Origin of the sequence: Thiohalorhabdus sp., assembly GCF_036628635.1 — a bacterium.
Classification (GTDB): Bacteria; Pseudomonadota; Gammaproteobacteria; order Thiohalorhabdales; family Thiohalorhabdaceae; genus Thiohalorhabdus.
Genome location: NZ_JAZKRM010000021.1, coordinates 1 through 45,491, shown reverse-complemented (window position 1 = coordinate 45,491; position 45,491 = coordinate 1). Strand labels below are relative to the sequence as shown.

At 67.5% G+C, this 45,491-nt stretch carries 48 protein-coding genes; 12 read left to right on the top strand and 36 right to left on the bottom strand.

Translation table 11 applies throughout. From position 1 onward, the window contains the following. Window positions 1–44 precede the first annotated feature (44 nt). On the top strand, window positions 45–452 hold the full coding sequence (locus V5A19_RS08665; RefSeq protein ID WP_332319261.1) for an ExbD/TolR family protein: 408 nt from the start codon (window positions 45–47) through the stop codon (window positions 450–452). Between the two features lie 306 nt (window positions 453–758). On the opposite strand, the gene V5A19_RS08660 is transcribed toward V5A19_RS08665, so the two are convergent. Further along, entirely contained in the window at window positions 759–1,268 is a 510-nt protein-coding gene (locus tag V5A19_RS08660; RefSeq protein WP_332319262.1) for a hypothetical protein, read from the bottom strand. Continuing rightward, window positions 1,265–1,564: a nucleotidyltransferase domain-containing protein gene (locus V5A19_RS08655; protein WP_332319263.1), complete on the bottom strand. Its 300-nt coding sequence runs from the start codon at window positions 1,562–1,564 to the stop codon at window positions 1,265–1,267. Before V5A19_RS08655 ends, V5A19_RS08660 begins: the two co-directional genes overlap by 4 nt. Before the next feature lie 475 nt (window positions 1,565–2,039). On the opposite strand from V5A19_RS08655, the gene V5A19_RS08650 reads away from it, so the two are divergent. From V5A19_RS08650 to V5A19_RS08640, 3 genes are read left to right on the top strand one after another with little or no spacing between them, the layout of a single operon-like run. Beyond that, window positions 2,040–2,603 (top strand): Uma2 family endonuclease, encoded by a 564-nt coding sequence (locus V5A19_RS08650; RefSeq protein ID WP_332319264.1) that lies wholly within the window; start codon window positions 2,040–2,042, stop codon window positions 2,601–2,603. A gap of 9 nt (window positions 2,604–2,612) precedes the next feature. Beyond that, window positions 2,613–2,813: a hypothetical protein gene (locus V5A19_RS08645; protein WP_332319265.1), complete on the top strand. Its 201-nt coding sequence runs from the start codon at window positions 2,613–2,615 to the stop codon at window positions 2,811–2,813. After that, entirely contained in the window at window positions 2,810–3,703 is an 894-nt protein-coding gene (locus V5A19_RS08640) for an ERCC4 domain-containing protein (RefSeq protein ID WP_332327761.1), read from the top strand. Before V5A19_RS08645 ends, V5A19_RS08640 begins: the two co-directional genes overlap by 4 nt. A 184-nt stretch (window positions 3,704–3,887) precedes the next feature. On the opposite strand, the gene V5A19_RS08635 is transcribed toward V5A19_RS08640, so the two are convergent. Together V5A19_RS08635 and V5A19_RS08630 are read right to left on the bottom strand one after the other, a co-directional pair. Next, entirely contained in the window at window positions 3,888–4,274 is a 387-nt protein-coding gene (locus V5A19_RS08635; RefSeq protein WP_332319267.1) for a type II toxin-antitoxin system VapC family toxin, read from the bottom strand. Continuing rightward, entirely contained in the window at window positions 4,258–4,515 is a 258-nt protein-coding gene (locus V5A19_RS08630; protein ID WP_332319268.1) for a type II toxin-antitoxin system Phd/YefM family antitoxin, read from the bottom strand. Before V5A19_RS08630 ends, V5A19_RS08635 begins: the two co-directional genes overlap by 17 nt. A 149-nt stretch (window positions 4,516–4,664) precedes the next feature. On the opposite strand from V5A19_RS08630, the gene V5A19_RS08625 reads away from it, so the two are divergent. Further along, the gene (locus V5A19_RS08625) at window positions 4,665–7,151 is read left to right on the top strand and encodes a molybdopterin cofactor-binding domain-containing protein (RefSeq protein ID WP_332319269.1); all 2,487 of its coding nucleotides are present in this window, start codon (window positions 4,665–4,667) and stop codon (window positions 7,149–7,151) included. Between the two features lie 26 nt (window positions 7,152–7,177). Here V5A19_RS08625 and V5A19_RS08620 read toward each other — a convergent pair whose 3' ends face one another. The 4 genes from V5A19_RS08620 to V5A19_RS08605 form a co-directional block, all read right to left on the bottom strand. Then, window positions 7,178–8,254 (bottom strand): ABC transporter ATP-binding protein, encoded by a 1,077-nt coding sequence (locus tag V5A19_RS08620; protein WP_332319270.1) that lies wholly within the window; start codon window positions 8,252–8,254, stop codon window positions 7,178–7,180. A gap of 173 nt (window positions 8,255–8,427) precedes the next feature. Further along, the gene (locus V5A19_RS08615; protein WP_332327760.1) at window positions 8,428–9,930 is read right to left on the bottom strand and encodes an ABC transporter permease; all 1,503 of its coding nucleotides are present in this window, start codon (window positions 9,928–9,930) and stop codon (window positions 8,428–8,430) included. Next, window positions 9,927–10,970, bottom strand: coding sequence for an extracellular solute-binding protein (locus V5A19_RS08610; protein ID WP_332327759.1), 1,044 nt, complete (start codon window positions 10,968–10,970; stop codon window positions 9,927–9,929). The genes V5A19_RS08615 and V5A19_RS08610 overlap by 4 nt, the downstream gene beginning before the upstream one ends. A 1-nt stretch (window position 10,971) precedes the next feature. Then, window positions 10,972–11,772: a hypothetical protein gene (locus V5A19_RS08605; protein WP_332319273.1), complete on the bottom strand. Its 801-nt coding sequence runs from the start codon at window positions 11,770–11,772 to the stop codon at window positions 10,972–10,974. A gap of 163 nt (window positions 11,773–11,935) precedes the next feature. Between V5A19_RS08605 and V5A19_RS08600 the strand changes: the two genes are divergently transcribed. Genes V5A19_RS08600 through V5A19_RS08585 form a run of 4 tightly spaced genes read left to right on the top strand, consistent with a single transcriptional unit; the run spans window position 11,936 to window position 13,583 of the window. Further along, the gene (locus tag V5A19_RS08600; RefSeq protein WP_332319274.1) at window positions 11,936–12,313 is read left to right on the top strand and encodes a YbaN family protein; all 378 of its coding nucleotides are present in this window, start codon (window positions 11,936–11,938) and stop codon (window positions 12,311–12,313) included. A 24-nt stretch (window positions 12,314–12,337) separates the two neighbouring features. Then, window positions 12,338–12,526 carry a hypothetical protein gene (locus tag V5A19_RS08595; protein WP_332319275.1) on the top strand — a complete coding sequence of 63 codons (189 nt, stop codon included), beginning with the start codon at window positions 12,338–12,340 and terminating at the stop codon, window positions 12,524–12,526. A 14-nt stretch (window positions 12,527–12,540) separates the two neighbouring features. Continuing rightward, window positions 12,541–12,972 carry a copper chaperone PCu(A)C gene (locus V5A19_RS08590; protein ID WP_332319276.1) on the top strand — a complete coding sequence of 144 codons (432 nt, stop codon included), beginning with the start codon at window positions 12,541–12,543 and terminating at the stop codon, window positions 12,970–12,972. After that, window positions 12,969–13,583 (top strand): SCO family protein, encoded by a 615-nt coding sequence (locus V5A19_RS08585; RefSeq protein WP_332319277.1) that lies wholly within the window; start codon window positions 12,969–12,971, stop codon window positions 13,581–13,583. Before V5A19_RS08590 ends, V5A19_RS08585 begins: the two co-directional genes overlap by 4 nt. Window positions 13,584–13,666: 83 nt before the next feature. On the opposite strand, the gene V5A19_RS08580 is transcribed toward V5A19_RS08585, so the two are convergent. Then, window positions 13,667–14,461 (bottom strand): M23 family metallopeptidase, encoded by a 795-nt coding sequence (locus V5A19_RS08580; RefSeq protein WP_332327758.1) that lies wholly within the window; start codon window positions 14,459–14,461, stop codon window positions 13,667–13,669. Between the two features lie 187 nt (window positions 14,462–14,648). Between V5A19_RS08580 and V5A19_RS08575 the strand changes: the two genes are divergently transcribed. Further along, the gene (locus V5A19_RS08575; RefSeq protein ID WP_332319279.1) at window positions 14,649–15,701 is read left to right on the top strand and encodes a diguanylate cyclase domain-containing protein; all 1,053 of its coding nucleotides are present in this window, start codon (window positions 14,649–14,651) and stop codon (window positions 15,699–15,701) included. Between the two features lie 8 nt (window positions 15,702–15,709). On the opposite strand, the gene V5A19_RS08570 is transcribed toward V5A19_RS08575, so the two are convergent. The 11 genes from V5A19_RS08570 to thrS all read right to left on the bottom strand — a co-directional run bounded on the left by V5A19_RS08570 (window position 15,710) and on the right by thrS (window position 25,558). Further along, window positions 15,710–16,288: a YqaA family protein gene (locus V5A19_RS08570; RefSeq protein ID WP_332319280.1), complete on the bottom strand. Its 579-nt coding sequence runs from the start codon at window positions 16,286–16,288 to the stop codon at window positions 15,710–15,712. A 55-nt stretch (window positions 16,289–16,343) separates the two neighbouring features. After that, complete coding sequence (locus V5A19_RS08565) at window positions 16,344–17,012, bottom strand: protein-L-isoaspartate(D-aspartate) O-methyltransferase (RefSeq protein ID WP_332319281.1); 669 nt, start codon at window positions 17,010–17,012, stop codon at window positions 16,344–16,346. Next, a complete protein-coding gene (gene surE / locus V5A19_RS08560) occupies window positions 16,979–17,746 on the bottom strand; it encodes a 5'/3'-nucleotidase SurE (RefSeq protein WP_443081447.1) in 768 nt (255 codons plus the stop codon). Before surE ends, V5A19_RS08565 begins: the two co-directional genes overlap by 34 nt. 69 nt (window positions 17,747–17,815) lie before the next feature. Then, window positions 17,816–18,166: a MerR family transcriptional regulator gene (locus V5A19_RS08555; protein ID WP_332319283.1), complete on the bottom strand. Its 351-nt coding sequence runs from the start codon at window positions 18,164–18,166 to the stop codon at window positions 17,816–17,818. 57 nt (window positions 18,167–18,223) lie between these two features. Beyond that, complete coding sequence (locus tag V5A19_RS08550) at window positions 18,224–18,511, bottom strand: integration host factor subunit alpha (RefSeq protein ID WP_332319284.1); 288 nt, start codon at window positions 18,509–18,511, stop codon at window positions 18,224–18,226. A gap of 106 nt (window positions 18,512–18,617) precedes the next feature. Beyond that, entirely contained in the window at window positions 18,618–21,014 is a 2,397-nt protein-coding gene (gene pheT, locus V5A19_RS08545) for a phenylalanine--tRNA ligase subunit beta (RefSeq protein ID WP_332327757.1), read from the bottom strand. Between the two features lie 193 nt (window positions 21,015–21,207). Then, a complete protein-coding gene (pheS, locus tag V5A19_RS08540) occupies window positions 21,208–22,239 on the bottom strand; it encodes a phenylalanine--tRNA ligase subunit alpha (protein WP_332319941.1) in 1,032 nt (343 codons plus the stop codon). Between the two features lie 125 nt (window positions 22,240–22,364). Continuing rightward, window positions 22,365–22,724: a 50S ribosomal protein L20 gene (gene rplT / locus V5A19_RS08535; RefSeq protein WP_332319942.1), complete on the bottom strand. Its 360-nt coding sequence runs from the start codon at window positions 22,722–22,724 to the stop codon at window positions 22,365–22,367. Between the two features lie 125 nt (window positions 22,725–22,849). Further along, window positions 22,850–23,047, bottom strand: coding sequence for a 50S ribosomal protein L35 (rpmI, locus tag V5A19_RS08530; RefSeq protein WP_332319943.1), 198 nt, complete (start codon window positions 23,045–23,047; stop codon window positions 22,850–22,852). A 55-nt stretch (window positions 23,048–23,102) separates the two neighbouring features. After that, window positions 23,103–23,624, bottom strand: a complete 522-nt coding sequence (infC, locus tag V5A19_RS08525; protein WP_443081477.1) for a translation initiation factor IF-3 — start codon at window positions 23,622–23,624, stop codon at window positions 23,103–23,105. A gap of 2 nt (window positions 23,625–23,626) precedes the next feature. Further along, window positions 23,627–25,558, bottom strand: coding sequence for a threonine--tRNA ligase (thrS, locus tag V5A19_RS08520; protein ID WP_332327756.1), 1,932 nt, complete (start codon window positions 25,556–25,558; stop codon window positions 23,627–23,629). A gap of 395 nt (window positions 25,559–25,953) precedes the next feature. Between thrS and V5A19_RS08515 the strand changes: the two genes are divergently transcribed. Together V5A19_RS08515 and V5A19_RS08510 are read left to right on the top strand one after the other, a co-directional pair. Continuing rightward, window positions 25,954–27,027, top strand: a complete 1,074-nt coding sequence (locus V5A19_RS08515) for a hypothetical protein (RefSeq protein WP_332319224.1) — start codon at window positions 25,954–25,956, stop codon at window positions 27,025–27,027. Continuing rightward, window positions 27,024–28,370, top strand: a complete 1,347-nt coding sequence (locus tag V5A19_RS08510) for an MATE family efflux transporter (protein ID WP_332319225.1) — start codon at window positions 27,024–27,026, stop codon at window positions 28,368–28,370. The genes V5A19_RS08515 and V5A19_RS08510 overlap by 4 nt, the downstream gene beginning before the upstream one ends. 100 nt (window positions 28,371–28,470) lie before the next feature. Here V5A19_RS08510 and nuoN read toward each other — a convergent pair whose 3' ends face one another. From nuoN to tpiA, 16 genes are all read right to left on the bottom strand, one after another. Then, entirely contained in the window at window positions 28,471–29,919 is a 1,449-nt protein-coding gene (gene nuoN / locus V5A19_RS08505) for an NADH-quinone oxidoreductase subunit NuoN (RefSeq protein ID WP_332319226.1), read from the bottom strand. Window positions 29,920–29,931: 12 nt separating this feature from the next. Beyond that, window positions 29,932–31,410, bottom strand: coding sequence for an NADH-quinone oxidoreductase subunit M (locus V5A19_RS08500; RefSeq protein WP_332319227.1), 1,479 nt, complete (start codon window positions 31,408–31,410; stop codon window positions 29,932–29,934). Window positions 31,411–31,703: 293 nt separating this feature from the next. Beyond that, complete coding sequence (gene nuoL / locus V5A19_RS08495) at window positions 31,704–33,626, bottom strand: NADH-quinone oxidoreductase subunit L (RefSeq protein WP_332319228.1); 1,923 nt, start codon at window positions 33,624–33,626, stop codon at window positions 31,704–31,706. 122 nt (window positions 33,627–33,748) lie between these two features. Further along, a complete protein-coding gene (gene nuoK / locus V5A19_RS08490) occupies window positions 33,749–34,054 on the bottom strand; it encodes an NADH-quinone oxidoreductase subunit NuoK (protein ID WP_332319229.1) in 306 nt (101 codons plus the stop codon). Window positions 34,055–34,059: 5 nt separating this feature from the next. Then, window positions 34,060–34,701, bottom strand: coding sequence for an NADH-quinone oxidoreductase subunit J (locus V5A19_RS08485; protein WP_332319230.1), 642 nt, complete (start codon window positions 34,699–34,701; stop codon window positions 34,060–34,062). Between the two features lie 119 nt (window positions 34,702–34,820). Then, window positions 34,821–35,306 (bottom strand): NADH-quinone oxidoreductase subunit NuoI, encoded by a 486-nt coding sequence (gene nuoI / locus V5A19_RS08480; RefSeq protein ID WP_332319231.1) that lies wholly within the window; start codon window positions 35,304–35,306, stop codon window positions 34,821–34,823. A 272-nt stretch (window positions 35,307–35,578) separates the two neighbouring features. Beyond that, window positions 35,579–36,634 carry an NADH-quinone oxidoreductase subunit NuoH gene (gene nuoH / locus V5A19_RS08475; protein ID WP_332319232.1) on the bottom strand — a complete coding sequence of 352 codons (1,056 nt, stop codon included), beginning with the start codon at window positions 36,632–36,634 and terminating at the stop codon, window positions 35,579–35,581. A gap of 3 nt (window positions 36,635–36,637) precedes the next feature. Beyond that, window positions 36,638–39,049, bottom strand: coding sequence for an NADH-quinone oxidoreductase subunit NuoG (gene nuoG / locus V5A19_RS08470; protein WP_332319233.1), 2,412 nt, complete (start codon window positions 39,047–39,049; stop codon window positions 36,638–36,640). A gap of 90 nt (window positions 39,050–39,139) precedes the next feature. Continuing rightward, a complete protein-coding gene (gene nuoF, locus V5A19_RS08465; protein ID WP_332319234.1) occupies window positions 39,140–40,462 on the bottom strand; it encodes an NADH-quinone oxidoreductase subunit NuoF in 1,323 nt (440 codons plus the stop codon). A gap of 99 nt (window positions 40,463–40,561) precedes the next feature. After that, complete coding sequence (gene nuoE, locus V5A19_RS08460; RefSeq protein ID WP_332319235.1) at window positions 40,562–41,065, bottom strand: NADH-quinone oxidoreductase subunit NuoE; 504 nt, start codon at window positions 41,063–41,065, stop codon at window positions 40,562–40,564. A gap of 4 nt (window positions 41,066–41,069) precedes the next feature. Continuing rightward, on the bottom strand, window positions 41,070–42,323 hold the full coding sequence (locus V5A19_RS08455) for an NADH-quinone oxidoreductase subunit D (RefSeq protein ID WP_332319236.1): 1,254 nt from the start codon (window positions 42,321–42,323) through the stop codon (window positions 41,070–41,072). Next, window positions 42,316–42,909, bottom strand: coding sequence for an NADH-quinone oxidoreductase subunit C (locus tag V5A19_RS08450; RefSeq protein WP_332319237.1), 594 nt, complete (start codon window positions 42,907–42,909; stop codon window positions 42,316–42,318). The genes V5A19_RS08455 and V5A19_RS08450 overlap by 8 nt, the downstream gene beginning before the upstream one ends. 12 nt (window positions 42,910–42,921) lie before the next feature. Further along, window positions 42,922–43,398 carry a NuoB/complex I 20 kDa subunit family protein gene (locus tag V5A19_RS08445; protein ID WP_443081446.1) on the bottom strand — a complete coding sequence of 159 codons (477 nt, stop codon included), beginning with the start codon at window positions 43,396–43,398 and terminating at the stop codon, window positions 42,922–42,924. Further along, window positions 43,389–43,745, bottom strand: coding sequence for an NADH-quinone oxidoreductase subunit A (locus V5A19_RS08440; RefSeq protein WP_332319238.1), 357 nt, complete (start codon window positions 43,743–43,745; stop codon window positions 43,389–43,391). The genes V5A19_RS08445 and V5A19_RS08440 overlap by 10 nt, the downstream gene beginning before the upstream one ends. Before the next feature lie 331 nt (window positions 43,746–44,076). Then, a complete protein-coding gene (secG, locus tag V5A19_RS08435; protein ID WP_332319239.1) occupies window positions 44,077–44,430 on the bottom strand; it encodes a preprotein translocase subunit SecG in 354 nt (117 codons plus the stop codon). 36 nt (window positions 44,431–44,466) lie between these two features. After that, window positions 44,467–45,231, bottom strand: coding sequence for a triose-phosphate isomerase (tpiA, locus tag V5A19_RS08430; RefSeq protein WP_332319240.1), 765 nt, complete (start codon window positions 45,229–45,231; stop codon window positions 44,467–44,469). Window positions 45,232–45,491 lie beyond the last annotated feature (260 nt).

Below are 45,491 nucleotides of genomic sequence, written 5' to 3'. Positions count from 1 at the left end.
TGCGCGAGGCCGAGGCGGAGGACTGAGGTCCCCGGGAGGATTCCATGGCCTTCGGACAGCAGCCCGGCGACCCCGGCGAGCCCATCAGCGACATCAACGTCACGCCCCTGGTGGACGTGATGCTGGTGCTGCTGGTGATCTTCATCGTCATGGCGCCGCTGTTCGCCCAGGCCCTGCGGGTGGACCTGCCGCAGGCCGAGGCGGCGCCGTCGGCGGAGCCGGTGGTCGCCGACCTGACCCTGGCCGCCGGCGGCGGCCTGTCCCTGGACGGCGAGCCCGTTTCGGCGGCCAAGGCCGCCGAGCGCCTGGCCCGGCGCCAGGCCGAAGCTCCGGAGCTGGTGGTGCGGCTGAGCGCCGATGAGGCAGTGCCCTACGGCGAGGTGGCGAAGCTTTTGGCGCGTATCCGGGAGGCGGGGGTGGCGCGGCTGGCCTTCCGGACCAGGGCCCCGTGAGACGGGGTTTGGGCATCGGGGGAGTCGCCGCGGTCCGCAGTGATGATTTCTGGATTCCGGCCTGGCGAGCGCCCCTGCCTAGTACCGAGCCGCCCTTCGGGTAGCCGGGGCCATTGCTCGACCGAAGCTCCGATCCGGAGATTGCCGCGTCCCGCCGCTAAGCCCCTACGGGACCGTGCCTAAGCCCCAGCTCACGGGAAGGCTTAGTGGCGGGGCTCGCGATGACACCCATCGGCATGGGCGGCGCCAGCGAGGCCGGCAAGGGATTGCCCCTGCCTTCGGGACCTAGTCGGGACCAACCCAACCTCAGGCGTTCGGCAATGGGCTTCGGTCGGAACCCTCGACCGCGGGGATCCGGTCTCGGGCATAGGCCAAAATGGCGTTATAGGTTCCTACCAGCAGCAGCACGAGCTGGCGGGCCCGCTCCAGGGCCTGCAGGAAAACGGCGGGATCCCGCATGTATTCATGCACCAGCTGGTTGCGCAGGTTCCGCGCCTCCACCCACTCCTCGGCCGACGCAAGCAGCCCGAGCTTTTCCAGGCGCTGAAGGTTATCGAGGGCACTACCGGGCTGCTCAAGGAGCTGGCGCAGCAACTCCGGCACCAATCGGTCGCCGATGGTGTCCTGCATCCGACCGAAACGCGCGGAAAAGGCGTCCACCCGCTCTGCCAGGTCGGGGTCGGTTTCCAGCGCCGCATACCACTCCATGTCCAAAGTTTGCACGAACAGCCGCTCAGTGGTTTGCAGAAGGTGGCGGCCTTCGTGCTCGGTCACTTCCAGCAGCCACAACAGCCGCTCCGCCCCTTGGCCCGTCAAAGCGGTACTCCCGTCTCCTTGGCGGCTGAATGGATGGGCTGGGCCTGGGTTTGGGGATCCACGAGGACCACATCGATGCGCTGATCGCCCAATCGCAGCTGAAGGCGGGCGGCCAGCCGACTGGCCGTCTCGGCCCGGTTGGCGATGGGCCGGTCGGTTTCCACGAAAAGGTCGATATCCCCCCCGCGAGCAGCGTCATCCGCGCGGGAGCCGAACAGCCAGACCCGAGCATCCTCTCCGAGAAGGCTGTGGACCTCCCCTTTGATGGTTTGGACCTGGTGGGGGGCGAGGCGCATGGATGGCTCCCGGCGGTTATCCATGATTAACAGCGTAACTCCAGCAAGCGTAAGGCAATCGCCCCCGGAGGAGAAGCGTGGGCGTGCCCTTCCCACTTAGCCACAGCAGGCCTTTACGGCCCTCGCGATGACAGCCCGTCATTGCGGGCACCGCGAAACAATCTCCCAAAAGGAGCCGCGCTTTGGGCCCGGGTCGAGGCTGGTGATCGCGTCGGACACCCCCCTGAAGCTGGTATTTCCCAAATCGGCTATCCGCCTGATTCTCGGATGGTGCTTGTGGGAGGGGCTACCAGCCCCGACTGGGATCGGAGCCCCTTCCTGTCGCGGCCAATGGCCGCTCCCACAGGACTCGGGACCCAAATCGGCATCCTTCCTGACCGAACCGGATAACCCTATTCCCCAACTCGTTCGGTTCGGCTCGCTCCGGATCGGCGCGCTACAATGCCCCCAAGGCATCCGCGCCCAGGAGTCGGTCATGGCCCATCCCGCCCGTCCCCATACCCTCTACGAGGCCATCGAGGCCCTGCCCGAGGGCGTTACCGGCGAGATCATCGGCGGCCAGATGCACACCCAGCCCCGTCCTTCGGGACCGCACGCCCTCGCCGGATCGAACCTGGGTATCGACCTGGGGAACCGTTACAGTCGCGGCCACGGCGGACCCGGCGGCTGGTGGATCATCGACGAGCCGGAGGTTCACTTCATTCGGGACAGCGAGATCCTGATCCCGGATCTGGCCGGCTGGCGGCGCGAGCGCATGCCCGCGCTGCCCCAGGACCAGCGCTTCGAGGTGGTCCCTGACTGGGTCTGCGAGATCCTGTCTCCTGCCAGCGCCAGCAAGGCCCGGGAGGTCAAGATACCGGTCTACGCCCGCTACCGGGTGGCCCACGCCTGGCTGGTGGATCCCCGGGAGCAGTCTCTGGAGGCCTACGCCTTGCAGGAGGGGGAATGGACCCTGGTAGGCACCTACAGCGGGGAGGATCTGGTGGACACCGACCCCTTCCCCGAGGCCGGCTTCCGCGTGGCCGATCTGTGGCGGTAGGGGCAGGCCATGGCCACCATCTGGCGGATCCAGCAGACCGCCGACCCCAAGTTCCCCTACCGCATCACCCTGGAATCCGACAGCGAGGTGGCCCTGGCCCTGCGCGCCAAGGAGCGCTGGCCCGGGCCCAAGGGCAACGTGTTCTGCCTTCGCGAGCAGGCCCCGCCGGATCCGGATGAGCCCCTGAGGAGCTGGAGCGGGTTACCGTGACCTCGCTGCAGCGCCTGGGCAAGAAGCTCGCCCTCACCCTCGACCGCCCCCGGCAGCGCCGCTGCGACTTCCTGTTTTTGACCAAGGCCTACAAGAACCGGCCCGGCCACTACGAGCAGATCTTCTTCCGCACCCAGGAGGCGATGAAGGGCCACCCCACCCGGGGCCGCACCCAGCTGTTCGGCGACTATCGGCTGGAGGTGCTCATCGACCGGGCGGAACGCTACCCCTGGCGCTTCGCCGGCGCCGAGACCCGACGCGAGACCCTGCCGGCCGGCGAGTACGCCCTCCACCAGGGGGACCAGATCCAGGCCGTGGTGGAGCGCAAGACCTTCAGCAACCTCCTCGACGACCTGGGTCAGATCCAGATCCTCCACCAGCAGCTCGCCGAGCTGGCCACCTACCCCCACCCCGCCCTGGTGATCGAGGCCCCCTACGGCCACTTCCTCGAGCCCGAGCGGGTGGCGCCCTGGCCCGCCGCCCACGTGGCGCGGGCCCTGGCCGAGATCCAGGCCATGCATCCGTCCCTGCCGGTGGTCTTCGCCGGCAACCGCAAGCAGGCCAACGAGTGGGCCCACGGCCTGTTTCGCGCCGTGGCCGCCCGCCTCGCCGACGCGGCCCCGGCGGGCGTGGCCGAGGCCCAGGCGCGCTACACCCCGGCCCAGGCCACCGGCGGCACCCAGCTGGCAGTCCGCCGGGAGGTGCTGCAGGAGAGGCCAGAGCGCTTCACCATGGCCATGCTGCGCACCCGCTTCCCGGACCGGTCGGCCCAGCAGCTGCGGGCGGTGCTGCACCGCCTGCGCGACGAGGGCCGCCTCCGCCGCGAGGGGCAGGGCCGGGGAGCGGAGTGGGTGTGCCTGGAGGGGGACGGGGATGGCGGGGCTTCCTGAGCCGGGGCATCGCTTCGGCTCGGGGCCTCGCGATGACAGCCCTCGCCGCCATTGCGAGCGTTGCGTCGCGATCTGCCGAAGGGGGGCATGGTCGAGAGATTGCCGCGAGCCCTTACGGGCTCTCGCAATGACGGCCACGGCCCCTGGCGGGCCTTTCGATGACAGCCCTCGCCGTCATTACCCATCAAACCCTCCGGATCGGCCCGGGATAGCGGGCCACCGCGTCGTCCGCGGTCAGCAGGAGCATTCCCTCGGACTCCGCCTGGGCAACCAGGACGCGGTCGAAGGGGTCCTTGTGGATGGGCGGAAGGTAGCCGACGGCCATGGCGTGGGTGCCGGTTATGGCCACCTCCTCGTAGCCGTGCTCCAGCAGCCCGCGCCGCAGCACCTCCGGCTCAACCCGGAAATCGGAGCGGCCCAGCCCCCGCTTGATGGTGATCTCCCAGAGGCTGGCCGCGCTGAACAGCAGGGCGTTGCCCGGATCCTCGATCAGCGATCGCGCCTGGTCAGGGAGCCGGTCCGGCATGCCGGCGGCCCAGAGCAGCACATGGGTATCAAGGAGGAGGTGCATCGTCCTCCCCGAACATGGCCAGGATCGCCTCCTCCCCCATCCGATCGAAATCCTCCGGGACCTCGATCTGTCCGGCCAGGAACCCCACCCGCTTGGCCCGGTCCGGCTCCGGGGCCTCCATGCTGGTCACCCGGGCGATGGGCTTGCCGGCCTTGGCGATGATGAAGGGCTTGCCCCGCTGCACCTCTTCCAGAAGCTGGGACAGCCGGGTCTTGGCCTCATGGATATTGATTATCTCCATCACGGGCCTCGGGCTTTTGGTTTAGTTTAGTAAACTAAGCCCGAAAATCAGCTGGGTCAAGCCACTCCAATAACCGCGGGTCGCCCGGTGACGGCCCGAGCCTTTCCGATCAATAATGGAGGACCATCGGTTCCAACGAGAGGTCCCCCGTGATAGAGCTGACTGTCAACGGCGAGCCGCGCACCCTCGACCGGCCGCACGACCACCCCCTGCTGTGGGCCCTGCGCGAGGATCTGGGGCTGACCGGCACCAAGTACGGCTGCGGCGTGGGCAAGTGCGGCAGCTGCGCCGTCCACCTCGACGGCGAGCCGGTCCCCGCCTGCACCACCACCCTGGGCGAGTGCGCCCGGCGCTCGGTGACCACCATCGAGGCCCTGGCCGCCGATCCCTACAACCCCGTAATCCGGGCCTGGATCGACGAGCAGGTACCCCAGTGCGGCTTCTGCCAGCCGGCCCAGGTCATGGCCGCGGCAGCGCTGCTGATCCGGGACCCGGCCCCCGATGACACCGCCCTCGACGCCACCTTCCGGCACGTGCTGTGCCGCTGCGGCACCTATCCCCGCATCCACCGCGCCGCCCTGCGGGCGGCCGACTACGCCCGCGACGGCGTGCCCGAGGCAGTCCCTGGCACCTTGGGCATCGCCGATGCCCCCGACGCCGGTGCGGTGCTGAATCCCTGGATCCGGATCCACGCCGACAGCAGCGTTACCGTCACCATCGGTCGCTCGGAGATGGGCCAGGGGGCCCACACCGGTCTGGCCATGGCAGCGGCGGAGGAGCTGGAGGTGGACCTGGGCCACGTACGCACCGAGCACGGGCCCGCCGATCCCACTTACGCCAATCCCATGTTCGGCCACCAAACCACAGGCGGCAGCACCTCGGTGCGCGGCTCCTTCGACCGCTTCCGCCGGGCGGGCGCCGCCGCACGGGAGGTCTTGGTCCGGGCCGCGGCCGCGGCCTGGGGCGTCCATGTCGAGGACTGCTATGCGGAGGCCGGCCACGTGGTCCACGACGCCACCGGCCGGGAGGCGGCCTACGGCGACCTGGCCGCCCGCGCCGCGGCCCTGCCGGCGCCCCAGGAGCCGACGCTGAAGCCCCCGGAGCGGTTCCGCCTGCTGGGCACCTCGGCGCCGAGGCTGGACGCCGCGGAACTGGTACGAGGGGAGACCGTGTACGGCCAGGACCTGGTCCGGCCCGGCATGCAGGTGGCGGTGGTGTTGCGCTGCCCGGTCCACGGGGGCCGGCTGCGGGATTATCGGCTCAACGGCGCCGATCAGGTGGCCGGCTTCCGCCAAGCCGTCGCCCTGCCCCAAGGGGTGGCCGTGCTCGCCGATGACTTCCCCGCAGCCGAGGCCGCCCGCGACGGCATCGACGCCGACTGGGACCCTGGCCCCAATGCCGATCTGGACAGCGCCGCCATTCGGCGCGGCCTGGAGGCCGCCCTGGAGCGGCCCGGCGAGGTGCAGGCGGCCTGGGGCGACGCCGCGGCCGCCCTGCCCGGCGACGCCCCCGAGGCCGTCTACCACACCCCCTTCCTCGCCCACATGGCCATGGAACCCCTGGACGCCACCGCCGAGGTGGCCCCGGACGGGTGTGACGTGTGGACCGGCACCCAGGCCCAGGGCGACGCCCGGGCGGCCGCCGCCGAGGCGGCGGGGCTTCCCGAGGACCGGGTGCGCATCCACACCACCGGCATGGGCGGCGCCTTCGGCCGGCGCCTGGAGACTGACTTCGTCCACGAGGCCGTGACCGTGGCCCGGGCGGTCGAGGCGCCGGTGAAGGTGCTTTGGACCCGGGCCGACGACACCCGTCACGATTTCTACCGCCCCGGCCACGCCGTCCACCTGCGGGCGACCCTCGACGATGCCGGCCGGCTGGATGCCTGGTGGCTGCGCCTCGCCGGGGACCGCATGGCCCTGGGCGGGGTGCGCATGCCCTACGCCCCGGCCCATTACCGCGAGGAGCGGGTGCGGGAGAACCCCGGCGTCCCCTGCGGCTCCTGGCGCTCGGTGGAGGCCTCCAACAACGCCTTCGCCATCGAGTCGTTCATCGACGAGCTGGCGGCCACGACGGGCATGGATCCCCTCGACTTCCGCCTGGCCAACCTAGCCGAGGCCCCCCGCCACCGGGCCGTGGTGGAGGCCGCCGCCGAGCGCGCCGGCTGGGGCCGGCCGGTGGCCGGCACCCATCAGGGGCTGGCGGTGTACGAGTGCTTTGGCTCCATCGTCGCCGAGGTGGCGGAGGTGCGGTTGGCCGAGGACGGGAGCCTGGAGGTGCCCCGGGTGAGCGCCGCCATCGACTGCGGGCGGGCCATCAATCCCGAAGGCATCCGCGCCCAGATCGAGGGCGCGGTGGCCTGGGCCCTGTCCGCGACGCTCCACGGCGCCATCACCTTCGCCGGCGGTGCCACCGTGGAGGCCACCTTCGCCGACGAGCCCATCGTCGCCTATCCCGACATGCCGGTGGTGGAGGTGGCTATCGTGGAGAGCGACGCCGAGCTCGGCGGCGTGGGCGAGCCCGGGGTGCCGCCCTTGGCCCCGGCCCTGGCCAACGCGGTGGCGGCGGCCACCGGGCGGCGGCTGCGGTCGCTGCCGCTGCTCGACGGCGAGGGGCGTCTTCGGGTGGGTGCGGACTAGGCAGGGGTCGCGGCTGGTAGCCGCTTCTACAGAGAGGTCATGGAACCGGCGACGGGGTCGGCGACCGCGGCCGGGGAAACCGGGGCAGCGCCCTCCCCTTCCTCGGCCAGGGGGAACAGGGCCAGGGGATGGCCGGCATCGATGGTCACGGCAACCCGTTCGCCGGGGTCATGGTGGATCTGGTGGTTGGTGCGGATGCGCACGCAGGCGCCGCATTCCAGGTCGACGCCGAACAGGCGGGTGCCGCCCTCGTAGCGGGTCCAGGCGATCCGGCCGTTGCCGTCGGCGGCCGTGGCCAGGGCCAGGTCGTCGGGGCGCACCAGCACCGACACCGGGCCCTCGGCCGCCCCGCCCTCGGCCCGGCCGATGGGCGTGTCCACCGCGCCGCTGCCGGCCCGGCCGGGGAGGAAGGAGGCCTCGCCCAGGAACTCGGCCACGAAGCGGCTGAGCGGCTCCCGGAAGCAGGTCTCGGGGGCGGCGATCTGCTCCAGGGTGCCGGCCCGCATGATCCCCACCCGGTCGCCCACCGACAGGGCCTCTGATTGGTCGTGGGTGACCCAGATGGCGGGCACGCCGGCCTCCTTGAGGGCCTTGCGGATCTCCCAGCGCAGGCTGTCCTTGAGCGAGGCGTCGAGATTGGACAGCGGCTCGTCGAGCAGAACCAGGTGAGGCTGATGGGCCAGCGAGCGCGCCAGGGCCACCCGCTGCTTCTGCCCGCCCGACAGGGCCGCGGGGTAGGCATCGCGCTGATCGGCCAGGCCCAGCCATTCCAGCCAGTGGTCCACCGGGTCGGTGCGCTTAAGCCGGAAGCCCACGTTCTGGGCCGCGGTCAGGTGGGGGAACAGGGCGAAGTCCTGGAACACCAGCCCGGTGCGGCGCTGCTCCGGCGGCACGAAGGTGGCGCCGTTCACGGTGCGGCCGCCGATGCGGACGGTGCCGGCGTTGGGCGTCTCCAGACCGGCGACCACGCGCAGGGTGGTGGTCTTGCCGCAGCCCGTGGGCCCGAGCAGGGTGACGATCTCCCCCGGGGCCACGGTCAGGCTCAGGTCCCGGACCGCGGCTTCGTCGGCGTAGGCCACGTGGAGGTTGTCGATCTCCATCATTACCTCGTCCTTTCAAATAATTGGCTATCCGCCTCATTCAGGGAAGGTGCTGGTGGGAGGGGCTACCAGCCCCGACCGGGATCGGAGGCCCTACTTGTCGCGGCCAATGGCCGCTCCCACAGGAATCGAGCCCGAATTCCGGCATGCTTTCTGACCCAACCGGATAGCCAATTTCAGATCAGCTCGGTCCGGCGGCGCTCGCCCCGGAGCATGACCACCACCGCCAACCCGGACACCACCACCAGCAGGGAGGCGGGCACCGCGGCGCGGCCGAAGTAGCCGGCCTCGTAGACCTGCCACAGGTGGGTGGCCAGGGTCTCAAAGCCGGTGGGCCGCAGCAGCAGGGTCGCCGGCAGCTCGCGCATGGCCTCCAGGAATACCAGTGCCGCCGCCGCCAGCAGCCCCGGCAGGATCAGCGGCAGGGTCACCCGCCGGAAGGCCTCGCCCGGCGGCGCCCCTAGCGACCGCGCCGCCCCCACCAGACCGCCCTCGGCGCGCTCCAGCGGCGCCCGGATGTTGCCCACCGCCAGCGGCAGGAAGCGCACCACGTAGGCGAACACCAGCAGGGCCAGGGTCTGGTACAGGAAGTCCAGGTTCAGACCCACCACCACCAGGGCGGTTCCCAGGACGATACCGGGCACCCCAAAGCCCACGTAGGCGGCCCGCTCCAGCAGCCGACCCAGGCGGCCCGTGGTGGCGGCGTAGGCCACCGGCAGGGCCGCCACCACCGCCGCCAGTGCGGCCAGCACCGAGGCGGTGGCGGAGTTGACCAGGATAGCCGGATCGAAGGCGGCGCCGCCCTCGCGCACCAGCCAGGCCCCGAACACCCCCACCGGCAGCCCGATGGCCAGGGCCAGCACCGCCGCCACCCCGATCAGGGCCGCCGCCTTGCCCCGTCGGCCCAGGGGCAGCCGCGGCGGGCGTCCCGGGCTCTCGCGCACCGAGCCCACCCGCGATTCCAGGAACAGCACCACCGCCACCAGCGCCAGCAGGACCAGGGACAACAGCGCCGCCCGGTCCAGGCCGAAGGCGTTGTACTCGACGAAGATCACCCGGGTGAAGGTGTCCAGGCGCATGATCGCGGGCGTACCGAAATCGGACAGGGTGTACAGCGCCACCAGCAGGGCCCCGGCGGCGATGCTGTTGGCCACTCGTGGCAGCACCACCCGGATCAGGCCCGAGCGCAGCGGCATACCCAGGGTCCGCGCCGCCTCCAGCATGCTCGCGTCCAGATTGCGCAGGGCAGCGCGGGTGGCGAGCAGGACGAAGGGATAGGTGTACAGGGTCATCACCAGCACCGCCCCGGCCAGACCGTCAACCCGCGGCAGCGGCAGGCCGGTGAGATCCTGGAGCTCGCCGCCGGGGCCGAAGGCCGCGAAGTAGGCGAACGCGCCCAGGTAGCTTGGCACCGCCAGGGGTGCCGCCAGCAAGCCGGTCCACAGCCCGCGCCCGGGCAGATCGGTGTAGACCGTGAAGAAGGCCAATGGCACGCCGATCAGGGTGGCGCCCACCACGGTCAGCCCGGTCAACAGCAGGGTATTCACCGCCACGCCCAACGTGCGCGCGCCCAGCCCGGCATCGGCGCCCACGGCCATGCCCACCAGCACCACCACCGGCAGCAGCGCCGCCGCCGCCACCAGGACGCTCAGGGCATGGACCGCCGAGACCCGCCTCATAACACCCCGGCACGGCGCATGAGGTCGAGGGTGGGCTCCATGTCGCCCAGGCGGGTCAGATCGATCCGCGGCGGCTGAAGGCTGTCCAGCGACGGCAGACCCTCGGGCCCCGGCACCCCGGGCACCAGCGGGATCTCGTAGGCCTCCTCGGCGAGGTAGGACTGCACCTCGCGGGAGAGCAGGTAGCGCACGAAGTTGGTCGCCGTGTCGCTGTCATCGAGCAGGGCTACCCCGGAAGCGTTGACCAGGGCCCCGGCGTCGCCGCGGGTGTGGGTCAGGGCCACGTTGGCGTCCGGCTTGCCCGCTTTCAGGCGCAGCGTGTAGTAGTGATTGGCCAGGCTCACGTCCACATCGCCCTGGGCAGTGGCCATGACCGCCCCCAGCTCGCCGGCGTATTCCCGGGCCCGTGGCTTGATCGCCCGCAGCCATTGGAGCGTGGCCTGCTCGCCTTCGAGCACCCGCATGGCGGTGACGAAGGACTGGAAGGCGCCGTAGGCCGGTGCCCAGCCCACGCTGAAGTCGGCGTCGGCGAAGGCCATGATGTCGTCGGGGATGGCATCGGGATCCACCTGCTCGGGGTTGTAGGCCACCGTCCGGACCCGCCCCGTCACGGGGGCCATGGCCTCGAACCGGAACGGCTCGCGGATCCGGTTACGCAGCTCGGCCGGCACCGGTCGCGCCAGCCCCTGGTCGATGACCCGGCCCAGGGAGCTGGCGTCGATGGACCAGAACAGGTCCGCCCGGACACCGCCGCGCTCGGCCTCTTGCACCAGGGTGTTGGCCAGGGCCGAAGAGGGCCCGCGCCGGACCGATAGGTTCAGATCCGGGTTGCGCTCGCGGATGGCATCCACGACATGGCTGTACAGCCCGCCCTCGCCCCGGCCCAGATAGACCGTCAGATCCCCGCTCAGCGGCGGCAGGTCGTCTACCGACAGCGCCGGCGGTGCCTCGCCGCCGCCGTCGGAGCAACCCGCCACGACACCGGAGGCGCCGAGAACCCCCACGGCAGTGGCGCCCTGGAGGAAGGCTCGCCGCTCCATGCTAGAAAACCTCGCCGCTGCTGTCGGCCGACTCCTTCAGGCGTGTTTCCGCCTTCGCCAGCTCTTCCTTCATGGACTCCACCATGCCGCGAACATCCCCGACCGGGGCGCCGTCGTTGATCCGCCCCAGCAAGCCGGCATTGAAGGCCTCCTCCAGCCGTGTCACCAGGGCTGGATCCTGCTCGATCAGCTCGCCCTCCAGGCCCTCGAAGTTGTTGAAATAAGCGTCCCGGACCAGATCCTTGGCCTTCTCGGTATTGCCCTCGTCGTAGGCCGCCACAGCTTCGTCGAGATGGTCCCGGATGCGGTCGAAGGCGGCCGCCGGTCCGGTATCGCCGTCGCCGGTGCCCTCCTCGGCCCCGGCCCGGCGCATGCTGGCCTTGAGCTTGAGCCCGCCCAGACCCTCGCGCAGGGCGGCCACCACAGCATCGGCCCGGGCCCGCACCGTCTCCGCATCGGCGCCGTCCTTGACCGCCTGGCGCAGCCCCGAGATGGCCTGCCAGATGGGCGGATACAGCGGGGTGGCCACCGCCTCCACCGCCGCGTGGTATTCGACTTCCTCCCAGGCGGCAACGAACTCGGCCACGTTGCCGGCCTTGCCCTCCCGGCGGTAGCGCTCGGCTAGTTCGTCAAGCCGACTGGCCAGCTCCTCGACGTCGGCCTCATAATCGGCCAGGTGGTCCTGGAAGGCCGCCACGTGGTCACCCTCGTCGCCATGTGCGACAGCCGTCGTCGGGGCCATAATGGCCCCGAGCAGCAAACCGGCCGCCAGGGCGGCCCAATTGTCGAATTTGCCCAGCATGCGTCACCTCCGCGGAACTGAAGTCTTTATACCGCAAATAATACTCATTTTCATCGTAATGTAAACCCCCATTCCGAATGGGGCCGCTCCCGTGCCGGAACCGCCGGGTCCGGAGACGAATACCGCCGTCCGCAGCGTGTCCCACTCCCGGAGCCTTGCCACCATGATGGGACCCAGCATGCGCCTGCTCTGGCATCTTTTCGGCTGGTCCAGCGTGGCCGTAGGCACCATGGGGGTATTCCTGCCGCTGCTGCCGACGACCCCCTTCATGCTGGTGGCCGCTTGGGCTTTCGCGCGCAGCTCCGACCGGGCTAACCGCTGGCTTCACGAGCATCCCCGGTTCGGCCCCGTTCTAAACGATTGGTGGAGCCACCGAGCCATTTCCCGCCGGGCCAAGGGGGTGGCCGTTGCCTCCCTGATCGCCAGCCTGGCCATCGCCGCGGTAGCCGGGGTGCCCGGATGGGCCTTGGCCGTCCAGGGGGTGGTGCTTGCCCTCGTGGGTGCCTATCTGATCACCCGGCCCCGAGCCGGCGGTTCCTGACCGGCTTGCGCCGGGCCGGAATGGGTGTCGCTGGGGCTGCGCTTTCTGGCCGGGGCCTTGGTGGTCACCACGGGGCTGTACGTGGCCGGATGGTGGCCGGGCGTGGCCCGCCTGAAGCACTTGGGGCTGCCGGTATGGCGGCGGCTGGAGCCGCGGGGCCGGAACCAAGGCCAACCTGTGCTAGGCTTCGATTCCGGGAACGCCAACCCTTAGCGAAAGGTCCCGCTATGACAAAGCTACTGCTGCTCGCCATCCTGCTAACCGCCGGACCCGCTCTGGCGGATTCGGTAGCGGTCAGCGACGCTTGGGTCCGTCTGGTGCCCGGCGACGGTCCCTCGGCCGCCTACCTGACCCTCAAGAACCGCGGCGACGACCCGGTTGAGCTGGTGGGGGCGAAATCGCCGCGCTACGGGCGGATCACGCTCCATGAGAGCGTGGAATCGGGTGGGACCTCGCGCATGGCGCACGTGGAAGGCATAACAGTGACTCCGGGCGACAGCCGCGAGCTCGCCCCAGGCGGGTTCCATCTGATGCTCATGGATCCCCAGGAGCCGCCGGAGGTCGGCGATTCCATGACCCTCAGCCTGCTCTTCGCCGACGGCGCCAGCGTGGATGCGGCGTTCACGGTGGAGCCGCCCTACAGCCAGGGACCGGAATGACGGCGAACCGGCCCATGGTTTCCCGTTTCCCCGTCGTACTGCTGCTGGTGATCTTGCTTGCCGGCTGCGGTGAAGACCGAGCCGATTTCAACCTCACCGATGCCACGGGCAAGGTCCCCGACCTCAAGCTCGGGATCACCGACACCCACGGCGAGGTGCGAACGGCCGAGGATTTCCGAGGTCGGGCGGTCCTGCTGTATTTCGGCTACACCCACTGCCCTGACGCCTGCCCCATGAGTCTCGGCCGCATCAAGGCGGCCCTGCGCCAGCTTCCTGCCGACAAGGCCGAACGCACCACGGTTGTCTTCGTCACCGTGGACCCCGACCGCGACACCCCTGAGCGCCTGCGCTCCTACCTGGCCAACTTCCACCTGCCCCGCGGGGTGGGCCTCCTCGGCCGGGGCGAAGATTTCGACCGGCTCAAGGAGCGCTACCACATCCACGTGGAGCGCCAGCGGGAAGGCCCGGACGACACCGACTACGAGGTGACCCATCCGTCCCAGGTCTACGTCTTCGGCCCGGATGGCCGCGCCCGCCTGCTGGCCCGCCTCAGCGGCGGCGAGCCGGACTCCCCGGAGGCGCTTGCCGCGGACCTGGAAAAGCTTCTGTAGCCGCAAGTGAGATCGACCTCTCCCCGTTTGGACGGACTGATCCGACAAGCAGCAAAGGGAGGCAGGGGCAACCTGCCGCAGCCCTAGCGGGCCGGCAGCACCTCGAGCGGATCCACCGGTTCGGTGCGCCGCCGCACCTCAAAGTGGAGGGACTCGCGGTCGGCGGTGCCCGTCCGGCCCACCCGCGCCACCACATCACCGCTGGCGACTCGGTCATCCTCGGCCACCAGATTCACGCGGTTATAGGCGTAGGTGGTGATATAGCCCCCACCGTGGCGGATGATGACCAGGTTGCCATAGCCCCGGAGGCCGTCGCCGGAATAGACCACTTTGCCGCCGGCGGCTGCACGGATCTCGGTCCCGGCTTCGGCAGCAATGTCGATGCCGTTGCTGCGGTCCCGGCCCTCGCCCCCGAACTGTTTGATGATCCGCCCCTTCAGAGGCCAGCGCCAGCCGCTCGGAGCTGTTCCCTCGTCCTCGGCGCGCTCACCCCCGGCCGGGTCTCGCTCCCCCTCTTCGGCCCCCTCGGTTCCCGCGCTGCCATCGCCCACACGGGCCTTTCCCACTCGGGGCTCGCCCTTGGTGGCGACCTCCGTGGCGGTGTTACCGTCATCGCCGGAGGGGGGCTGGAGGCGCAGCCGCTGGCCCACCTGGAGATTCTGGGGATCGCGGATGTCGTTCCAGAGCATGATGCGCTGATGATCGACGTGGAAGCGCTGGCCGATGCTGTAAAGGGTATCACCGCGGCGGACCTGGTAATGCTCGGGGGTGGGGCCATGATAGGAGGGGGCGTATACGGGAGGCGCCCCGCACCCCGACAGGGTCAGCAGGGCGCTAAGGCAGAGGATAGCGGTGCGGCGAATCTTGGGTTCGACCACGTTGCGTACCTGGCGCCCGTCATCCGCTACCCGACGGGCTGGGGGCTTTGCCCGAGCCTACCGCAATCGGCTCCTGGATTCAGCCCTTTTGGGATGCCTTGGCATGGCCGCTCAGCTTGGCCAGGACCTCTTGCCCTGGTATCAATGGCACTGGTTTCACCTTTCCCCTTGCCTAGTGGGAGGCTGTGTGGACGAGCTAATGCCATGGCAGGAAACAGCGACGGCCCTGGTGAGGGACCTGACAAGTCGGATTGAGGCAGTGGGCCTGTCCTGGGAAACCCTGCAGGCCGGGTTCGCCGGCTTTGTGTTCCTGGCCCTCGCCGGGGGCGTGATTGCATTTACCCGCCGCCGTCAGGACCTGTTCTCCGGCTTCAGCGTGGGCTGGGCCTTTGCTCTCTTCCTGGGGGCCACCGGTGCCCTCATGATCGCCGGCCCCCTGGTCCCGTCAGAGACCCTGAATTGGGTACGCGGCGGGCAGCTACTGATCGGCCCCCTCGCCCTTCTGCTGATGGGGGGTTTCCTGGTGCGCATGCGCAGGCTGGAGGCATTCGAGGACAGCGAAGCCCGCGAGGGTGACCTGGCGACCCAATTGAGGCAGAGCCAGCACCAGCTGGCGGAGCTCCAAGCCCGTAACGCCGAGCTTGCTCGCATTCGGGACGAAACCGCCCAAGAGAACAGCCGACTTGCCTGGGATTACGAGGCCGCTTCCCGGCAGGCAGAGGCAATGCGGATCCGGGAGGAAGATACGGGGCTGTACACCCGGGCCCATTTCTTGGAGCGAATGCGGGAAGAGTTCGAGCGCACCACCCGCAATGGCGGTATGCCCTTGCCCCTGTTCATAGGCCTTCAGGGTCTGGACCAGCTCGAGGAGCAGGCGCGGGAGGACCTGATGGCCCAGGCCGGCCGGGTCCTTCGCGAGAACCTGCGATTGCCCGATCTGGCATGCCGGTTTGGGGAAACGGAGCTGCTGGTGGTCCCCTTCCAGACCGATTCCCGCGGGGCCGCTGCCCTGGCCCGCCGGCTCCACCGTTACCTCAAGCGCGCTCTGCCTCAGGCCAACGGCCCAAACCGGGTAACCCCGAACCTTGTCTTCGTCCTGCTGGACTTCGAGATCAATCTGGTTCGCTTCGAGGATTACCTGGAGGCCTGCGAGGTGTCCGCCACCGATGTCCCTAAGCAGACGCCCAACCGCCTTACCCGCCTTCCCGCCCGGTTTGCCGTATCCAAATGGGGCAGTTAAAGGCCGACCTAGCCCAGCAGACCGTAGCCCACCAATGCGGCGATGCCGCCCACCCCGAGCCAGAACAGCAAGGGCGACCAGCGCTCCACTTGGCGATACAGGCGCTCGCCGCCGAGGCGGATAATCCCGGCCAGGACGAAAAAGCGCAGGCCGCGGCCCGCGAAGGACCCCACGACAAAAGGCAGCAGCGGCATGGCCAGGCTGCCGGCGGCGATGGTGAACACCTTGTAGGGGATGGGCGTGAGCCCCGCGAGGAAAACCGCCCACACCCCGTAGGTGCCGAACCAATCCACCACCCGCCGGTATTCGCCCTCCGCCCCGTAGAATTCAAGCAGCGGCGCCGCCACCGCCTGATACAGCACAGCCCCGATCAGATAGCCCAGGAGACCGCCCGCCACCGAGGTGAGGGTGGTCAGAGCGGCGAGGTACCACCCCCGCTCGGGGCGGGCCAGGGTCATGGGGGCGAGCAGGACGTCCGGGGGGATGGGGAAGAAGGAGGACTCGGCGAAGGAGATCGCTCCCAGCCAGGCGGGGGCGCGGGGATGTCCCGCCTTTTCCAGGGCCCACCGGAGAAGACGCCGGATCATGGGCCGGGCCCTCGCTGGGCAAGTCGCCGGCAGGGGTGACGGGAGGGGGTCTGGGTCACGGCTCCTCCCGATCCCGCAGGGGTACGAAATGGCAGTTGCCCAGGTCCGCCGCAGCCAGCCCTTCGGGGGTGCGCTTCCAGCACATGAGGCGCTGCTCCTCACCGGTTTCGAGCGGCCCCACGAGGCAGCCGCCCTCCCGGATCTGCTCCAGGATGGCAAGCGGCGGCTCCTCGGCGCTGGCCGCCATGACAGCGGCATCGAACGGGGCCTTGTGGGCCCAGGCGTCGCGGCCGTCCCCAACCCGCAAGTGGACGTTGGCCACACCCATCTGACGCAGAAGGGTCCGGGTGCGCCCGGCGATCTCCGGATTCAGCTCCGCCGCCCAGACCGAATCCACTAGGCCCGCCAAAACGGCGCTTTGGTAGCCGGATCCCGCGCCCACGTCGAGCACTCGTTCGGGCTCGAAGGCGAGCACCGCCTCCGTCATGCGCGCCACCTCCCAGGGCTGGGACAGGGTCTGGCCGAAGCCGATGGGCAGGGCGGTCTCCTCATAGGCACGGCTGGCCAGGGCCTCGTCCACGAACCGGTGGCGCGGCAACTCCGCCATCACGGCCAGGACGCGCTCGTCCGCGATCCCCCGCTCACGCAGGCCGGCGACCATGCGCGCCCGGGTGCGGGCAGAGGTCATGCCTAGGCCGGGGGCATGGGGGCGCTGCTGAGCCACCCCTCGATCTCCTCCCGGGCCGAATGCAGGGTCATGTCCAGCCCCAGCGGGGTCACGGACACGTAGCCGGTTTTGACCGCGTCGAAGTCCGTCCCCGGGCCGGCGTCGGCCTCGGCGCCGGCGGCGCCGATCCAGTAAATGGTCTCGCCGCGGGGGTCGGTGTCCACCACCACCCGCTCGCTGGCGTGACGATTGCCCAGCCGGGTCACCTGGATACCGGCGATCTCCGCCAGCGGACGATCCGGCACATTGACGTTGAGGACGAGCTGGGGGGGGAGGGGATGAGCGCACAGCAGCTGGTGCGTGAGGTGAGCGGCCACTCTCGCCGCCGCCTCGAAGTTCTCCGGGTTGCGCCCGGCCAGGGAGACGGCCATGGAGGGCGTCGCCAGATGCCGCGCCTCCACGGCGGCGGCGACGGTTCCGGAATAGATGACGTCGTCGCCCATGTTGCTGCCGTGGTTGATGCCGGAAACCACCACCGTGGGCTCCACGCCGAACACCCCGCCGAGGGCGATGTGGACGCAGTCGCTGGGGGTGCCGTCAACGGCGTGGGTGTGAGTATCGACGTGGCGGGACCGCAGCGGATGGAGAATGGTGAGGGCGTTGCTGGCACCGCTGCGGTCGGCTTCCGGGGCCACCATTAGCACCGTGTCCTCGCCACCCAGGTGCTCGGCGAGGACCTGGATGCCGCGGGCTCGGTAGCCGTCGTCGTTGCTGATCAGGATCACGGGCACTCCCCGGGAAGCGGGCGAGGGGCAAAGGCGAAGTGGGTACTGGGGCAGGAAGCCGGAACCGGCGGGCGCTTACGGCTTACGGCCAGCCGGGGGCCCATCCAGCTGATCCCGGATGGCGGCAAGCTCCCGCCGAACCTCGCGCAGCTCCTCGACGGGCCCGGTGCGATCGGTACCTCCGGCCAGCTGCTCACGCGCCCCTTCGATGGTGTACTTGCAGTCCTTGAGCAGGTAGCGGATGCGCCGGACCAAGTGGACATCGGTCGCCCGGTAGTAGCGGCGGTTGCCGCCACGACGCAGTGGCGCTAGATCCGGGAACTCCTCCTCCCAGTAGCGCAGGACATGGGGCGCCACCTCGCAAAGCTCCGCCACTTGGCGGATGCCGAAGTAGCGCTTGTTCGGAAGGGGATCCTCGATACCCATGCGCGTTCTCCGGTTGCCACTCCAGCAGCCCGGAGCCCCGCCCTCCGACGGCGCGACCTAGCGCTCTTCGTTGACGCGGGCCTTGAGGACCTGGCTGGGACGGAAATTGACCACCCGCCGGGCGGATATGGTCACCTCATCGCCGGTCTTAGGGTTGCGTCCGGGACGCGGTGGCTTGTCGCGCAGCTCGAATTTGCCAAAACCGGATAACTTGACCTCTTCCCCGCCTGCAAGGGCGGCTCGGATCTCGTCCAGGCTGGTCTCCACCAGATCCCGGGCTTCCTTCTTAGAGAAACCGATGCGGTCGTGGAGCATCTCGACCAGGTCCGCTTTGGTGATTGCCAATCAAGTGTCCCCTTCTGGCCGAATCGGAGGAAGACCAGCGCCGTGGCCCGGAAGGCCGACGCCGGTAGTGTCATGGGGTTAGAACCGTAGCGACCGGGCTCTGGGATTAGCCCCGGAGCTGGGCCCCGAGCTCGCTGTCAAGCCGTTCCACGAGCCCCGAGACAACCGTCTCGATGCGATCGTCGGTAGGAGTCTCGTCGTGGGGCTGGAGGGTCAGGGCCAAGCCTATGCTCTTGTGCCCCGCCGTGACGCCTTGGCCAGTGTATACATCGAATATGCGCCAGTCCATGAGATCCAGGTCGGCCTCGGTCTCCGCCGCGTAGGCCGCCACCACCCGCGTCAGCTCCGCCGCGGTCACCCCTTCCGGTACCACCACGGCGAGGTCCCGCCGGGTCATGGGCAGACGGGACACCGGCCGGTACTGCGGCACCTCGCCGACGTGGGCCCGCACCGGAGCCAGATCGAGCTGGAAGAGTACCGGCGGTCCCGTTACCTCCAGGCACTCGGCAAGGCCAGGATGCAGGGTCCCCAGCCAGCCAGCGGGGGTGCCACCCAGGGTAATGCGGGCGCTCTGGCCCGGGTGAAGCCCAGGGTGCTCGCCCCGCTCGAAGACGGCATTGGGGGCTCCGGCCCGGGCCAGAAGAGCCTCCACGTCGCCCTTGACGTCGAAGAAGTCGGCGTTGCGGCGCTCGCCCGCCCAGTGGGGCGGATCCACCGGCCCGGCGACCAGGCCACCGATGGCGTCGTGCTGGAGGATGGCGCCGTTTACCCGGGGGAAAACTCGGCCGAGCTCGAACAGGCGCAGGCGCTCGTTCTGGCGTGCCTGGTTGGCGGCGGCGGTCTCGAGCAGCCCGGCGAACAGATCCGGGCGCATCACCGACTGCTCCCGCGACAGCGGGTTGGCCAGCGGCAGCGGCTCGGCCGCCGGATCCAGGTGGCGCACCGTGTCCGGGTCCACGAAGCTGTAGGTGATCACCTCCCGGAAACCGCGGCCCACCAGCAGCTGGCGCAGGGGCCGATCCTGAACATCGGTCTCGGAGCCAGCGTGGGGCTCCATGGGCCCGATCATCCGCACGGCGGGAAGCCGGTCGTAGCCGTGCAGGCGGGCCACCTCCTCGATCAGGTCCGCCTCCAGGACCAGATCGAAGCGGTAGGGCGGCGGCACCACCTGCCACTCCTCGCCCTCCTCGTCGGTCTCCAGATTGAGCCGACGGAAGGCGTCACCCATGGCCTCGGCTCCTAGGTGCGTGCCCAACCGGGCATCGGCGCGGATCGGCCGGAAGGGGATCTCGGGGCGCTCGGGCAAGTCCGCCTGGTGGAGCGCTTCGACCACAGGCCCCGCGGTACCCCCCGCGAGCTCGGTGAGCAGGGCGGTGGCCCGCTCCATGGCGATCACCGGCAGGTGGGGATCGACCCCGCGCTCGAAACGGTGGCTGGCGTCGGTGTGCTGGCCGAGCTTGCGGGCACGGCCGGCCACCGCACCAGGGCGGAAATGGGCCGCCTCCAGAAAGACGTTGGTGGTGGCCTCGCCCACGGCGGTGTCGGCGCCGCCCATGACCCCGGCCACCGCCTGCACCCCGGCGTCGTCGGCGATGGCCAGTGCGCCCGCCTCCAGCTCGGCCTTGGTGCCGTCGAGCAGGGTCACCGGCTCGCCGTCGGCGGCATGGCGCACACGCGCGGCGCCGCTCAGCCGGTCGTTGTCGAAGGCGTGCAGCGGTTGGCCCAGCTCCAGCATGCAGTAGTTGGTGACGTCCACCAGCAGCGACACCGGGCGGACGCCGCAGCGGCGGAGACGCTCGCTCAGCCACAGCGGCGTCTCGCTCCGGGCGTCCACCCCCTCGATGACGCGGCCGAGATAGCGGGGGCAGTCGGCGCCGGCCTCCAGGCGCACCTCGCGGCGGGCCCCGCCGGCGGGGTTAACCGGGGCCAGGGGCGGGCCCATGAGCGGCCTGTCGGCCAGAGCTGCCACCTCCCGGGCGATGCCGGCGATGGATAGACAATCACCGCGGTTGGGGGTGAGGTCGAGCTCCACCACCGCATCCGGAAGGCTCAGGTAATCCGCCAGGGGCGTGCCCACCGGGGCCTCACGCGGCAGGACCAGGATGCCCTCGGCCTCCTCGGCCATCCCCAGCTCGGCTGCCGAGCACAGCATGCCCTCGGAGGTCTCGCCGCGGAGCTTGCTTTTCTTGATGGTCATGCCGCCTGGCATCTCCGCTCCGGGCACCGCCACCGCCACTTTGTCGCCGGCGCCCATGTTGGTGGCACCGCAGACAATATGGCGGGTTGCACCCTCATCGGCATCCACGGTGCACACCGATAGGCGATCGGCGTTGGGGTGCTGGTCACAGGTCTCGATCACGCCCACGACCACCTGATCCAGGCCGGCGCCGAGCTCCTCGACGGCCTCCACCTCCAGGCCGGCCATGGTCAGGCGGTGGGCCAGGGTGGCCTGGTCCCAGCCGTGATCCACCCATTCGGCGAGCCAGTTCTGGGAGAACCGCATCAGTGTTCCTTTATCCGGTGAGGAGTGAGGAATGAGGAGTGAGGCGTAAAGGCCACGGCATTATCCACAGATGACGGCGATGAACGCAGATCAAAAAACCGGGTATCGGCCGTATCGTTTCCATCTGTGGCTATCTGTGTCATCTGCGGATCGGCCGTGGCTTGGGGGCGGGCCGTTACCCCTCACGCCTCACTCAAGCGCCTTTCTGGAACTGAGCCAGGAAGCGGACGTCGTTCTCGAAGAACAGGCGCAGGTCGTCCACCCCGTAGCGCAGCATGGTAAGCCGCTCCACGCCCATGCCGAAGGCCAGCCCGGAGTAGCGCTCGGCGTCCACCCCCACATAGCCGAAGACATTGGGATGGATCAAGCCGGCGCCGAGGACCTCAAGCCAGCCGGTGTGCTTGCACACCCGGCAGCCGGTGCCTTCGCACAGGACGCAGCCGATATCCACCTCAGCGGAGGGCTCAGTGAAGGGGAAATAGGAGGGTCGAAAGCGCACCGGCAGGTCATCCCGCTCGAACAACCGCTGCAGGAAATCCTTCATCAGGCCTTTCAGGTGGGCGAAGGTGACCCCCTCGTCCACCACAAACCCCTCTACCTGGTGGAACATGGGTGTATGGGTGACATCGCTGTCGCAGCGGAACACCCGGCCCGGGGCGATGGTGCGCAGCGGCGGCTCGCGCTCGGCCATCACCCGGATCTGGACGGGGCTGGTATGGGTCCGCAGGAGCCAGTGATCGTCGAAGTAGAAGGTATCATGCATCATCCGCGCGGGATGATCCTCGGGGATGTTGAGGGCCTCGAAGTTGTGGAAGGCGTCCTCGATCTCGGGCCCCTGATCCACCTCGAAGCCCATGGCGACGAACAGGTCCTCGATGCGCTCAAGCATGCGCGTCACCGGATGCAGGTTGCCCACCTCGGCATCGCGACCGGGCAGGGAGACATCCACTCGCTCCGCCTCGAGACGGCGATCGAGCGCCACCCGGGCGAGCTCCTCGCGCCGGGCCTCCAGGCGCTGCTGCACTGCCTCCTTGGCCGCGTTGACGGCCTGGCCAGCTTCCTTGCGGGCCTCCGGCTCGAGCTGACCCACCTGCTTGAGCAGGCTGGTGAGCGCCCCCTTCTTGCCCAGATAGGCCACCCGCAGCTGCTCCAGCGTATCCAGGTCCTCGGCAGCGTCGATATCGGCCTCGGCGCGGGTGCGAATGGCGTCGAGCTCTTCCTGCATGACGGCTCCGAAGGTCTCGTTTATCGATTCGGCGACCGCGGTTACCCGGATTCCCAAACACAAGGGGAGAAAGGGCCGGGCCCTTTCTCCCCGTTTCGGATCCGGAGCGCCGCTGACGGGTCGCCTCAGGCCGACTCGGCGTCCTTGGCGGCCTGGGCCACCTGGGCGAAGGCCGCCTTGTCGCGCACGGCGAGGTCGGCGAGAACCTTGCGGTCCACCCCTACCCCGGCCTGGCGCAGGCCACTGATGAACCGGCTGTAGGACAAGCCGTGCTGACGGGCGGCGGCGTTGATCCGGATCACCCACAGGCGGCGGAAATCGCGCTTGCGCTGCTTGCGGTCGCGGTACTGGTACTGCGCTGCGCGCCCGACGAACTCGTTGGCGACCCGGAAGCAGTTCTTCTTACGGCCATGGAAGCCCTTGGCCTGCTTGAGGATCTTCTTGTGGCGGCGGTGCGACTGGACGCCGCGTTTGATGCGGGGCATGGGACGTCTCCTTGGAGCTTGCCGCCCCACGCCGATCCCGGGACCCGTTCCGGGCCGGCGCAGGGGTCCAATGGCATAAGGGCCCGACCGGGCGGCCGGGCACGTTCAGCGGGGCCGGCGCCAGGTTAGCTGTATGGCATCAGCCGGCGGATGTTGGCCTTTTCCGCGGGGGAGACCAGATCCGGTTTGCGCAGGTTGCGCTTGCGGTCGCGGTCCTTCTTGGTGCGGATGTGACTGTAGTGGGAATGATGGCGCTTGATCTTGCCGCGGGCGGTCACCTTAAAGCGCTTGGCAGCCCCGCGGTTGGTCTTCATCTTGGGCATTACTGGTACTCTCGTGGCGTCGTGGCAACTCAACGGAAAAGAGGTGGCCTGCGCCTCAGTGCTTAAGGGGAGCGACCACCATGATCATCTGGCGGCCCTCCAGCTTGGGCTGCTGCTCCACCTTGCCGTGTTCGGACAGGTCTTGCTCGACCCGCTCCAGAACCTCGCGGCCGATGTCCTGATGGAGCATCTCTCTGCCGCGGAAGCGCATGGTCACCTTGACCCGGTCGCCCTGCTTGAGGAACCGGATGGCGTTCTTGAGCTTGACCTCGTAGTCGTGCTGATCGGTCTTGGGCCGGAACTTGACTTCCTTGAGCTCGACCTTCTTGGTCTTGGCCTTGGCCTTGTGGGCCCGCTTGCTGGCCTCGTACTTGTATTTGCCGTAGTCCATGATCTTGACCACGGGGGGCTCCGCCTGCGGCGAAACCTCCACAAGGTCAAGGCCTTCATCATCGGCCCGATCGAAAGCGTCCTGGAGGGAAACGATGCCGATCTGCTCACCGTCGGAGCCAACCAAGCGGACCTCATCCGCCTCGATGTCTTCGTTGACCCGCGGTTGCTTCTCCTGTTTAGCGATCTCTACCCCTCCAATTCGGTCTGTTTGGTATCGACTTCGGCGCGGAGCCGGTCGATAAACGTATCGAAATCCATAGCCCCCAGGTCCTCGCCGGTGCGCTGGCGAACGGCAACCTGCCCGGCGGCCTTCTCCTGATCCCCGACCACCAGCATATACGGGACCTTGTCCATGGTGTGCTGACGTATTTTAAAGCCGACCTTCTCGTTCCTCAAGTCGGCCTCCGCCCAAAAACCTTCGGCTTTCAGGCGGCTTGCCACTTCCTCTGCGTATTCGGCCTGATCGTCCGTGATGGGCAGCACCTGGGCCTGAAGCGGCGCCAGCCAAGTCGGGAACTTGCCGGCGTAGTGCTCGATGAGCACACCGAAGAAGCGCTCCAGCGAACCGAAGATGGCCCGATGGATCATGATCGGGCGCGCCCGGGCGCTGCTCTCGTCGACGTACTCCAGCTCGAAGCGCTCGGGAAGATTGAAATCGAGCTGGACGGTGGAGCACTGCCACTGCCGGCCGATGGCATCCCGGATCTTGAAGTCGATCTTGGGCCCGTAGAAGGCGCCGCCGCCCTCTTCCACGTGGTAATCCAGGCCCCGGGACTCGATGGCGCCGCGCAGGGCATTGGTCGCCTTGTCCCAGATGGCGTCGGAGCCCACCGATTTGTCCTCGGGCCGGGTTGCCAGGTACAGGTCCACCTCCGCGAAGCCGAAGGTCCGCAGCACCCGCATGGTGAGCTCCAGGACCCCACCGATCTCAGCCTCCAGCTGGTCCTCGCGGCAGAAGATGTGGGCGTCATCCTGGGTGAACCCGCGCACGCGCATGAGGCCGTGCAGGGAGCCGCTCATCTCGTAGCGGTAGACCGTGCCCAGCTCTGCCCAGCGGATGGGCAGGTCGCGGTAGGAGCGCAGCTCGTCCTTGTAGACGAGCACGTGGAAGGGGCAATTCATGGGCTTGATCTCGAACGGGTGCCCTTCCACGTCCATGGCCGGGTACATGGAATCGCTGTAGAAATCGGCGTGGCCGGAGGTGCGCCACAGGTCGTAATCGGCCACATGGGGGGTGTACAGGAACTCGTAGCCGCTGCGCTCGTGCTCGGAGCGCCAGTACTCCTCGATGCGGCGGCGGATGCGGGCGCCCTTAGGGTGCCAGAATACCAGGCCGCCGCCGGCATCCTCCTGGATGGAGAACAGCTCCAGTTGTTTGCCCAGGCGCCGGTGATCCCGCTTCTCGGCCTCCTCGAGCTGCTTGAGATAGCGCTTGAGGGCTTTATTGTCGGACCACGCAGTTCCGTAGATGCGCTGCAGCATCTCGTTGCGGGCGTCGCCGCGCCAGTAGGCGCCGGAGACCTTGGTCAGCTTAAAGGACTTGAGCTTGCCCGTGGACGGCACGTGGGGACCACGGCACAGATCTACGAAATCGCCCTGCCAGTAGACCGAGACCTCCTCGTTATCCGGGATCTCGCTGATGATCTCGGCCTTGTACACCTCGCCGTGCTCGCGGAAGTAGCGCACGGCCTCGTCGCGGGGCCAGACATCGCGCTTGACCGGCTCGTCGCGCTCCGCGATCTCCGCCATCTTGGCCTCGATGGCCTCCAGGTCCTCGGGGGTGAAGGAGCGGTGATAGGCGAAGTCGTAGTAGAACCCGTTTTCGATTACCGGCCCGATGGTGACCTGGGCCTCCGGGAACAGCTCCTTGACCGCCTCCGCGAGAAGGTGAGCGGTGGAGTGACGGATGACCTCCAGCCCCTCCTCGTCGGAGGGGGTGAGGATGGCCACCTCGGCGTTGTCGGGTACGGTATGCGAAAGGTCGACGACCTGACCGTCCACCTTGCCGGCGACGGCATTCTTGGCCAGGCCGGAACCGATGTCGGCGGCGATATCACCGACGGTCACGGGCTGTTCGTAATGCTTGCGTGATCCGTCGGGCAGGGTAACGGATGGCACCGCGACCTCTCCTGGTTGGTTGGCGAACGAAGGCCCGGGGACGTCCCGGCGACCGGAGAGCACCCGGGATGGGCCCCGATTAAACCGGTTCTAAATCCGCTCGTCCACCGGGCGCCTTGGCAACGGGCTGCCAGTGCCCGGGGCAGGTTGACACCAGGGGGAAGCCCGGGAAGGAAGCCCCAGAATAGGCTCCGGCCTCAACTCGGGGCTGGGCGGGTAAAAAAGGCTATCACCGCCGCATGAGGCGGTCAATTTAAAGGCACGCTTGGGACCAAGGTAGTGATCCCTTACCCTCCCGAAGGGTAAACCCGACGAGCGACCGGAGGAATGCGTCCATCGGCCCGCCCTCCCCCCTTTCCGGCCTACCGCTGACCCGGGCTCTGGCGGCGCTGGCCGTGATACCCGGACTGCTGGTGCCGCCCCCGGCAAGCTCCAAGGCCGGGGAGGCGAAGCAATCCCAGGATGAGCCCGCCCCGGAGGCGTCCTCGGAGCCGGAGGACCCCAGATCTGGGGAGCCGACCGCAGGGGGGAAAGTTCCCCGGCCCTGGTACAAGCGCACCCTGGACGTCACTCACGGCGGCGTCTCCCGGGGCATCGAGGGCACGGCAAAAAGACTGGATTCCTTCTTCGCTACCCCGGAGGCCCTGGAGGAGGCCACTGGTTCCCACATCAAGCTGACCTACGACGGCAGCTGGATCGAAGGCCAGGGAGACGGCCACGAATTGGACCTAGACGCCCGCCTTGACCTGCCCGGGACGGAGGAGCGGTTCCAGCTGCTGGTGGAGAGCTCTCCTGAACAGGCCATCCAAGGAACCGAAGCGACGGATACTTCCGATGCCGCCCAGGAGACGCCCGGGGAAGAAGCCGAGAAGGATGACGACGGTCTGGCGGTGGCCATCGAGGGCTGGTTGGAGGCTGGCCGGGATGTACGGTGGAAGATCCGCCCGGCCCTGGGCATCCGGGGCGGGCTGCCCCTGAACCCCTTCACCCGCCTGAGGGTCATTCGGCGGGAGCAGTACGCCAAGTGGGACTCCAGATTCGCCACCAACCTGGCCTACTTCTACCAGCAGGGGCTGCGCTTCCGCGCCGACTTGAACTTCGACCGCCGCCTGACCGGCAACCTTCTATTCCGGATACGCTCCGGCTACGGGTGGGACCGCCAACCCGATGTGGAGACCTTCCAGCACAGCCTCACCCTCTTCCAGACCCTGAGCCCACGGCGCCGCCTGGCCTATCAGCTGGGCGTGAGCGCTAGTGACCAGCCCGCCTGGGGGGTCCGGCAGTATTACGCCCGTATCCGCTACCGCCAGCGGATCTACCAGCACTGGCTGTTCGCCGAGGTCCGGCCCCGACTGCGTTGGCCCGAGGCGGACCGTTACGGCCCCGAATACGGTGTACTGTTTCGCCTTGAGGCGGTGTTCGGCGAGCAGTCCCTGCGGCGCTCCCGGGGCAAGGAAAAGGAGCCGTGACCGGCACGGGCCCCCGTCTGGTGGAAGGGCCCATCGGGCCCACCCTGCGCCGCATGACGGTGCCCATGGTCCTGGGCATCGCGGCGGTGGTGACCTTCACCCTGGTGGACACCTTCTTCATCGGGCTGCTGGGGACGGCACCCCTTGCCGCAGTTGGCTTCACCTTCCCGGTCACCCTGGGCCTGACCCACCTGGCCATGGGCCTGGCGGTGGGGACCTCGGCCATCGTGGGCCGCACCCTGGGGGCCGAGGAGGCCGACCGGGCACGGCGCCAGGTGGCGGACAGCGTGCTGCTGGCGCTGGTGGCCATGACCGCCCTGGCCGCCCTGGCTGCAGCGGTCATGGACCCGCTATTCGCCCTCCTCGGCGCCGAATCGGACCTGCGGCCCTTGATTCGGGCCTACATGGGGCCGTGGCTGGCCGGGGTACCGCTCCTGGTGGTTACCATGGTGGGTAACAGCGCCCTGCGAGCCAGCGGTGACACCCTGACACCGAGCCTGATCATGGCCCTCGGCGGGCTGATCAACGGGGGCCTGGATCCCCTGCTGATCTTCGGCTGGGGGCCGGTCCCCGGCTTCGGGCTGCAGGGGGCGGCCCTCGCCTCGGTGGCCTCCTGGGTGGTGGTGCTCGCGGTCAATCAGTATTGGCTAGCCGTACGTCGCCGGCTGGTGGCCTGGTACCGGCCCCGTCTGGGAGAATTAATGGCGTCCTGGCGGGCCCACCTACGCATCAGCCTGCCGGCGGCCGGCTCCAACGTCATGCCGCCCATCGCCAACGGCGTCCTGACCGCCTTGGTGGCCCGCCACGGCGCCGCGGCCGTGGCGGGCTTCGGCGTGGGTATCCGCATCGAGGCCTTCGCCCTGGTGGTGGCACTGGCCTTCGCTGGGGCCCTGGCGCCGTTCGTTAGCCAGAACTTCGGGGCCGGGCGCATGGACCGGGTAACCACCGCCTACCGCGGGGGCGTTGGCTTCCTGGTGGCTTGGGAGCTGGCCGTCTACGCCCTGCTCGCCCTGCCCGCCCCCTGGATCGCGGCCCTGTTCACCGACGACCCGGCGGTGGCCGCAGCCCTGGTCCTTTTCCTGTGGATCCGTCCGGCGGGGTACGGCTTCCAGGCGGCGCTCATCGCCAGCTCGGCGACCCTGAATGCCCTTCACCGCCCCTATCACGCCCTCGCCCTGGGGCTGTTGCGGCTGTTCATTTTCTACCTGCCGCCGGCCTACGCGGGCGGCCTCATCGCTGGCGTCCCAGGCATCTACGCCGGCGCCACCCTGGGCACTCTGGCGCTTGGGGCAGTTGCGGTGACCTGGCTGCTGCGGCGGATCCTGGAGCCTTCACCACCCTAGCCGGATCGCCGCAGGACCGACTGCCGCCACTCACGCACGCAAAGGGCCCCGGGGGGGTGTCGCCCGGGGCCCTTTCAGGTCGCAGAAGAGGGCTCCGGGGCTACAGCCCCTGCACGGCGTAGAGGCAAAGATCGACCAGAGGCCCGGGCATGATGCCCAGGGCCAAAACGGCCAGGGCGTTCACCGACAGAACACCCCGGGCCAGGCCGTCCCGGTCGGGGGTCATGGCGGCCTCCGGGGCGTCGAAGTACATGGTCTTGACCACGCGCAGATAGTAGAAGGCGCCCACCACCGCCATGACCACGCCGAACACCGCCAACCCGATCATGTCCGCCTGCACCGCCGCCTGGAAGATGTAGAGCTTGGCCATGAAACCGCCGGTGGGGGGAACGCCGGCCATGGCGAACATCAGGATCAACATCATGAACGCCATCCAGGGGTGGGTCTGGGACAGCCCGGCGTAATCGTCGATGCGCTCGCCGGCGGCACCGCGCTTGTGCATGATGGCGATCAGGCCAAAGCCGGCGGCCCCCATGAGGGTGTACATGATCATGTACAGCACCGGCGCCATGTAGCCGTCACTTGCCGCCGGGGCTGCGGCCATGCCGATGAGCAGAAAGCCCACGTGGGCGATGGCCGAGTAGGCCAGCAAGCGCTTGATGTCGGTCTGGGCCATGGCCACCACGTTGCCCACGATCAGCGACAGCACCGCCAGGCCGGCGGCAATCTCCTGCCACTGGGGCGCCATGGCCCCCAGGCCGTCCACCATCAGCCGCATGAGCAGGGCAAAGGCCGCCAGCTTGGCGGTAGAGGCCAGAATGATGGTCACCGGATTGGGCGAGCCATGGTAGACATCGGGCACCCACATGTGGAAGGGCACCGCCCCCAGCTTGAAGGCCAGGCCGATGGCGACGAACACCGTTCCCATGACCAGCAGGGGATCGTCGACGCCCTCGGTGGCGGCGTGCTCGGCGATCACCGCCAGCTCCAGGCTGCCGCTGGCGCCGAATAGCAGGGACAGGCCGTAGAGGAAGATGCCGGAGGCCAGGGAGCCCAGGATGAAATACTTGAGCCCGCCCTCGGTGGCCGGCACCGAGTCCCGGTCCATGGCGATCATGGTATACAGCGACAGCGACATCAGCTCCAAGCCCAAGTAGGCCATGATCAGGGTACCGGCCGAGGCCATCAGCATCATGCCGGCAGTGGCCAGCAGCACCAGGATGAACAGCTCGCCCCGGAACATGGCCAGCCGCTGCAACGACCGCCGGGCGTAGACCACGGCCACCGCGGTCATGCCCAGCAGCACCACCTTGAGCACCGCGCTCAGGCGATCGTGGATGAAGTGCTGGTACAGGATAGTCTGGGACTGAGCCGGGATCAGATAGGCAGCCAGGGCGGCTCCGCCTAGCAGGGTCAGGATGGTGAGAGTGTAGGTTATCCCGCGCTGGGACGGCCTGAGATAGAGATCCAGGACCAAGATCGCCATGGCCATGCCCACCACGAACAGCTCCGGGAGGATGGCCAGCAGTTGGGGAACTCCGAACGCCATGGGTCGTATCCTCTAGAGCTTGCTCTGATTGACCTGCTCGACCAGATTCAACACCGAGCTGTCCATGATCTCCAAAAAGGGCGCCGGCCAGATCCCCATTATCAGGACCAGCGCGGCGAGGGGCGCGAACACCCACTTCTCCCGCCGGCTCATGGGCGGCATATCGTTGGCCACATGCTCCGAGGTGATGCGGCCGAAGATCACCCGCTTGTACAGCCATAGGGTGTAGGCGGCCCCCAGCACCAGCGTCGTGGCCGCAATGACACCGAACCAGGGCTCCACCTTGAAAGCACCGAGGATGACCATGAACTCGCCGACGAAACCGGAGGTGCCGGGGAGGCCGGCGTTGGCCATGCCGAACAGCATAAACAGGGCGGCGAACACCGGCATGACGTTAACCACCCCGCCGTAATCGCTGATGAGCCGGGTGTGTAGCCGGTCGTACATGACCCCCACGCACAAAAACAGGGCGGCGGAGACGAAGCCGTGGGAGATCATCTGGATCAGGCCGCCAGCGATGCCCTGAGGATTGAACATGAAGTAGCCCAAGGTCACGAAGCCCATGTGGGCGATGGAAGAGTAGGCGATAAGCTTTTTCATGTCCTCCTGGACCAGCGCCACCAGGCCGATGTAGACCACCGCGATCAGGGAAAGGGCAATGACCAGCCAGGCCAGCTCGTGGCTGGCGTCCGGGGTGATGGGTAGGGAGAAGCGGACGAAGCCGTAGCCGCCCATCTTGAGCATGATCGCCGCCAGGATCACCGAGCCGGCGGTGGGCGCCTCCACGTGGGCGTCGGGCAGCCAGGTGTGGACCGGCCACATGGGCACCTTGACCGCGAAGGCGATGAGGAAGGCCAAGAAGATCCAAACCTGCTCGCCCAGCGACAGCTGCACGTCGTGGAGCTCGAGGATGTCGAAGGTGCCGGCCTGGGTATAGAGGTAGACCAGGGCCACCAGCATCAGCACCGAGCCGAAGAAGGTGTAAAGGAAGAACTTGATGGTGGCGTAGATGCGGTTGGTCCCGCCCCAGATCCCGATGATCAGGAACATGGGGATGAGCATGGCCTCCCAGAACACGTAGAACAGCACGGCGTCCAGGGCCGAGAAGACGCCGATCATGAACCCTTCCATGATCAGGAAGGCCGCCATGTACATGGGCACCCGGGTCTGGATGGCCTCCCAGGACGCGGCCACCGCTACCACTGTGGACAGCGAGGTGAGCAAGACCAGCAGGACGGAGATGCCGTCCACGCCGAGCTTGTAGTGGATATCGAGGGACGTGATCCAGGGCCGGCTCTCCCCGAACTGGATACCGGCGGTGCCGGTATCGAAGCCGACCAGGAGCAGGCAGGTAACCACGAATACGGCCCCGGAGACCACCAGCGCCAGCCAGCGGGCCATGTCGTCACGGCCCGGGCCCAGCGCCAGGACCAGCACCCCGCCCAGGATGGGCAGCCAGATAGACAGACTCAGCAAGGGAAGCTGTTCCACGAGTTTTCTCCCGAAGCGTCCATTAGTGTCCTGGCTCAGGCATGCATGGCATTTCTGAGCTGTCTACGCCGGTTCGGAGCAAGGCGCCCCGACCAAGGCGGGCTGGCTGCCCGCCGAGAAGGCGCAAGGCAGCGCCGGGCCGGCGTAGGCGCTGCCCAGGGGCCACCAGCCGGAATGGCGGACGGTGCGGCACCACCGGACCTTGACGGGCAGGGAGCCCGCCTGGCCCCGGTTCCTTGCGGCGCCCGCCATTCCAACTCCCAGAAAGGCGATGCTTGCCGGAGCCAGGGCACTTAGTTGAGCAGGTACCAGCTGACCAGGACGAACACCCCAATCAACATGGAAAACGCGTAATGGTAGATGTAGCCGCTCTGAAGCCCGCGCATGCGCCCAGCCAGCCGCCGAATACGGGCGGCGGTACCGTTGACCGCGGCACCGTCGATGGCGGCCACATCGCCCCGCTGCCACAGGATGCCGCCTAGACCGATGCCGCCGTCGGCGAAGACCCGATCGTAGAGGGCGTCGAAGCCGTACTTGTTGACCAGGATCGGGTAGATGGGTCCGCTTGCGGCGGCGATCTTTTCGGGCAGATCCCGGCGCACCATGTACAGGTAGTAGGCGGCGGCGATGCCGGCCAATGCCAGCACAAGCGGCACATACTTGGCCCAGCCGGCGTGGTGGTGGGCCAGCTCCTCCAAAACGTCGTGGCCATGGGTGACTTCCAGGGCCGGGCCGAAGAAGTCGGAGAAGACCACCGGATTCAGCCACACGTAACCGGCGAATACCGAGGGGATGGCCAGCAGGATGAGCGGAAGGGTCACCACCTTGGGCGATTCGTGGAGGTGGTGACGGGTGTGCTCATCCATGCGCTCCTCGCCCTGGAAGGTCAGGAAGTACATGCGGAAGGTATACAGCGCCGTGATTACCACGCCGATCAGCACCGCCCAGTGGGCGAACTCGGCCCCGGGGATGTGGGACAGGGCCGTGGCCTCGATGATGGTGTCCTTGGAGTAATAGCCGGCGAAGGGCCAGATGCCGGATAGCGCCAGGGCGCCGATCAGGAAGGTCCAGTGGGTCACCGGCATGTACTTGCGCAGCCCGCCCATCTTGCGCATGTCCTGCTCGTCGAGCATGGCGTGGATGGCCGAGCCCGCGCCGAGGAACAGCAGGGCCTTGAAGAACGCGTGGGTCATCAGGTGGAAGATGCCGGCCGCGTAGGCGGAAACGCCCATGGCGACCACCATGTAGCCCAGCTGGCTCAGGGTGGAGTAGGCGATCACCCGCTTGATGTCGTTCTGCACCAGCCCGATCAGGGCCATGAACAGCGCCGTTACCGCACCGATGATCAGCACCACCGCCAGGGCGGTCTCGCTCTGCTCGAAGATGGGCGACAGCCGGGCCAGCATGAACACGCCGGCGGTCACCATGGTGGCGGCGTGGATCAGGGCCGAGATGGGCGTGGGGCCTTCCATGGAGTCGGGCAGCCAGACGTGCAGCGGCACCTGGGCGGACTTGCCCATGGCGCCGATGAACAGGGCGATGGCGACGAAGGAGGCCAGCGACCACTCCCACCCCGGGACGAGGGTCAGATTGGCCCCAGCGAGCTCGCCCGCCCGCTCGAACACGGCGTCGTACTGGAGGGTGCCGAGGGCGGCGTAGATGGCGGCGATCCCCAGGAGGAAGCCGAAGTCCCCGACGCGGTTGACCAGAAAGGCCTTGAGGTTGGCGGCGATGGCGGTGGGCCGACGGTACCAGAAGCCGATCAGCAGATAGGAAACCAGGCCCACGCCCTCCCAGCCGAAGAACAGCACCAGGAAGTTGTTGCCCATGACCAGCATGAGCATGAAGAAGGTGAACAGGGCGATGTAGGCGAAGAAGCGGTTGTAGCCCGGATCATCGTGCATGTAGCCGATGGTGTAGACGTGCACCAGCAGCGACACGAAGGTCACCACGGTCATCATCAGGGCGGTCAGGGGATCGATGAGCAAGCCCACCGACAGGGTCAGCTCGCCGCTGGTGAGCCAGGTATAGACGGTCCCGTTGAAGGTGTTGCCGCCCATGACGTCGAGAAGCACCACCACCGACAGGGCGAAGGACAGGGCCACACCGGGGATTGCCCAGCGGTGGCCGATCTCGCGCTGGCTTAGGGCCGTAGTCCCGGCCAGGATGGCCCCGAGTAGCGAGGCCAGCGGGATCAGCAGATACACCGTCTCCATGTTGCCGCTTCCCCTTACGAATGGTTGGTCGGTCGCCCTGCCCCTTCGGCGGGGCCCCTTTTGGGCGCTCCCGGGCAGCCGCCCCGGATCAATGGCCGTACCACCGGTCGGCGCCCGGCCACCTAGCCGCTAAGGCTATTGATGTCGTCGACGTCGATGGAATGCCGGTTCCGGAAGTATAGGACCAGAATAGCCAAGCCCACAGCCGCCTCGGCGGCGGCCACGGTCAGGATGAAGAACACGAACACCTGGCCCGACAGGTTGTTCCAGTGCTGGCTGAAGGCCACGAAATTGATGTTCACTGCCAGCAGGATGAGCTCGATGGCCATCAGGATAGTGATTACGTTTTTGCGATTGAGGAAGATCCCCATCACGCCGATGGAAAAAAGGATCGCTCCCAGCACCAGATAGTTGGCTAGCGGGATCACGGGCGCTACTCCTCCTCTGCTCCGGCCGAATCGCCGGTCGGGGTCTGCCGTTTTTCAGTGGGCATATCCACCAGCCGCACCCGCTCCTCACGACGGGCGCGGACCTGATGACCGGGTGCCTGCTTTTTGGCGTCAGGGCGTTGGCGCAGGGTCAAGGCGATGGCCGCCACCAGGGCCACCAAGAGAACCAGGGCCGCCACCTCGAAAGGCAGCAGATACTGATCGTAAAGGACCCGACCCAGCAGCGTGGTGTTGCCCGCTTCGGAGCTGCCGAGGGCGTCGCCGCTGGCGGCCACGGGTCCCTCGGCACCAGCGGACAGGGCCATGGCCATCTCCACCACCAGGATGAAGGCGATCACCGCGCCCAGGGGTAGGTAGGTCAGGATGCCCTCGCGCATGCGCTGCAAATTGATGTCGAGCATCATGAGCACGAACAAAAATAGGACCATGACCGCGCCGACATAGACCAGAATCAGGGTGAATCCCAAAAACTCCGCCCCGGCAAGGATAAACAGACCGGCACCGTTGAAGAACGCCAGCACCAGAAACAGCACCGAGTGCACCGGGTTGCGGGCAGAGATCACCATGAAGGCAGACGCCACCAGGATGGTAGCGAACAGATAGAAGATGGCCTCGACGACAGTCATGGGCGCTGTCTTTCCTCGCTTGCGGAGTGGGAACGCGGTCGCCGGCAGCGCACGCGCACAAAGCCGCCCCGACCCCGCCGGACGCCCGACGGGGCGGCAGGCACCCCCGGATCATGGCGTCAACGGTACGGCGCGTCCTGGCGACGGGCCTCGGCGATCTCGGCCTCGTAGCGGTCCCCGATGGCCAGGAGCTTTTCCTTGCCGTAGATCAGGTCACCGCGCTCCTCGCCGTGGAACTCGAAAATATGGGTTTCAACGATGGAGTCCACCGGGCAGGACTCCTCGCACAAACCGCAATAGATGCACTTGGTCAGGTCGATCTCGTAGCGGGTGGTGCGGCGGGTGCCGTCGTCCCGCTCCTCGCTCTCGATGGTGATGGCCAGGGCCGGGCAAACCGCCTCGCACAGCTTGCAGGCAATGCAGCGCTCCTCGCCGTTGGGATACCGGCGAAGCGCATGAAGCCCGCGGAAGCGGGGCGACATAGGCGTGTATTCGTCCGGATACTGGACCGTGACCTTGCGCTTAAACAGATGACGGCCGGTGAGCATAAGGCCGCGCCAAAGTTCCGTCAAAAGCCAGGTCTGGAAAACTCTCGGACCCGCCATGGTTATCTCTCCGCGATCCAAGCCGATGAAAAACTGTTGCGGAGGCCGCCTGCTGCGTTACGCACTGCTCGCTCCTTCGCCTACCTCAAGGTATGCCTCAGTGTCCGCCTTCGGCGCCCCCGCCTAGCCGCTTAAATCGGCGAAACTGAGCGGCGGTCGCTGCGCGGTGTGCGCCTAGCAGTCGGCCTTGTCCGCTTCGCACCCCCGCTTTGTTTCCCACATCGGCGAAACTCAGCAGCGGTCCTCTCGACGTTTTTAATCGCCTTGTTTTATTAGTGGAACAGCGGGCGCAGCGGGGTCAGATTGGCCACGCCGACCACTGCGATCCATACCAAGGTAACCGGGATGAACACCTTCCAGCCCAGGCGCATGATCTGGTCATAGCGGAAGCGGGGGAAGGTCGCCCGGAGCCACAGGAAAAAGAACAGAAACAACGCCGCCTTCAGCAACAGCCACAACGGTCCCGGGATCCAGGTGAACGGCACCACCGGCAGCGGCGAATGCCAGCCGCCCAGAAACAGCAGGGCGGTCAGGATGGAAACCAGGATCATGTTGGCGTATTCGGCCAGGAAGAACAGGGCGAAGGTCATGCCGGCGTATTCCACATGGAAGCCGGCCACGATCTCCGACTCGCCCTCGGCTACGTCGAAGGGCAGCCGGTTGGTCTCGGCCACCCCCGAGATGAAGAAGACCACGAACAGGGGCAACAGAGGCAGCCAGTACCACTGCCAGAAGCCGCCAGCCTGGGCCTGGACGATCTCGCTGATGTTAAGGCTGTTGGCAGCCATGATGACGCCGATCAGGGCGAAGCCCATGGCGATCTCGTAGGAGATCATCTGTGCCCCGGCGCGCATGGCGCCGATGATGGAGTACTTGGAGTTGGCCGCCCAGCCCGCCATGATCACGCCGTAGATGCCCACCGAGGTCACTGCCAGCAAGAACAGCAGGCTGACGTCGATTTCGGCGATCACGGGGGTGACCTCCCCAAAGGGGGTCTGATAGGTGGGCCCGAAGGGTATCACCGCCCAAGCCAGCAGCGCGGGGCCGATGGAAAGCAGCGGCGCGATGATGTAGACGCCCTTGCTGGCCTGGGCCGGAAGGATGGACTCCTTGAAAAGCAGCTTGAGTCCGTCCGCGATGGGCTGCAGCCAGCCCCGGGGCCCGACCCGGTTGGGCCCCACCCGCATCTGCATGTAGCCGATGACCTTGCGCTCGACGAAGGTCAAATAGGCCACCGCCAGCATCAATGGCGCCACGACGGCCACGATGTGGAGCAGGATCCACGCCACCGGCAGGACGTAGGTAAAACCCCAGGAGGCCCAGGTCATCCGTTACCCCTTTGCTGATTGAACGGCGGCCGGCTCGACCGGACGAGCGGCGGCCACATCGCCCACCCGCAGGCGGCCGAAGGCAGGACCGAGATCGGCACTATCCTCGCCCTGCGGGATCCAGACGGCTCCCTCGGGCACCGCCGAATCCAAGTGCACGGGAAGCCACTCGGCGCCCCCGTGGACCCCCTCGAAACGGACCTCGGTGAACTCCCGCAGGCCCAGATCGGCCGCCGTGTCGGGGTGCATGGTGGCCACCATGCCTCCAAACTGCTCCTGCAGCGACGGTGCGTTGCGAACGAAAAGATCGTCGTGATAGATATGCCGCGCCGGCAACCGCACCAGGCCCTCCCCGGCGCTGGAAGCCGGCTCCGGAGTCACCCTCGGATCGGCGGGGGCACCGCCGGAGGTTAGGCCGGCCCGGGCTATGGCGGTCTCCGCCTGCTGCCGGATCTCCGCCACTTCCACGAACTCGCTGCCGGGCACCCCCAGACTATGGCCCAGCACGCGCAGGATTTTCCAGGCCGGGCGAGCCTCGCCCACGGGCTCGGCCGCCGGATGGATTCCCTGCAGCCGACCCTCACCGGAGAGGAGGCTGCCCTCGTTCTCGGGATAAGCCGCCATGGGCAGAACCACGTCCGCCTCTTCGGCCGTCTGCGACCAGTGAGTGGTGACCACCACGCGGCAGGCAGCCTTCTCGAAGGCATGGCGCGCCGCAACGGGGTCGGCGCCTTCCACCAGCGGATCGGCGCCCACCACCACGTAGCCGGCCCGGCCCCCCTCGCCCAGGAAGGCGCTCGCCGGCTGGCCCCTGGCGACCCGGTCGCCCCCTGGGCCGCGGTGGGGCACCGCCCCCATGGCCCAGCCGCCGACGCTGTTGCCGTAGGCGGCGAGATAGCCGAAACGGGCGCCGGCCAAGGCGGCAACCTGGTGGGCCAACCCGATTAGCTCGGCGGCCTGAGGGTGCTCCTGCGCCTGGGTGCCCACCAGCACGGCCACCCGTTCGCCCCGGGCCAGGGCCTGGGCCACTGCCTGGACCACCGCCGCAGTCAGGCCCGCGCTGGCAGCATCGACACCCGCCACGTTGGCCGGAACCTCGGAACCGGCGGCCCCAGCCACCTCCGCGGCAAGCGCGGCCACGGCCGGGGCATCCTGGCCCGGGCCGTGGATCAGGTCGTGATAGTAGCGAAAATTCTTGGGATAGGCCGCGGGGTTCAGGGCGGAGACCTGGGCACCCTTGCGAACGGCCTTGCGCAGGCGATGGTTGGCCAGGGGCTGATCCTTGCGCGGATTGCCGCCAATGACAATGGCGGCGTCGAGATCCTCGAGCTCCGCCAGGGGCTGGCCGAGCAACGGCGTGGCGTCCTCGATGTGCGCGTCGAAATCGGAATCAGCCAGGCCCAGACGGTGATCCACATCCGTGCCGCCGAGGCCGCGAACCAGATGCTGAGTGAGCCACTGCTCCTCCAGGGTAGCGGTAGGCGCAACCACCCCGGCCAGGTCCTTGCCCACCGAGCGCAGCCCGTTGAGGGCGACGTCGAAGGCGGCCTCCCAGCTCACCGCCTGCCATTGGCCGCCGCGGAAGATATGGGGACGCTCCACCCGGTTATGGTGGACTGCCTCGTAGGAGTAGCGGCCCTTGTCGCACAACCACTCCTCGTTGATCGCCTCGTTGGTCACCGGCAGAGTACGCTTGACCTCGCCCTGGACTTCCTCGATCTCCAGATTGCAGCCCACGGAGCAGTGGGGACAAACGCTGTCGTGGCGCCGCATCTCCCACACCCGGGCCTTGTAGCGGTAGGGCTTGGAGGTCAAGGCGCCCACGGGGCACAGATCGATCATGTTGCCGGATAACTCCGACTCCACGGTGCGTCCGACATAGGTGCCGATCTCCATCTCCTCGCCGCGGAAGGTAGCGCCGAGCTCCATCATACCGCCCACCTCCTCGCCGAAGCGCACGCACCGGGTGCAGTGGATGCACCGGGTCATCTCCGTCTCGATCAGCGGCCCGATGTTGGCGTCCTCCACCGAGCGCTTGTCCTCAAGATAGCGAGAATGGCTGGAGCCGTGGGCCATGGCCAGATCCTGCAGATCGCACTCGCCGCCCTGGTCGCAAATCGGGCAATCCAGGGGGTGGTTGATCAGCAGGAACTCCATGATGCCCCGCCGACCGTCCACGGCCGTATCCGAATGGGTATGGACGTGCATGCCGTCGGAGACGGGGGTGGCGCAGGCCGGAACCGGCTTGCGCATCTTCTCCACCTCCACCAGGCACATCCGACAGTTGGCGGCCACCGACAGCTTGCGGTGGTAGCAGAAGCGGGGCACATCGATGCCGAGCTGGTCGGTGACCTCGATGATCATCTGCCCGTCGTCGACGTTATACGACTCGCCGTTTATGTAGATCTCGGCCATTGAGGCTACCCTTCTCGGTGAGGCCGTGCCGTTGCCGATGACCTCTCGGGCCCGCGGCGCGGCGGGCCGGGACCCGGCGTCGGTGGCCGCCTAACCCGCCTGGGCCATGCTCGCCCGGGCGCCGGCGCCCACCATGCAGCGCTTGTGATTGATGTGGTAATCGAACTCGTCCCGGAAGTGCTGAATGGAGCTCTGCACCGGCGCCACCTCGGCGTCACCGAAGGCACAGATGGTGCGGCCCTCGATCCGGGAGCCCACCTCCAGGAGGGTATCCAGATCCTCCATCCGACCCTGGCCGTGCTCGATGCGGTGCACCACCCGGTGCAGCCACCCCGACCCTTCCCGGCAGGGGGTGCATTGGCCGCAGGACTCGTGGTGGAAGAATTTGGCGATGCGCTCGACCGCCCGGACGATGCAGGTGTGCTCGTCCATGATGATCACCGAGCCGGCGCCGAGCATTGTCCCGGCCTGGGCCAGGGACTCGTAGTCCATGTTGGCGTCCATGATCACTTCGCCGGGCACCATGGGCACTGATGGCCCACCGGGGATCACCGCCTTGAGGCCGTTGCCATTGCGCACCCCGCCGGCGAGCTCGAGAAGCTCGGAAAACGGCGTACCCAAGGGGACTTCGTAGTTGCCAGGGCGCTCCACATGGCCGGAGACGGAATAGATCTTGGTGCCACCGGACTCGGGAGTGCCCACCCCCAGGAACCAGTCCCCGCCGTTATTGATGATGGGTGGCACCGAGGCCAGGGTCTCGACGTTATTCACGGTGGTGGGCCGACCGAAGATGCCGTAGTTGGCCGGGAACGGCGGCTTGAACCGGGGCATGGCCTTCTTGCCCTCGATGGACTCGAGCATGGCCGTTTCCTCGCCGGCGATGTAGGCGCCGCCGCCGCGATGGGTATGCAGGTCGAAATCCACCCCGGAGCCGAACAGGTTGGGACCCAGGTAGCCGGCTTCGTAGGCCGCCTCGATAGCGGCCTGAACCCGGGCGTAAGGCTCCCAGAATTCGCCGCGGATGTAGACATAGCCCACGGTGGCGTCGATCGCGTAGCCGCCGATGATCATGCCCTCGACCAGCTGATGGGGGTTGTGGCGCATGATGTCCCGGTCCTTGAAGGTGCCGGGCTCGGCCTCGTCGGCGTTGCAGGCCAAGTATTTGGGCTGGTTGCCGTCGGCGGGGGGCATGAAGGACCACTTGAGACCGGTGGGGAACCCGGCACCGCCGCGGCCGCGCAGGCCGGCTTTCTTGATTTCGCTGATGACATCGTCACGGGTCAAGCCCTCGCTGAGGACCTTCTTGGCCGCGCTATAGCCGCCGCGGTCGAGGTAGGCTTGAAGGGTATGGGAGTCCTCGCGCTCGGTCCCCGCGAGGGTCACCAGCTCATAGTCGTTGGGGTAGTCAGGCATGGTCGTTCCCGTAAAAGAAGCCCTGTAGGAGCGGCTATCAGCCGCGAGCCTGTTTTGCCAGACGGCGATCGCGGCTGATAGCCGCTCCTACACCGTCCGCTATTCCAGTTCGTCCAGGATCTCGTCCACCCGCTCGGGGGTGATGTCCTCGTAGTAGGTCTTGCCGATCCAGATCACCGGGGCGCCGCCGCAGGCGCCCAAGCATTCCACCTCGGTCATGCTGAACCGACCGTTCTCGGTGGTTTCGCCGAAATCGATACCAAGCTTGGCCCGCAGATGCTCCACGACACTGTCGGAGTCACACAGCCAGCACGAGATGTTAGTGCACACCTTGACGTTGTAGGTGCCAACCGGCGAGCGGTTGAACATATCGTAAAAAGTCGCGGCCTCGTAGACCTTGATGGGCTCCAATTCGAGATAGGCGGCGATGCCCTCGAGCGTCGACTCGTCGAGCCAGCCGAACTCGTCCTGGGCAGCATGCAGGGCCCAGATCAGCGGGGCCCGATTCTCCTCGGCCGGGTAATTGCGCCGAGCTTCGTCGATCTTGGCGGTGACGCTTTCGGGCAGCTGCCGGGGGATTATCTGGTTTTCGGGGGACTGCATGGCCTTACCTGTCGATCTCGCCGAACACGATGTCCTGGCTGCCCAGAATGGTAACCACGTCCGCCAACATGTGGCCCTTGGCCATCTCGTCCATGGCGGCGAGATGGGGGAAGCCGGCGGCCCGTATCTTCATGCGGTAGGGCTTGTTGGCCCCGTCCGAAACCATGTAAATGCCGAACTCGCCCTTGGGGTGCTCCACCACCTGATAGGTCTCGCCAGGCGGGATATGGAAGCCCTCGGTGAAAAGCTTGAAGTGATGGATCAGGGCCTCCATGGAGGTCTTCATCTCCGCCCGCGGCGGCGGCGATACCTTGTAGTCGCCGGTCCGAACCTGCCCGGGGTTATTGCGCAGCCAGTCCGCGCACTGCTTGATGAGCTTGACGGACTCGCGCATTTCCTCAATCCGCACCAGGTAGCGGTCGTAGGAATCGCCGGTTGTGCCCACGGGAACGCGGAAGTCCAGCCGGTCGTAGACGGCATAGGGCTGCTTCTTGCGCAGGTCCCACTCCACTCCCGAGCCGCGCAGCATGGGGCCGGTGAAGCCCAGCTGCTTGGCGCGCTCCGGCGAGACCACACCGACACCGACGGTTCGCTGCTTCCAGATGCGGTTGTCGGTCAGGAGGGTCTCGAATTCATCGATGCGATCCGGGAAGTAATCGACGAAGGCGTCGATGAAATCCAGCAGCGAGCCCTGCCGCCAGGCGTTCATCGCCTCGACGTCCTTCTCCGAGTGCCACTTGGAGGGCTTGTATTTGGGCATGGCGCCGGGCAGGTCCCGGTTCACCCCGCCCGGCCGGTAGTAGTTGGCGTGCAGCCGCGCCCCGCTTGCGGCCTCATAGGCGTCCATGAGGATCTCGCGGTCGCGGAAGGTGTAGAGGAACATGGTCATGGCGCCGATATCCATGGCGTGGGCGCCAAGCCACATCAAATGGTTAAGGATGCGGGTGATCTCGTCGAACATCACGCGGATGTACTGAGCCCGTTCGGGCACCTCGATGCCGCGCAGGGCCTCCACCGCCCGGCAGAAGGCGTGCTCGTTGGACAGGATGGAGACGTAGTCCAGCCGGTCCATGTAGGGCAGCGCCTGCATGTAGGTCTTGTGCTCGGCGAGCTTCTCCGTGCCGCGATGCAGCAGTCCCACGTGGGGATCGGCACGCTCCACCACCTCGCCGTCGAGCTCCAGCACCAGGCGCAGAACACCGTGGGCCGCCGGATGCTGGGGACCGAAGTTGAGGGTGTAGTTGCGGATCTCAGCCATCTTCGTCCGCCTCCTGCCAGTGCGTGCGCGGCACCAGGTTGCGTTCGGTGATGGTCACCGGCTGGTAGACCACCCGACCCCGGTCGGGGTCGTAGCGCATCTCCACGTGGCCCTCGAGCGGGAAGTCCTTGCGGAAGGCATGGCCGGCGAAGCCGTAGTCGGAGAGGATCCGCCGCAGGTCCGGATGGCCCTCAAAGATGATGCCGAACATGTCGAAGGCCTCGCGCTCGAACCAGTTGGCCGAAGCCCAGACGTCCACAACCGACGGCACCACGGGGCGTTCCTCACCGACGAAGGCCTTCAGCCGAAGACGGTGGTTGTGGCTCAGCGACAGCAGGTGGTAGACGGCGGCGAACCGGGGCGCCTCGGCGGGATAGTCCTTGTACGCCAGGTAATCCACACCGCAGACATCGATGAGCTGGTCGAAGGCGAAGTCGGGATCGTCCCGGAGGAACCGGCAGACCTCGTTGATCGCTTCCGGGGGCACCTCCACGGTGAACTCGCCGAGGTACTCGCTGACCCCCTGAATGGCCTCGCTGAACTTCGCACGGAGGGAGCCTTCGATGGTATCGTGCGTGAGCGCCATGGCGACTCCCTACTAACGAGCGATGGTGTTGGTCCGCTTGATCTTCTTCTGCAGCTGGATGATCCCGTACAGCAGGGATTCCGCGGTGGGCGGACAGCCCGCCACGTAAATATCGACCGGCACGATGCGATCGCTGCCCCGAACCACCGAATAGCTGTAGTGGTAGTAGCCGCCGCCGTTGGAGCAACTGCCCATGGAGATGACCCAGCGCGGCTCGGTCATCTGGTCGTAGACCTTGCGCAGAGCGGGGGCCATCTTATTAACCAGAGTGCCGGCAATGATCATGACGTCGGACTGGCGCGGGCTGGGCCGGAAAACCACGCCGAGACGGTCCATGTCGTAACGGGCCGCCCCAGTGTGCATCATCTCGATGGCGCAACAGGCCAGCCCAAAGGTCATGGGCCACAGGGAGCCGGTCCGGGTCCAGTTTATGAGCTGATCGGCGGTAGTGGTGACAACGCCCTTTTCCAGAGCCCCTTCTACTCCCATTCCAGAGCTCCTTTTTTCCATTCGTAGATGAAGCCGATGACCAAGATAGCAAGGAAGATGGCCATGGCCACAAAACCAGTGGCGCCGATCTCGTCGAGCACCACGGCCCAAGGGAAGAAGAAGGCGATCTCGAGATCGAAGACGATGAACAAAATGGCTACCAGATAGTAGCGCACATCGAAGCGCATGCGGGCGTCTTCGAAGGCCTCGAAACCGCTCTCATAGGGGGACAGCTTCTCGGGATCAGGGTTTCTAGGGGCCACCAGGTAGTTGATGGCCAGGGCGATGATGCCCACCAGCAAGGCAATCACCAGGAACACGAGAATGGGCAGGTATCCTTCCAGCATCGGCCTTCCTTAACCCGGCTCTGTGGGTGGTCGGCAACCGTGGCACCCGACCCCCGTGGGGTCAAGGCGAGGCACCCTTCGGCCCGAAAAAGGCAAGCGGAGTCTATGGGGTGCCCCTCCCCCTGTCAAGAAATGGCCATATCTCTCTTGGGAGGCCGTTGCCGGCCCGGGCAAGGGGTTTTACCAGCGGGCTTGCGGACCCCCTCACACGGGCCCCCGGAACACAAAAAACCGCCCTCCCCCGTTCGGGGAAAGACGGTCGTTGGGTGGAGCCGACAGGGCTTGCCCACCGCTGGTTAAGGCGGCCGGGCACCCTGGCCATTGACTCGCTTCAGCGCTGTTGGCCCCCGGTGCCGGGGATGGGCGGCCCCTGTGGCCCCTCGCCTGGCGCCACGGGCACTTCTTGCTGTTGCTCCTGGGCGGGCTGCTCTCCTCCCTCCAGCAGGCTTTCCTCTCCCGTCTTGGCCAGCATGGCCAGACCCAGCGAGGTCAAAAAGAACAAGGTCCCCAGAGCCGCGGTCAGCTTGCCCAGAAAGCCCGACGAGCCCTGGCTGCCGAACACGGTCTGGGAACCGCCACCACCGAAGGCGGTGCCCATGCCCCCGGCCTGCCCGGGCTGCATGAGGATAACCACCACCAGCGAAACGGCTACGATTACGTGGAGGATCCACAACAGCGTTTCCATACCGGCTCCGTCGAAAAAATTGGGGGACCCGAGGTCCTACAGGTCAGAAGCTACCGCGGCCCGCAGGATACCGATGAACTCGTCGGCCTTGAGGGAAGCCCCGCCGATGAGGCCGCCGTCGATATCGTCCTGAGCCATCAGCTCCGGGGCGGAAGCCGCCTTCATGGAGCCGCCATAGAGAATCTTGAGGGACTGACCGGTCACCGGGTAGCCCGCCTTGACCAGATCCCGGATCAGGGCATGCATCTCCTGCGCCTGCTCAGGAGTCGCGGTGCGCCCGGTACCGATGGCCCAGACCGGCTCATAGGCGATAACGGCGTCGCGGAAGACATCCTCCTTGCCGTCGCCAAGCACCGCCTGGACCTGATCCCGTACCACGGCCTCGGCCCGGCCGGCATCGCGCTCGGCCTCGGTCTCACCCACGCACACAATCGGCACCAGGCCATTGCGCTTGGCGGCGAAGAACTTGGCTGCCACCTGCTGGTTGGTCTCACCGAAGTGCTCGCGGCGCTCGGAATGGCCGACGATAACGTAGGTGCAGCCCAGGTCCCGGAGAAGGGGGCCGTGAACCTCGCCGGTAAAGGCACCACCGTCCTCGGCGTGCATATTCTGGGCGCCCCAGGCCACCGGCGAATCGCCCACGGTACCGGCAACCCGGTCGATCAGGGGGAAGGGCGGGCAAATTCCGGCACCGACGTGATCCCAGTCCAGCTCCGCCTCGGCAATCGCCTCGGCAAGCTCCTCGGCCTCGCCGACGCGACCATTCATCTTCCAGTTGCCGACCACCAGGGGCTGGCGCATGCCTCCCTCCTCGTTGCGATACGGGCTTCAGGAAAAACGGGCAATCTTAGACGGCGGGGCGGGAAGGGTCAATGCTGTGGGATCGGAAGGGAAACGGGGGTCGAGGACTGGGGAGAGGGCGCCAGCGAAGTTTTCAGTGTTCAGTTTGAAGTGTTCAGTAACGGCAACGGCAGTAACGGGGCGCCTTCCGAGCTCCCTGGCTAGCTGTGCTGTAACAAGAGGTTGTCCACAGTTACCCGATCACGCTGACCGGTGGCTGA

Excerpts from the sequence above, each read along its gene's own strand:
- V5A19_RS08665 (WP_332319261.1), top strand. The coding sequence starts at position 45 with ATGGCCTTCGGACAGCAGCCCGGCGACCCCGGCGAGCCCATCAGCGAC.
- V5A19_RS08655 (WP_332319263.1), bottom strand. The coding sequence starts at position 1,564 with ATGCGCCTCGCCCCCCACCAGGTCCAAACCATCAAAGGGGAGGTCCAC.
- V5A19_RS08650 (WP_332319264.1), top strand. The coding sequence starts at position 2,040 with ATGGCCCATCCCGCCCGTCCCCATACCCTCTACGAGGCCATCGAGGCC.
- V5A19_RS08645 (WP_332319265.1), top strand. The coding sequence starts at position 2,613 with ATGGCCACCATCTGGCGGATCCAGCAGACCGCCGACCCCAAGTTCCCC.
- V5A19_RS08635 (WP_332319267.1), bottom strand. The coding sequence starts at position 4,274 with ATGCACCTCCTCCTTGATACCCATGTGCTGCTCTGGGCCGCCGGCATG.
- V5A19_RS08630 (WP_332319268.1), bottom strand. The coding sequence starts at position 4,515 with ATGGAGATAATCAATATCCATGAGGCCAAGACCCGGCTGTCCCAGCTT.
- V5A19_RS08620 (WP_332319270.1), bottom strand. The coding sequence starts at position 8,254 with ATGATGGAGATCGACAACCTCCACGTGGCCTACGCCGACGAAGCCGCG.
- V5A19_RS08615 (WP_332327760.1), bottom strand. The coding sequence starts at position 9,930 with ATGAGGCGGGTCTCGGCGGTCCATGCCCTGAGCGTCCTGGTGGCGGCG.
- V5A19_RS08610 (WP_332327759.1), bottom strand. The coding sequence starts at position 10,970 with ATGGAGCGGCGAGCCTTCCTCCAGGGCGCCACTGCCGTGGGGGTTCTC.
- V5A19_RS08605 (WP_332319273.1), bottom strand. The coding sequence starts at position 11,772 with ATGCTGGGCAAATTCGACAATTGGGCCGCCCTGGCGGCCGGTTTGCTG.
- V5A19_RS08600 (WP_332319274.1), top strand. The coding sequence starts at position 11,936 with ATGATGGGACCCAGCATGCGCCTGCTCTGGCATCTTTTCGGCTGGTCC.
- V5A19_RS08590 (WP_332319276.1), top strand. The coding sequence starts at position 12,541 with ATGACAAAGCTACTGCTGCTCGCCATCCTGCTAACCGCCGGACCCGCT.
- V5A19_RS08585 (WP_332319277.1), top strand. The coding sequence starts at position 12,969 with ATGACGGCGAACCGGCCCATGGTTTCCCGTTTCCCCGTCGTACTGCTG.
- V5A19_RS08570 (WP_332319280.1), bottom strand. The coding sequence starts at position 16,288 with ATGATCCGGCGTCTTCTCCGGTGGGCCCTGGAAAAGGCGGGACATCCC.
- V5A19_RS08555 (WP_332319283.1), bottom strand. The coding sequence starts at position 18,166 with ATGGGTATCGAGGATCCCCTTCCGAACAAGCGCTACTTCGGCATCCGC.
- pheT (WP_332327757.1), bottom strand. The coding sequence starts at position 21,014 with ATGCGGTTCTCCCAGAACTGGCTCGCCGAATGGGTGGATCACGGCTGG.
- pheS (WP_332319941.1), bottom strand. The coding sequence starts at position 22,239 with ATGCAGGAAGAGCTCGACGCCATTCGCACCCGCGCCGAGGCCGATATC.
- rplT (WP_332319942.1), bottom strand. The coding sequence starts at position 22,724 with ATGCCCCGCATCAAACGCGGCGTCCAGTCGCACCGCCGCCACAAGAAG.
- rpmI (WP_332319943.1), bottom strand. The coding sequence starts at position 23,047 with ATGCCCAAGATGAAGACCAACCGCGGGGCTGCCAAGCGCTTTAAGGTG.
- nuoN (WP_332319226.1), bottom strand. The coding sequence starts at position 29,919 with ATGGCGTTCGGAGTTCCCCAACTGCTGGCCATCCTCCCGGAGCTGTTC.
- nuoL (WP_332319228.1), bottom strand. The coding sequence starts at position 33,626 with ATGGAGACGGTGTATCTGCTGATCCCGCTGGCCTCGCTACTCGGGGCC.
- V5A19_RS08485 (WP_332319230.1), bottom strand. The coding sequence starts at position 34,701 with ATGACTGTCGTCGAGGCCATCTTCTATCTGTTCGCTACCATCCTGGTG.
- nuoI (WP_332319231.1), bottom strand. The coding sequence starts at position 35,306 with ATGGCGGGTCCGAGAGTTTTCCAGACCTGGCTTTTGACGGAACTTTGG.
- nuoH (WP_332319232.1), bottom strand. The coding sequence starts at position 36,634 with ATGACCTGGGCCTCCTGGGGTTTTACCTACGTCCTGCCGGTGGCGTGG.
- nuoG (WP_332319233.1), bottom strand. The coding sequence starts at position 39,049 with ATGGCCGAGATCTACATAAACGGCGAGTCGTATAACGTCGACGACGGG.
- nuoF (WP_332319234.1), bottom strand. The coding sequence starts at position 40,462 with ATGCCTGACTACCCCAACGACTATGAGCTGGTGACCCTCGCGGGGACC.
- nuoE (WP_332319235.1), bottom strand. The coding sequence starts at position 41,065 with ATGCAGTCCCCCGAAAACCAGATAATCCCCCGGCAGCTGCCCGAAAGC.
- V5A19_RS08455 (WP_332319236.1), bottom strand. The coding sequence starts at position 42,323 with ATGGCTGAGATCCGCAACTACACCCTCAACTTCGGTCCCCAGCATCCG.
- V5A19_RS08450 (WP_332319237.1), bottom strand. The coding sequence starts at position 42,909 with ATGGCGCTCACGCACGATACCATCGAAGGCTCCCTCCGTGCGAAGTTC.
- V5A19_RS08445 (WP_443081446.1), bottom strand. The coding sequence starts at position 43,398 with ATGGGAGTAGAAGGGGCTCTGGAAAAGGGCGTTGTCACCACTACCGCC.
- V5A19_RS08440 (WP_332319238.1), bottom strand. The coding sequence starts at position 43,745 with ATGCTGGAAGGATACCTGCCCATTCTCGTGTTCCTGGTGATTGCCTTG.
- secG (WP_332319239.1), bottom strand. The coding sequence starts at position 44,430 with ATGGAAACGCTGTTGTGGATCCTCCACGTAATCGTAGCCGTTTCGCTG.
- tpiA (WP_332319240.1), bottom strand. The coding sequence starts at position 45,231 with ATGCGCCAGCCCCTGGTGGTCGGCAACTGGAAGATGAATGGTCGCGTC.